This is a genomic window from Puerhibacterium puerhi (genome assembly GCF_009846865.1).
GTDB classification, from domain to species: Bacteria; Actinomycetota; Actinomycetes; order Actinomycetales; family Cellulomonadaceae; genus Puerhibacterium; species Puerhibacterium puerhi.
Genome location: NZ_WUWN01000006.1, coordinates 56,789 through 112,706, shown reverse-complemented (window position 1 = coordinate 112,706; position 55,918 = coordinate 56,789). Strand labels below are relative to the sequence as shown.

Sequence of the window (55,918 nt, the reverse complement as noted above, 5' to 3'; positions counted from 1 at the left end):
GCCGCGCTCGGCCGCGGCGCCGAGCCACGGCGCGCGGTCGAGGGTGCGCCACAGCGCCGGCACGACCCCCCACAGGACGGCGACTCCGATCGCCACCGCCAGGCCGGCGCCCCAGGCGATCGCCCGCCGCGACCGATCGCCCCAGCGGTCGTAGCCCATGACCGTGTCGAGCAGCTCGGGGCGGTCCGACGCGGTGTCCACCCGCGCCACCCTAGCGGCGGTCGACCGAGGCGAGCGCGCTCGCGGCGCAGGTCCCGACGATCTCGACGCGGGGTTCTCTATCTCGGCGCGGGGGTTCTCTATCTCGGCGCGGGGGTTCTCTATCTCGGCGAGACGGGGGCGGCCAGGCGGCGCCGGCGCACCGCCGTCGTGACCGCGTAGCAGGCCAGGATGACGACGACGAGGCCCGCGGTCGCGGCGACCTGCGCGCGGGCGGCGGCGTCGGACAGCATGAGCACCACCAGGCCGGCGAGCGCCACCAGCACCAACCACGTCAGCCACGGGTAGCCCCACATGCGCAGCGGCAGGCGCCCGCCCGGCGCGCGGGCCTCCAGGCGCGGGCGCAGCCGCAGCTGCGCCACGGCGACCAGCACCCACACCACCAGCAGCGCCGACCCCACGGCGTTGAGGAGCACGCCGAGCAGCGCCTGCGGCAGCAGCCAGTTGAGCAGCACGGCGACGACGCCGAACGCGACGGACACCCACACGGCCACCACGGGCACGTTGCGCCGCGAGACGCGCGCCGCGGCCGGCGGCGCGTCCCCGCGCTCGGCCAGCGAGAACAGCATCCGGGAGGTGCCGTAGACGTTGGCGTTGAAGGCGCTCAGCAGCGCGAGCACCACCACGACCTCCATGGCGCGCGCGCCCCAGCCGACCCCGGCGAGCTGCAGCACGGACACGAACGGCGACTCCAGCGCCGCCGCGTCGTCCCACGGCAGCAGCAGCACGATGATCGCCACGGAGCCCACGTAGAACGCCAGGATGCGCCACAGGATGGTGCGGGTGGCGCGGGCGACGGCGGTGGACGGCTCGCGCGCCTCGGCCGCGGCGATGGTGACGATCTCGATGCCGCCGAACGCGAAGACGACGGTCAGCAGGCCGGCGGCGATGCCCGACCAGCCCGCCGGCGCGAACCCGCCGTGCGCCGCCCAGTCGCCCAGCGCGCCGCCGGCCACGGGGATGACGCCCACGACGACGAGCACGCCGACCACGAGGAACGCGACGATGGCCGCGACCTTGATCGCGGCGAACCAGAACTCGGCCTCGCCGAAGTTCTTCACGCCGGTGAGGTTGAGGCCGCCGAGCACCGCGACGACGACGGCGGCGACCGCCCACTGCGGCACGTCCGGCCACCAGCCGCTCACGATCCCGGCCACGCCGGTGACCTCGACGCCGAGCACCATGATCAGCATGAACCAGTAGAGCCAGCCGAGCAGGAACCCGGCCCAGCGCCCGAGCGCCGCCTCGGCGTACACGGAGAACGAGCCGGAGGCGGGCAGCGCCGAGGCCATCTCGGCCATCATCCGCATGACGAGGATGACGAGCACCCCGGCGATGGCGTAGCTGACGAGCACGGCGGGGCCGGCGGTGGCGACGCCGACGCCGGAGCCGAGGAACAGGCCGGCGCCGATGGCGGAGCCGAGGCCCATCATCGTGAGGTGGCGGGGCCGCAGGCCCTGGGCGAGCGGCTCGCCCGTCGTGCCGGGGGCCGTGGACGCGCCGGACGTGGGCGTGGAGGTGGGACGGGTCACGGCGTTCCACCGTAGTCGTGCACGACGCCGCTCGCGGCGCACGGCCACGGCGCAGGACGCCGGGACGCCGCGGGGCGGGACGCCGGGCGCCCGCCCCGCGGGCGGGCGCGCCCCTCAGGCGGCGGGGACGTCCCGGCGGCGGAAGCCGACGAAGGCCAGCACCACCAGCGCCGCGGCGACGGCAGCCAGGCCCACGAGGTGCGCGACCTCGACGTGGCCGACGAGCGGGTCGGGCACCCACCAGTACGGCGAGACCCCGCGCGCCCCGTCCGGCAGCCGCAGCAGGTCACCGAACAGGCCCACCACGAACGACCAGGCGAACAGCGCCCACAGCACCGGCTCCGCGCGCGGCGCCCATGCGTACAGCGCGACGCCCAGACCGAGGAGCACCCCGGGCGCGGGCAGGTACACCGCCCCGAGCCCGACCAGGTCACCGAACGAGGGGTCCGTGACCCCGGTGACGGCGGCACCTGCCCAGAGCGCGAGCGCGCCGCTGAGCAGCACGACGACGGCACCCGCGGCCGCGACGACCAGGTGGGCGCCGAGCCAGCGGTGCCGGCCGGTCGCCGTCGCCAGGGCGTACTCCGTGCGGCCGACCTGCTCCTCCGTGCGCAGCCGCAGGGTGGCGGACACGGCGTAGGCGCCCGCGCCGAGCGCCACGTAGAGGCCGATGACCCGCAGGAACGCCCGCACCAGGTCGCCCTCGCCGAGGATCGCCCGGTAGACGGGGTTCTCGAGCAGCGTGCTGGTCACCGCCGGCAGCGAGCTGACCACCCCGCCGGTGGCGAACCACATCGCGCCGAGCCCGAGCGTCGTCCAGGCCAGGCCTCCGCGCTGCTGGCGCCAGGCGAGGGCGAGCGGGCCGCGCAGCGCCGCCGCGGCGTCCGCCCGGCCGCCCCGGGGGGCGACGAGCCCGCCCCCGAAGTCGCGCCGGGAGCCGAGCACCGCCGCCACCGCGAGCAGGACGGCGGTCACCGCCAGGCTCAGCCCGAGCGGCCACCAGCGCGGGTCGACGAACGCGCGGGTCTGCTGCACCCAGGCGATCGGCGACAGCCACGACAGGGCGGTGCCGTGCTCGACCTCCAGGTCGCCCTGCACGTCGCCCAGGGCGCGGGCGACGAACGCCGCCCCCAGCACGGCGAGCGACAGGCCGGTGGCCGTGCGCGCGTGCTCCGAGACCTGTGCCGCCACGAGGGCGACCGCCGCGAAGACGAGCGCCCCGACCGCGATGGCGCCCGTCAGGGCGAACGACTCGCCGGCCGGCAGCCGCCCGACGCCGGCGACGACGGCCCCGGTGACCACCGCGACGACCGCCTGGACGAGCACCACCAGCAGCAGCGCGGCCACGGAGGGTGCGTGCCGCCCGACGGCGCCCGCCCGCAGAACCTCCGAGCGGCCGCTCTCCTCCTCGGCCCGGGTGTGCCGCACCACCTCGAGGATGCTCAGCACGGCGAGCGCCACCAGCATCCACAGGACGAGCTCGTTGGCCACCGCCGGACCCACCGTGTAGTCGTCGAGCCCGTAGCCGGGGCCCGCCAGGGTGATCATCGCCGGGGTCCGCATGAGCACGGCGCGCGCCTGCAGCCCGTCCGCCCCCAGCAGCACGTACTCGCCCAGCGCCGACGCGTAGAGCGCGGCGACGGCGGCCGTCCACACCAGCAGCCGCCACCGGTCGCGGCGCAGCATGAGCCGCAGCATCCGGCCGGTGCCGGTCAGCGTCGACGTCCGGGCGGGACGGGCGCGCACCAGCGGCCCGGGGGCCGCGACGGCGGTCATCGTGCGCCCGCCGTCGTCCGACGGCGCTGGCCGTCGCCGGCGGCGCCGTCGGTGGGAGCGGCGTCGCCGTAGTGGCGCAGGAACAGCTCCTCCAGCGACGGCGGCGCCGCGGTGAAGGAGCGGACGCCGAGTCGCCCGAGGGTGGTCAGGAGACCTCCCACGTGCGCGGCGTCGACGTCGAGCTGGACCCGGGTGCCGCCCGCCGCGGGCGTCGTGACGACGTCGTGCACGCCGGGCAGGCTCGCGACCGCGGTGGCGTCGCCGGCGACGACGGCGCTGACCGCCGAGCGAGTCAGGTGCCGCAGCTCGGCCAGCGTGCCGGACTCGACCGACCGGCCGGCGCGGATGATCGTCACGGTGTCGCAGGCCTTCTCGACCTCCGACAGGATGTGGCTGCTCAGCAGCACCGACCGGCCCTGCTCCTTCGCGGCGCGCAGCTCCTGCATGAACACCGCCTCCATGAGCGGGTCCAGGCCGCTGGTCGGCTCGTCGAGCACGAGCAGCTCGACGTCGGAGGCGAGCGCCGCGACGAGCGCGACCTTCTGCCGGTTGCCCTTGGAGTAGGTGCGTGCCTTGCGGGTCGGGTCGAGCTCGAACCGCTCCAGCAGCTCGGCCTTGCGCCGGGGGTCGGCGCCGCCGCGCAGGCGCGTGACCAGGTCGATGGCCTCGCCGCCGGTGAGGTTGGGCCACAGGCTGACGTCGCCCGGCACGTACGCCAGCCGCCGGTGCAGCGCGACGGCGTCGGCCCACGGGTCGCCGCCGAGCAGGCGGGCGGTGCCGCCGTCGGCCCGCAGCAGGCCCAGCAGCACGCGGATGGTGGTGGACTTGCCGGCCCCGTTGGGGCCCAGGAACCCGGCGACCTCGCCGGGCTGCACGGTCAGGTCGAGCCCGTCCAGGGCCCGGACCGCGCCGAAGGACTTGCGCAGGTCGTGGATCTCGATGACGGGAGCGGTCATGACGACGCTCGCCTCCTTGACGTCGAGGGAGCCGGCGCGCCTGCGTGCGCCGACGGGGAGGGGAGCCCGGTGGACCGGGCGTGCCCGACCGGCGGGTCAGCCCGGCGGGTCGGGGGCGTACGCGAGGTAGTCGTCGAGCATGCGGTGGGTGGTGAGGAAGCCCTCGGTGTAGAGCTCGATCGACGCCAGCGCCATCTGGTCCAGGTAGCGGCGCACGGCGGCGCCGACGTCCTGCGGGTCGCTCGGCGGGTCAAGCGTGAGCGACAGCAGCAGCGCCCCCAGCGCGGACAGCACGAGGTAGCGCACGCGGGCCTTCTCGTCCCGGCTGGGCCGCGCGAGCCCCTGCTCCACCGCCTCGGCCGTGTACTGCTCGGCGTCGGCGATCATCTGCTCCACGAACGCGCGCCCGACGGCGCCGCCGTCCTGCAGCGACCGCAGCACGTAGCCGACCATCGGCGCGAACTGCGCCTCGGCCGACGCCAGCACCTCGACCAGCCGGCCCGAGGTGGCCGCGGCGAGGTTCTCCCGCTTGGCCTCGCGGATCCATGCCAGCACGTGCTCGTCGCACGCGGCGTGCAGGCGCTCCTTGGAGCCGAAGTGGTGGACGACGAGCGCCGGGCTCACCCCCGCGTCGGCGGCCACGGCGCGCAGCGACGCCCCGAACCCCGAGCGCGCGAACCGCAGCACCGCAGCGTCGCGGATGCGGGCGCGGGTGGTGAGGTCCTCGCTGGCTGAACGCATGTTCAGTACGCTAAACGATTGTTCAGCCGATGGCAAGAGCCCTGCGGCCTGTCCGGTCGAGGACGGCCTGCTGACCGCGCACAGCCTCGTCCGGGGTCGTGGCCGGCCCCTCGTCGTGGGCGCCGCGGCGTGGGACGATCGGCGGCGTCCCAGCGCAGCGCCCGCCCGGCCCGGCCCACCCCGCCCGGCCCGGCACCGAGAGGAACCCCATGCCGTCCGCCCTGTTCGTCTGCGTCCACAACGCCGGCCGCTCCCAGATGGCCGCCGGGTTCCTCCGTGAGCTGTCCGGCGGCGCGGTGGAGGTGCGCTCCGCCGGCTCGATGCCCGCCGACCGCATCAACCCCGTGGCCGTCGAGGCGATGCTGGAGCGCGGCATCGACATCCGGTCCGCGCGGCCGACGGTGCTCACGCCCGAGGCGGTGCAGGCGTCCGACGTCGTCGTGACGATGGGCTGCGGCGACGCCTGCCCGATCTTCCCCGGCAAGCGCTACGAGGACTGGGAGCTCGAGGACCCGGCCGGCAAGGACCTCGAGACCGTGCGCACGGTCCGGGACGAGATCGAGCGGCGCGTGCGCGGGCTGCTGGCCGAGCTGGGGGTGCAGCCGGTCGCCTGAGCCCGGCCGCCCCAGGCCGAGCCCGGCCGACGCGAACCGACCCGGACGGCGTCAGGCCGCGCGGCTCGCCTCGCCGCGCAGGTCGTCCACGTGCCCCTGCAGACGCGCCAGCGCGGCCGCGACGTCGGCGTCGACGCCGGCGACCTGGTCGGCGACGTAGCGCAGCTGGGCCGCCGCGGCGTCGAGCGCCACCTGCGCGTCGAACAGCGCGGCGGCGGCGCGCCCGTCCGCCGCCTCGACCGCGTCGGTCGCGCGGGACAGCGCCGTGCGGGCCTCCGCGGTGGCGGCGCGCACGGAGACCACGGCGTCCCGGACGGCGTCCCGCAGGTCCGCCGGGAGGGTGCACAGCACGTGCTCGGCCGCGTCGAGGTCCTGCTCGATCGCCTGGGCGCGCGCCTGCGCGGCCACGACGTGGGGCTGGACGGCGGCGACGATCTGGGCGGCCTCGGCGGCGGAGGCCGTCGCGCCGAGGGGCAGCATGCCCGCGAGGGCGAGGAGGCCGGCCGCGGCGACGCGCGCGGGCGCGAAGGCCCGCAGAGGCGTCGTCGGCTCGCTCGTCCTCGATGACATGTCACCCATTCTGGCGCCCCAACCTGGACAAACACAGGAAACGGCGGGTGAACCTGTGGAGATCTCGCACACATGCCAGGTGTCCGGCAGGTGACGCGCGGCGCGGCGCGGGCGCCGCGGCCCGCGCGGCGGACAGGATCCCCCCGTGGACCAGCTCGCCCGGCGCCTCAGCACCGCCGACGCCGTCGTCATCGGGCTCGGCGCGATGATCGGGGCCGGCGTGTTCGCCGCCTTCGCGCCCGCCGCGCAGGCGGTGCTGCCCACAGGCGCGCCGGCCGCGCTGCTGGTGGCGCTCGCCCTGGCCGCCGCCGTCGCCTACGCCAACGCCACCAGCTCGGCCCAGCTGGCCGCGCAGTACCCCACCTCGGGCGGCACCTACGTGTACGGCCGCGAGCGCCTCGGGCCGTGGTGGGGGTTCGTGGCCGGGTGGGGCTTCGTCGTCGGGAAGACGGCGAGCTGCGCCGCGATGGCGCTGACCTTCGCCGCGTACGCCGTCCCCGCCGACGCGCCGGAGCCGTGGCGGCGCCTGGCCGCCGCCCTCGCCGTCGTCGCGCTCGCCGCGGCCGCCTACCGCGGGATCACCCGCACCGCGCGGCTGGCCCGGTGGATCGTCACGTTCGTGCTGGCGGCGCTCGCGGTGACCCTGGCGGCGGCCTGGGCCGGGCGCGGGCCCGCCCCGGGCGCCGGGCCGGTGCCGCTGACCGCCGTCGAGCCCGCGACACCGGGCGACTGGCTCGGCGTGCCGCAGGCCGCCGGCCTGCTGTTCTTCGCCTTCGCCGGCTACGCCCGCGTGGCCACGCTGGGCGAGGAGGTGCGCGCCCCGCGCCGCACCATCCCGCGCGCGATCGGCATCGCACTGGCGGTCGCCGTCGTCGTGTACGCCCTCGTGGGCGCCACGCTGCTGGCGGCGCTCGGCCTGGACGGGCTCGCGGCGTCCTCGGCGCCGCTGTCCGACGCCACCGCCGGGGCGCCCGGAGCCGGCGCGCTCGTGCGGGTCGCCGCCGCGGTGGCCTCGCTCGGGGCGCTGCTGGCGCTGCTGGCCGGCATCAGCCGCACCGCGCTGGCCATGGCGCGGGAGCGCGACCTGCCACGCCCGCTCGCCGCCGTCCACCCCCGCCACCGGGTGCCGCACCGCGCGGAGCTGGCGGTGGCGGCGGTGGTCGTGGTGCTGGTGCTCGCCGTGGACCTGCGCGGCGCGATCGGCTTCAGCTCGTTCGGCGTGCTCGCGTACTACCTGGTGGCCAACGTGGCGGCGTTCACGCAGACCGGGCGCGAGCGCCGGTTCCCGCGCGCGCTGCAGGTGTTCGGCGCGGCCGGCTGTGCGGCGCTGTGCCTCACGCTGCCGACGACGGCGGTGCTGGCGGGTGCGGGGGTGCTCGCCGTCGGGGTCGCGGGCCGGGCCCTGCGGCTGGCCGGGCAGGGACCGCCGGCTCCCTGACCGGCGCGGCGGCCCTGCCGCGGCGGCCTGCCGGTTCGCTACGCTCCGGCCCATGGAGGACCCTGCCGGCATCGTGCCGTTCCTGCCCGCCGCCTACGACTGGGTGTGGACGGTCGTCGTGCTGCTCACGCTGGCGGCCGTCGTCGACGTGCTGCGCCGCCGGGGCGTCGCGCCCGTCACGACGCTGACGTGGGTCGTCGTGGCGCTGTTCCTGCCGCTCCTGGGGCCCGCGCTGTGGTTTGCGTGGGGCCGGCGCGCGGCCGCGACGTCCGGCGCCTGAGGCCCGGATCCCGTCCGGGTCGGTTCCGCCTCCGGGCGAGCTCCGGAACCACCCCTGACGCGATGACGCGGTCGCGCCGCGGCCTCACCCGGATCTCCCCGCGCGAGCGACGCCGCGGTGCCGCAGGCTGAGCCGCGCAGCCTGCGCCGCCACCGGTGGCGCCTCCGCCGGACCGGGAGGCCCCATGACCACTCCGACGACCACGTCGCACACCGACCCGACGCCCACGACGGCGTCGCACCGCATGCCCGCCCCGCAGCCGCGCGGCCCCGTGAGCACCACGCTGCTCGCCGCCCTCACCGCCGGGTCGCCCGACGACGTCGACCCGGGCGCGCACGGCACCGACCCCCTCGCCCCCGTCGCCGCCGCCCTCGAGGCGGTCGGCATCGACGGCCCGGACGCCACCGCCGTCGTCCTGACCGAGGACGTCCAGCTCGCCCTGCTCGTGATGTACGAGCTGCACTACCGCGGCGTCGACGGCGTCGACGACGCCTGGGAATGGCACCCCGGCCTGCTCGCGCTGCGGGCCCGCGTCGAGCGGCCGTTCGAGGCCGCGCTGCGCGCCCGCGTGCCGCAGCCGCAGTGCGACGCCACCGACGCCGGGGGCGTCGCCGCCCGGCTCTTCCAGCTCGCCGCGGACGACGACAGCCCGAGCCTGTCGCGGTACGTCGCGCGCAAGGCCGACGCCGCCCAGGCGCGCGAGCTGATCGCCCTGCGGTCGATCTACCAGCTCAAGGAGGCCGACCCGCACACCTGGGCGATCCCGCGCCTGTCCGGCGTGCCGAAGGCCGCGCTCGTGGAGATCCAGTCCGACGAGTACGGCGGCGGCCACCCGGGCCACATGCACCACGAGCTGTACGCCCGGACCATGCGCGGCATGGGGCTCGACGCCACCTACGGCGCCTACCTCGACGCCGTCCCCGCCGTCACGCTGGTGGCCGTCAACGCCATGTCGCTGCTCGGCCTGCACCGGCGCCTGCGCGGCGCGATCGTCGGCCACCTCGCCGCCTACGAGATGACCTCGTCCATCCCGTGCCGCCAGTACGGCAACGGCCTGCGCCGGCTCGGCCACGACGAGTCCGTGACCGGCTACTTCGACGAGCACGTCGAGGCCGACGCCGTGCACGAGCAGATCGCCGGGCGCGACCTCGCCGGCCGCCTGGCCGAGCAGGAGCCGGCGCTGCGCGACGACGTGCTGTGGGGCGCCGCGCTGTGCCTCGCCGTCGAGGGCGACGTCGGCGCGTACGCGATGGAGCGGTGGCAGCACGGCGAGTCCGCGCTGCGCGTCCCGCTGCCGGCGGCCTGAGGCGCGGGCACGATGGCGACGACCACCGTCTGCCCCGCCGTCGCGCGCTGGGTCAGCGACTGGACCGGCCCGCTGGGGCACCGGCTCGCCGAGGAGGAGGCCGGCGACGACGCGCGGGCCGGCGCCCGGGCGGAGGTGTCCCTGACCCCCTGCCCCGACGGGCCGCTCCTGGTCCGCGGCCCCGTCACCGTCGTCGGGCCCGACGGCGAGGAGGTGCCGCGCCACCGGGCGACCGTGGCGATGTGCCGCTGCGGCGGCACGGCGATCCCGCCGTGGTGCGACGGCACGCACAAGGTCAACGGGTTCCGCTCGGACGACTGACCACGGGCCGAGGGGGGAGCGGTCCTGGGTGGTCGGCGGAATCGGTCGAGTTCCGCGACCAACCCTGACGCGATACGTGGCGGTCGACGACGAGCCCGGTCAGGCGTCCTTGAGCAGCCGGTCGGCGACGTCGTCGGCCACCTGCGCGGTGCCGCGGGCGATCTCCACGCTGCGGCCCAGGTACGCCGACGGGTCGAGCAGGGCGCGCACCTCCTCCACGGTGAACACGTCCATCACCGCGGGCTCCGCGCCGAGCAGGTCGAGGAACGGCGCGTCGGTGGTGGCCGCCTTCTGCGCCACCGCGTAGACGACCTCGTGCGCCTCCTGGCGGCCGATCTTCTCGCCGAGGGCGAGCATGAGGGACTCCGAGCCGATCATCCCGGCCGACAGGCGCAGGTTCTGCCGCATGCGCGGACCGTCGAGCTCGAGGCCGTCGAGCACCACGTCGAGGCGGGCGAGCATGTCGCCGGCCAGCACGGTGGCCGACGCCGAGACGTCCTCCAGCAGCGCCGTCATGGCGCCGTTGGCCTCCTGGTCGTGCAGCATCGACTCCAGCGCCGGGGCCGCCAGGGCCCGCAGCTCGGCGGACATCGTGAGCATGTCGAGGGCGAGCTGCGGGTTGCGCTTGTGCGGCATGGTCGAGCTGCCCACGGTGCCGTCCGGGATCGGCTCGAACGCCTCGCCGAACTCCGGCTGCATGAGGGCGTAGACGTCCTTGCCGATCTTGCCGATCGTCCCGGCGACCTGCGCCAGCACGAGCACGTACTCGACGATGCCGTCGTTGATAGCCCGCGACGGCACCCGCATCGGGCGCAGCCCCAGCCGCCGCGCGACCCCCGCCTCGACGTCCCGGCCGGCCGCGCCGAACGAGGCGAAGGTGCCGACGGCGCCGCCCATGAGCACGCAGAACAGCCGCTCCTCCAGCCGCTCCAGGCGGTCGGCGTGCGCGACCAGCTCGTCGAGCCAGGTGGCCACCTTGAACCCGAAGGTGATGGGGACGGCGTGCTGGGAGTGGGTGCGCCCGGCCATGGGGAGCTCGGCCGAGAGCCGGGCCTGGCGCGCCCCGGCCCGCAGCGCCCGGCCGAGCAGCTGCTTGATCCGTGCGTGCGCGTCGCGCAGCACCAGCACGTCGGCCGTCTGGGTGATGTTCTGCGTGGTGGCGCCCCAGTGCACCCAGCCTCCGTGCTGGTTGCCGACGACGCGCGCGAACTCCTCGATGAGCGGCACCAGCGGGTGGCTCGCCTCGCTCGTGGCCTTCAGCACCCGCTTGAGGTCCAGCTTCTCGATGCGCGCGGTGAGCGCGATCGCCCGGGCCGCCTCGGCGGGCACCAGCCCGGCGTCGGCCTCCGCGAGCGCGAGCGCCGCCTCGACGTCGAGCCGCGCCTGCCACCGGTTCTCCCGCGTGAACAGGGCGGCGATGCCCGGGTCGGGCACGCGGCCGGAGGTGTAGCGGCCGAACGGCGCGACGATCATGCGGGCCTCCTGCGCGGGCGGTGGGCGACGCCTCGATTGTGGCGCACGCCCGGCGGCCGACGCGCACCTCGCGGCGGCTCGCGGACCGATGCGCCGCGGGCGGGTCAGCCGAAGAGGCCGCCGACGACGAACGCGCGGGTCACGGTGAGGCCGTACCGCTCGGTCTCGGGGTCGTAGTAGCGCAGGCCGAACGTGTGGTCCCCCGGCTGCTGCCCGCGGATCACGCGCTCCAGCGGCAGCAGCCCGAGCCGGTGGACGGTCGCGGTCGGCGTGCCGTCCACAAGCGCCTGCGCGTGCTCGCCCGGCGTGCCGGTGAACGACACGAGCGGCTCGGGGATCCCGTCGACCAGCGCGACGACCGTCGGCGTCCGGAGGGTGACCTGCCCGGCATCCGCCTGGTCCGACACGACGCCGCCCACCTCCTGGACGACCGAGAGGCTCGCGGTGGGCGCGGCGATCTCGGCGAGCACCGACCAGGCACCCGTCTCGCCGACCGTGGTGCTGCCGACGACGGCGCCGGTCGCGTCGAGCACGCGGACCTCCGCGCCGGGGACGCCGGTGCCCGTGACGACCGGCAGCAGGAAGCCGTCCCCCGTGTCGATCCCCGTGACGACGGGGATCGACACGGCCGGGTCCTCGGTGCCCGGATCCTCGGTGCCCGGATCCTCCGCACCGGGGTCCTCAGTGCCCGGATCCTCCGCACCGGGGTCCTCAGTGCCCGGATCCTCAGTGCCCGGATCCTCCGCACCCGGGTCCTCAGTGCCCGGATCCTCCGCACCGGGGTCCTCAGTGCCCGGATCCCCGGTGCCCGGATCCTCGATGCCCGGCGTCTCCTCACCGGGGTCACCGCCCGGCTGCTCGCCAGGAGCCTCCGCACCGGGATCCTCAGCACCCGGATCCTCAGCACCCGGATCCTCGGTGCCCGGATCCTCGATGCCCGGCGTCTCCTCACCGGGGTCACCGCCCGGCTGCTCGCCAGGAGCCTCCGCACCGGGATCCTCAGCACCCGGATCCTCAGCACCCGGGTCCTCAGCACCCGGGTCCTCGGTCCCGGGAGCCACCGGCGCGTCCGTCGCCGGCGCCTCGTCGGCCCCCGGCTCGTCGCTCTCGCCCGTCGCGGGCCCGTCCGCGCCCCCGCCCAGAAGATCGGCCGGGACACCGCCCAGGACACCGCCCGGGACACGGTCGGCTGCGCCGCCCCGGGGCACCGCGGCCGCGGGCACCGTCGTCCACCACGTGCCGGACGGCGCCCGGAGGCCGCGCGGGGCACCGGCCCGGTCGTCGGCCGGCGCGTCGTCCTGCCCGTCTCCCGCCGCTGCCGCCCCGCCGTCGTGCGCACCCGCCGTCGTGCCGTCGCCGGGCGCCGTCGACGACGCCGGACCCGGCACCCGGGCCTCGACCTGCGCCGGGGGCACCACGCCGTCGCGCGCGGCCAGCAGGCCGCCCGCCGCGACCGCGCCCACGCCGACGACGAGCGCGGCGGCGACCGTGGCGGCCGTCCCCGGCGAGCGCCGCGCCCACCGCTGCACCCGTCGGACCACGCCGCCCGCCACCTCGGGCACGGCCGGGCCGCCCGCGAGCACGCCGGTCCCGCCGGCGAGCGCCACGGCGCCCGGGCCGAGCACCAGCGGCAGCAGCACCCCGCGCAGGCTCGCGGCGACGCCGTCGAGCTCCACGACGAGGGCTGAGCAGGTGACGCAGGTGGCGAGGTGGTCCTCCACGCGGTCGTGCTCCCGGCGCGCGAGGGTGCGCCGCTGGTAGGCGCCGAGCCGCTCCACGGTCCACCGGCAGCCGTCCTCGGCGGCGTCGTCGTTCACGTGGGCCTGCAGCCACGCGGTCCGCAGCGCGTCGCGCGCGCGGTAGGCGAGCGCGGCGGCGGCGTTGGGGCTCAGGCCGAGCAGCGGGGCCGCCTCGCGCGGCGGCATGCCCTCGACCTCGGTGTACCAGAGCACCGCCTGCCACTCCGGGCGCAGCCGGCGGAAGGCAGCCCCGGTGACGGTCCGCTCCAGCACGGCGTCGTCGAACGCCGCGTCGGGGTCCGCGCCGTCGGCGGGCTCCTCCACGAGCTGGACCCCGCGCCCCGCGCGGCCCCAGTCGACCACCACGTTGCGGACCGCGGCGTACAGATACGGGCGGAACGCGCCGTCCGGCCCGCCGCCGCGGCGCACGGCGGCCAGGACGCGCGTGAACGCCTCCTGCACGACGTCGTCGGGGTCGAAGGTCCTGGTGATGGCGCTCGCGGCGCGCCGTCCGGCCTCGTGGTGGCGTCGCCACAGCTCCGCGTACGCGCCGTCGTCGCCGTCCCGCAGACGAGCGACGAGGTCGACGTCGTCGACGCCGGTGGTCTCGATGGTCATGTCGCACCTCCGTGGCCGCAGCCGACCAGCCATCGTAGGCGAGCGGTGGGAGGCGGAGTCCGGGTGCGAGCGACGGCGCGCAGGAAATCACCCACCGCCTCACCCCGTCGTTCGGGCGTTCGGGGGCCGTCGTGCCCGAGGATGACCGATAGATGCCGTTCGGTGCCCGATGTGCGGGCACGCCGCCCCGACCGAAGAGCCGATCCGAAGACCCTGATGCTCCGACCCGCACCGCTCATCGTGGTCCCGGCCGCGCGCCCCGAGACACGCCCCGACGCACGCCCGGCCGCCGGATGAGCGGGGCCACGTCCCGCCGCGGCGTGCAGGGGGCACCGCGGGTCCCGCGCAACGGGATCGAACGGCCCCGCCTGCTCGCGCGCCTCGACCCGACGACGCCGCTGACCGTCGTGCGCGCGCCGGCCGGCAGCGGCAAGAGCCTGCTGGTGGCGCAGTGGTGCCGCACGCTCGACGTCGCCGGCGTGTGGGTGGGCCTCGACGGCGAGTCGGGCACGCGCGAGTCCGCGTGGCAGGCCGTCGCGGCCCGGCTCGTCGACGCGGGTCTCGTGGCCCCCGACTCCCTGCTCGCCCGCGCCGGCGAGCTGCTGGGCGGCGTCGCCGACGTGCGGGGCCTGCTCGTGCGCGCCTTCGCCCAGCTCACCGACCCGGTGCTCGTGGTGATCGACGACTACCACACGGTCGACGACGCGGCGCTGCACGACGACGTCCTGGCGGTCGTCGCGGCGTGCCCCGCCGTGTCGGTCGTGGTGACGACCCGCACCGCCTCCCCGCTCGAGGCCGCGCAGGTGGCGCTCACCGTGGACCGCACCCTGCTCGCCTTCACGCTCGACGAGACGCGCGCGCTGCTCGCGGCGCACGGCGTCGACGAGTCGTGGGCCGAGGAGGTGCACCGCGCGTGCGGGGGCAACCCCCTGCTCGTGCGCGCCGTGCTGCTGCAGGGGGTAGAGGCGGGCACGGCCGCCGACCCGGCCTCGCCCGGGTCGTTGGCGCGCGACGTCGTGCTGTCCCTGCTCGCGCGGGCCGAGCCCGCCGTCCGGCACCTGGTGCTGCGCACCAGCCTGCCCGAGGCGTTCGACCTCGAGCTGGCCGGCCTGCTCGCGGGTGGGAGCACCGACGCGGAGGACCGGCTCGACGACCTCGAGGCGCTCGGCCTGGTCATGCGCAGCGAGGGTCCGGGCGGCCCCGTGTACCGCTACCACCCCCTGGTGCGCGACGTGCTGCAGCGCGAGGCGTCCGTGCGCCTGGGCCGCGACCTCGCACGCCTGCACGTGCTGGTCGCCCGCTGGAGCCTGCACCACGGCGAGCCGCTCACCGCCCTGCGGCACGCCGTGCGCGGCGGCGACCTGCGCCTCGCCTCCGACGTGCTGATCGGCAGCTGGTACCGGCTCATCACCAGCACCGAGATGTACCGCGCCGTCGCCCAGGTGCCGAGGCACCAGGTGGCCCGGTACCCCACCCTCGCCATGGCGCGCGCGATCGCGGCCAACGCCAACCCCGACCGCCGGCTGCGGGCGCTCGAGTACCTCGCGACGGCGGTCGCCGCCGCCCGCCTCGTCGGGCCGCGGACGGCCGGGGCCGAGCGCGCGACGATCGCCACGGTCGAGGCGGTGGCGCTGCGCCTGTCGGGGCTCACCGACCAGGGCGTCGGGGCCGCCCGGCGCGCGCTGTCCGTGCTGGCGACCGCCACCGCCGAGGAGCTGGAGCCGCTCGGCGACCAGGCCGGCCAGCTGCGCGTGCAGGACGCGATCACCCTGGCACGCGCCGGCCACCTCACCGAGGCGCGCCAGGCGCTGATGGTCAACCTCGCCGACCGCCCGCGCCTGCCGCTGCTGACGGAGATGTCGACGCTCGCGGTGCTGGGGTCGATCACCGCGCTGCTCGGCGAGCTGCCGTCAGCGCGGCGGCTCGTCGCCGAGGTGGCGGGCGGGCCCTGGCCGGACGAGCTGCGCGACGGCTACTCCGGCGCGCCGTACCACGCGGCGGCCGTGCTGGCGGCGCTCGAGCGGTTCGACTGCGGCGGCGCGCAGCAGCACATCGACACGCTGGGCCCGCACCTGCCCGCCCTGGAGTACCGCCCGCTGTTCGTGGCGCTGCAGGCGATGGTGCACGGCCTCGGGGGACGCGCGGAGCTCGGTCTGCAGGAGCTCGAGCGGTACCGCGCCGAGGACCGCCGTCACCGGCGCTCGTCGCCGATCGACACGATCGTGCTGCAGTCGGTGACGGCGCTGCTGGAGCTCGCCCAGGGCCGGGCGGGCGCGGCGGAGCAGGCGCTGCGCGGCCTGCCGACCCGGCAGCCGCTGGTCGCGATCGTCCGCGCGACCATCGCGCTGGTCGGCGGGGAGCCGGAGACGGTGGTCGCGACGCTGGCGCGCGGCGGCGTCACCCGTGCCGCCTCGCCGCGCGCGGCGGCGGCCGGCCACCTGCTCGTGGCGGCCGGCGCGCAACGCCTCGGCGACGCGGACGCCGTGACGGCGGCGCTCGAGCGGATGGCCGCCCTCATGGCCGACCAGGAGCTGCGCATCCACCTGGTGCTGGTGCCCCGGCCGGACCTGCACGACCTGCGGGCGCACGCGCAGGCGCACGGGCTCGTCCTCGCCGCGGAGCAGCTCGCCGAGCTCGACGACGTCCCCGACGCCATGCCGGCGCGCGTCTCGCGCATCGTCCTCACCGCGCGGGAGTCGGTGATCCTGCACGCCCTGCTCGACGGGCGCAGCTTCACGAAGATCGCCGAGGAGCTGGTGGTCTCGCCCAACACCGTCAAGACGCAGGTCAAGTCGCTGTACCGCAAGCTGGGCGTCACGAGCCGGGAGGACGCGATCCTCGCCGCCTACCGGGAGGGCGTGCTGACGCCCGGCGACGGCAGCGACGGCGCCGGCGACCCGGAGGCCTCGGCGTCGAGCGCCGGCTGACCGCAGGGGCCGGACGGCCGTCGGGCGCCCCGCCCGGCGGACGGGGCGCCCGACGGCGCAGGGTGCGCGCGAGCGTCAGTCCGCGCGGTGCCGGCCGTCGTGGGCGCCGTCCTGGCCGCCGTCCTGGGCGCCGTCGTGGGCGCCGTCGCGGAGGACGGCGTCCTCGTCCGGGCCGCGGCCGGCCCGCTGGGCGGCCATCCGCAGCTCGCGGCCCCGCTCGATGTCGGCCTCGCGCTTGGCCTCGCGCTTGTCGCTCGCGCGGGTGTCCCGCGGCGGCAGCTGCACGGTCTCCTCGGCGGGGATGCCGCCCTGCAGCTCGCGGCCGCGCTCGATCTCGGCGTCGAGCTCGGCCCCGAACAGCAGCGCGAGGTTGGTGATCCACAGCCACAGCAGGAACACGATGATCCCGCCGAGCGTGCCGTACGTGGCGTCGTAGTTGCCGAACCTCGCGACGTAGAACCCGAACCCGGCCGAGGCGAGGATCCACACCACGATCGCGACGACGGCGCCGAGGCTGACCCAGCGGAACTTCGGCTGCCGCACGTTCGGGGTGGCGTGGTACAGCAGGGCCACGAGGATCACCACGAGGACGAGGATGACCGGCCACTTGGCGATGTTCCACACCGTCACGGCGGTGTCGCCCAGCCCGACGGCGTCGCCGACCGCCCGGGCCAGCGACCCGGACAGCACCATCGCGACGACCACGACCGCCGCGATGACGATGGCCACGAGCGTCACCAGCAGCAGGACGGGGCGCAGCTTCCAGACCGGGCGCCCTTCGTCGATCTCGTACACCCGGTTCATCGCCCGGCCGAACGCGCCGACGTAGCCGGACGCCGACCACAGGGCCAGCACGACACCGATGACCAGGGTGAAGCCGGCGCGGCCGCCGCCGCCGGCGGCGTTGCTCACGAGCGGCTCGACGATCCGCAGGACGTCCTCGGGCAGCACTCCCCCGAGCGTGTCCAGCATCTGCTCGACCATCCGCTCGCCGTTGCCCACCAGGCCCAGCACGGACACGAGCGCCAGCAGCGCGGGTGCGGCCGCCATCGTCGCGTAGTAGGTCAGGGCGGCGGCGAGGTCCAGGCACTGGTCGCGCGAGAACTCGCGCACCGTCGTCTTCAGCGCGTACTTCCACGACGGCTTCGACAGGTCGTCCGGCGAGTCGGGCTTGCGGGGGTCGTCGGGCGACGGCGCTCCGGCGCGCTCGCCCGCGCTCGCGGTGTCGGACACGGGATGCCTCCTGGGGATCGGTGACGGGGTGGTCGACGGCGACGGGCCGCCGGGCGGCGTGGAGGGAGGGCGTCGACGGCGCTGACGGAGCCGCCCGGACGCCGGCCGGCGAGGTGCCGGCCGGCGTCCGGGCGCCGTCGTCGGGTGGGTCAGGAGTTCCCGGCGGCCTGGTCCTTGACGTCGCCGGCGGCCTGCTGGCCGTGCTCCTTCACGTCGCTCGCGGCCTGCGTGCCCTGCTGCTTGACGTCGTCGACGGCCTCCATGGCCGACTCGCGCAGGCCCTGGACGTTCTCCTGCACGGGCTCGCGCAGGTTCTCGGCCACGCCGCTGGCGGCCTCCTTGACCTCGTCGACGAGCGGCGCCGCAGCCTCCTTGGCGCGCTGCGCCACCTCGGCCTCCTTCTGGCTGGCCGGCACGAGCGAGGCCGCGATGAGGCCGAGGCCGAACGCCACGAGCCCCGCCGCCAGCGGGTTGCCCTGCGCCTGGGCGCGCACCGTCTGCGGCGCGCTCTGCACGGCGTCGGTCACGCTGCCGGCGGTGTCGCGCACGCTGTCGGCGGCGGACGACGCCGTCCCGCGCACGCTGTCGGCCGCCGACGACGCCGTCCCGCGCACGCTGTCCACGGCCGAGTGGGTGGTGTCCTGGGCGGTGCCCATCACCCGCTCGCGCAGCCGGTACATGCCGCCCTTGACCTTGTCGGTCTGCCGGCGCGCCACCGATCCCGGGCGCACGCGGTCGCCCAGCGTGTCGACGTCGCGGCTCAGCTCGTAGCGCGTCCGCTCGATGTCGGCGCGGATCTGCTCCGGGTCGGTGCTCATCGGTTCTTCTCCTCGTGTCCCTGGAGTGCGTTCGGAATCTTCTTGAGGGAGTCGGTGGTCTCCTCCAGACCGGGGGTCTGCTTGAGCTCCTTGCGGCCCCGCGCGGCGAGGACCGCGGCGACGATCCCCCAGATCACCGCGACGATCACCGCGGACCAGCCGCGGTTCACCAGGGCGCCGAGGCCCCACCACAGGGCGATCGAGAGGAACAGGACCGTCAGGTGGCCGGCGTACCCGGCGCCGCCGAGCAGCCCGGCACCCTTGCCCGCCCGCTTGGCCGAGGCGGTGGTCTCCGCCTTGGCCAGCTCGATCTCCTGACGGATCAGGGTCGACAGGTCGCGGCTCACCTCGGCGAACAGCTCGCCGATGCTCAGCCCCTCGGGGTCGCCGTGGCGGCCCGCCGCGACGCCACCCGGCGGCGTCGCCGCGCCGGCGGCCGGCGTGCCCGGGACGCCCGCGCCCGGCATCGGGCCGCCCGCGGCGGGGGCGGGGCCGGTGTCGGGGACGGCCGCGTGGGCCGGGCCGGTGCGCGGCGTCTCAGGTCCCAGGGACATAGCCACCGCCTCCCGTGCTGGGGTTGCCGACGCTCCCGGCGCCGGACCCGCCGGTGGTGCCGGTGCCGCCCGACGTGCCGTAGCCGGCACCGCCGAACGTGCCCGAGCCGCCCGGCGCGCCGGCCGTGGTGCTCGTCGACGTGCCGTAGGTCGCGCCGGTCGGCGTGCCGGTGCCCGCGGTCGGGGTCAGGCCCGCGGTGGGGTCGCCCGCGGCCGTGCCGGCCGAGTGCTGACCGGCGTACTGCGCCGTGTGCTGGCCGCCCGTGGCGGACCCGCCCGACGACGAGGTGCCGCCGGCGTCCTTGGCGCCGCGCAGCAGGCGCCCGACGACGAGGCCGGCGCCGGCGGCGACGGCGAGGAAGACGCCCGGGCGCCGGCGCGCGAAGTCCTGGACCTCCCGCACGACGTCGCCCGGCTCGCGCTGCTCGAACCAGTCGGCGACGCGGCCCGCCACGTCCGAGCCGCGCTGCACCAGGTCGGTGGCGTAGCCCGGGTCGTCCACGGCGCTGCCCATCTGCCCCAGCTCGGACCCGATCTGGCGGATCGTCCCGGCCAGCCGCTGCTGCTGCGTGGACGCCTGCTCGGTGACCTCGGTGCGGGCCTGGTCCACCAGGCTGCGCGCGCGTTGCGTCGCCTCGTGCGCGACGTCACCGGCCTTCTCCTTGGCCTGCTGCGCGACCTCGCCGGCGCGCTCCTTGGCCTCCTGGGCGACCTCCTTGCCGGCCTCGCCGGCCTGGGACGCGGCCCCGGAGACGCGCTCCTTGACGCCGCTGTCGGACCCGGCGCTCTCCGAGCCGGGCGTGCCGCCGCCCGGCATACCGCCGGGTGCGCCGGCCGTGGTGCCGTAGGAGGCGGACGACGGCGCGGTCTCGGGCGTCGTCGGCGTGCTCGGCGGGTAGCTCGGCGGCTGCCCACCCGGACCGGACGGCGTGCCGCCCGTGCGCGGGAAATCGGTCTCGCTCATGTGATCCCTCCGGGTCAGCCCGCGGGCTTCGCGGGCGCTGGTTCCGGGCGGGCAGCACGACCTGCGGGACGCTGCCCTCCCGGTCGGCCGCTTCGTGACCTGCCATCGACCATGGCCCCGGGGCTGCTCGCTCACAATTCGACGGGCACCGAAGCCGCGAGGTCAGGGGCGTGCGGGCCTCGGCGCGACAGGTGTCGGCAGGGCGCGAGAGGCTTGTCCTCGGCACGGGCGCCGGACGCCGTCCGCCCGGCCGAAGCGGCACGAGCACAGCGAGCGGGAGGAACCTCGATGAGCGAGACCACGAGCACCGGCACGAGCGGGTCGGGCGCCGACGCCGAGGCGCCGGGCGCGCCCACCGTCGGCATCGCACGGCTGGACACCGTCGTCCTGGACACGCCCGACATGCAGCGGGACGCGGCGTTCTGGGCGCGGCTCACGGGCGGGGAGATCACCGCGACCGACGACGACTGGTACGAGCTGCGCACCCCGGACGGCTGGCAGCTCGCGTTCCAGCTCGCGCCCGACCTGGTGCCGCCGCAGTGGCCCGGCCAGGAGCACCCGCAGCAGCTGCACATCGACCTGCGCGTGCCGGACGTCGCGGCGGCCACCCAGGAGGCGGTGGCGGCCGGCGCCCGGCTGCTGCGCGAGAACGCCACGTGGAACACCCTCGCGGACCCCGCCGGGCACACGTTCGACCTGGTCGAGTCCGCCGAGGTGGCGACGACGGCGGTGTGGGGCATGTCGTTCGACGTCGACGACGCGAGCGCGGCCGCCCGGTTCTGGGCGAACGTGCTGGGCGACCCGATCGCCTACGAAGGGGAGGAGGGCGCCATGCTCGGCGGCGGCAAGGCGGTGATGTTCCAGCACGTCGACGGCTACCAGGCGCCCGACTGGCCGGACCCGTCGCGCCCGCAGCAGGGCCACCTCGACCTGCGCGTGCCGGACGGCGACCTCGACGCCGCGGAGGCGGCGGTGCTCGCCCTGGGCGCCCGGCGGCTGCCCGGCGGGGGCGAGGGCTTCCGGGTCTTCGCCGACCCGGCGAACCACCCCTTCTGCCTCTGCCGCTGACGCGGCGCGCCCGCGCGCCGAGACCCGGATTCTCGGGCGGATCCCGTGCGGGATCCGCCCGAGAATCCGGGTCTCGGCGTCGGTGTCTCGGCGGTCTCGGCGGGCGTCAGCCCGGGCCGCGGCGGCTGCTGATGACGCCGGTGTCGAACCCGGCCAGGTGCAGCCCGCCGTGGAAGCGGGCGTGCTCGATCTTCACGCAGCGGTCCATGACCACGTCCAGGCCGGCGGCCTCGGCGATCGCGGCGGCCTCCTCGTTCCAGGAGCCCAGCTGCAGCCACAGGGTCCTCGCCCCGACCTCGACGACCTCGCGCGCCACGCCCGGCAGGTCGTCGTGCTTGCGGAACACGTCGACGAGGTCGGGCACCACGGGCAGGTCCGCGAGCGACTTGTAGACCGGCCGGCCGAGGATCGACTCGGCCCGCGGGTTGACGAAGTAGACGTCGTACGGCGAGCTCGACAGCAGGTACGTGGCCACGAAGTAGCTGGCCCGCGCCGGGTTGTCGCTGGCGCCGACGATGGCGATGCTCCGCGTCGCACGCAGGATCGCCAGGCGCTCCGGCGCGCTGGGGCCCTGCCACGTGCGGACCGCCGCGCCGTCGCCGGCCGGTGCCGCCGCCGTCCCCGCCCCGGCGGGAGCCGCGGCGCCGGGCAGCGCGCACGCCGCGCCGTCGAGAGCGTCGGTCGTGCTCATCGCGTCTCCCCCGTCGCCTTGGTCAGGGCCTGGTCCAGGTCCCAGATGATGTCCTCGACGTCCTCCAGGCCCACCGAGATGCGGATGAGGTCGGCCGGCACGCCGGCGGCCTCGAGCTGGGCGGGCGTGAGCTGCTGGTGCGTGGTCGAGGCCGGGTGGATCACCAGCGTGCGGGCGTCGCCGATGTTCGCCAGGTGCGAGGCGAGCTGCAGCGACTCGATGAACGCCCGGCCGGCGTCGCGCGCGGCGTCCGCGGCAGCCTGCCCCTCGCCGTCGTCGGCGGCGGCGGACGAGGGCTTGACCCCGAACGCGAACACCGAGCCGGGGCCGAGCGGCAGGTACTTCTTCGCCCGCTCGTGGTGGCGGTGCGTCGGCAGGCCGGCGTAGGTCACGTAGGCCACGCGCGGGTCGGCGTCGAGCCACTCCGCCACCGTCCGGGCGTTCGCCAGGTGCGCGTCGAGGCGCTGCGGCAACGTCTCGACGCCCTGCAGCAGCTGGAACGCCGACTGCGGCGAGAGCGCGGGGCCGATGTCCCGCAGCTGCTCCGAGCGCAGCTTGGTGAGGAACCCGTACTCGCCGAAGTTGGCCCACCACCGGATGCCGCCGTAGCTCGGCACCGGCTCGGTCATCTGCGGGAACTTGCCGTTGCCCCAGTCGAACCGGCCGGACTCGACGACGATGCCGCCGAGCGTGGTGCCGTGCCCGCCGAGGAACTTGGTCACCGAGTGGATGACGATGTCCGCGCCGTGCTCGATCGGCCGCACCAGGTACGGCGTGGCGAGCGTGGCGTCGACGACGAGCGGGATGCCGGCGGAGTGCGCCACCTCGGCGAGCGCCTCCAGGTCGGCGATGTCGCCCGAGGGGTTCCCGATCATCTCGGTGTAGAGCACCTTTGTCTCTGGCCGGATCGCCGCGGCGAAGTCCGCCGCGTCCGTGCCGGCCACGAAGGTGGTGTCCACGCCGAAGCGCCGCAGCGTGACGTCGAGCTGGGTCACCGTGCCGCCGTAGAGCTGGGCCGAGGCGACCACGTGGTCGCCGGCGCCGACCAGCGCGGCGAAGGTGATGAACTCCGCCGACATGCCCGACGCCGTCGCCACCGCGCCGATGCCGCCCTCGAGCGAGGCGATGCGCTCCTCGAGCGCGGCCACGGTGGGGTTGCCGATGCGGCTGTAGATGTTGCCGTACTTCTGCAGCGCGAACAGGTTCGCGGCGTCGTCGGCGCCGTCGAACACGAACGACGTCGTCTGGTAGATCGGCACGGCACGCGCGCCGGTGGTGGCGTCGGGGATGCCGCCGGCGTGCAGCGCACGCGTGCGGAACCCGAAGCGGTGGTCGCTCATCGGTTCTCCTTCGGGGTGCGGGCGGCCGCGACCGCCTGGCGGACCTGGTCCACCGCCCACGGGTTCTGCAACGACGTCGTGTCGCCCAGCTCCTGACCATCCCACAGCTGGGCGAGCAGGCGGCGCAGGATCTTGCCGCTGCGGGTCTTGGGCAGCTCGGGCACGACGACGACGTGCCGCGGCTTGGCGACCGGTCCGATCTCGCGCGCCACCTGGGCGCGCAGCTCGTCGGCCGACGGCGCGGGCTCGCGCGCGGGGACGACGAACGCCGCCACGGCCTGCCCGGTCACCGGGTCGGTGACGCCGGTGACGCCGGCCTCCCCGACGCCCGGGTGGGCCACGAGCGCGGACTCGATCTCGATGGTGGACAGGCGGTGCCCCGAGACGTTGACGACGTCGTCGAGGCGCCCCAGCACCCACACGTAGCCGTCGTCGTCCACCGTGGCGCCGTCGCCGGCCACGTAGTACGCGCCGTGCTCGCCCTTGCCGGCGTACTTGGCCCAGTACGAGTCGCGGTAGCGCTCCGGGTTCCCCCACACGGTGCGGGCCATGCCCGGCCACGGGCGGCGCACCACGAGCGTGCCGGAGCGGCCGGGGCCCACGGGCACGCCGTCGTCGTCCACCACGGCCACGTCGACGCCGGGCAGCGCCACGGTGGCGGAGCCGGGCTTGAGCGGCGTGACGCCCGGCAGCGGCACGATCATCGCGGCGCCGGTCTCCGACTGCCACCACGTGTCCACGACGGGGGTCTCGTCGCGCCCGAAGTTCCGCCGGAACCACACCCACGCCTCGGGGTTGATCGCCTCGCCGACGGTGCCCAGCAGCCGCACCGTCGACAGGTCGTGGCCCGCGGGCAGCGTGTCGCCGAACCAGGTCATGAACGTGCGGATCAGGGTGGGCGCCGTGTAGTACACCGTGACGCCGTAGCGCTCGATGATCTCCAGGTGCCGCTCGCGGTGCGGGGTGTCCGGGGTGCCCTCGTAGATGACCTGGGTCAGGCCGTTCGAGAGCGGCCCGTAGATCTCGTAGGTGTGGGCGGTGACCCACGCGAGGTCGGCGGTGCACCAGTGCACGTCGTCCGGCTTGGCGTCGAAGTGCGCCCAGTGCGCCCAGCTGGCGTGCGTCAGGTAGCCGCCGCTGGTGTGCACCAGGCCCTTGGGCTTGCCGGTGGTGCCGGAGGTGTAGATGACGAACAGCGGGTGCTCGGCGTCGAAGAACTCCGGCTCGTGGGTCTCGGGCTGGGTGTCGACGACGTCGTGCCACCACACGTCGCGCCCCTGCGTCCACGGCACGTCCGGGGTGTCGTCGCCGGTGCGGCGCAGCACGAGCACGTGCTCGAGGTGCTCCAGGCCCGCGGCGGCGGCGTCGGCGGCCGACTTGACCTCCACGGCCTTGCCGCGGCGGTACTGGCCGTCGGTGGTGACCAGCAGCTTGGCCCCGGTGTCCTCGAGGCGGAACCGCACGGCCTCGGCGGAGAAGCCGCCGAACACCAGGCTGTGGACGGCGCCGACGCGGGCGCACGCCAGCGCGATCACCACGGTCTCCACCAGCACCGGCAGGTAGACGACCACGCGGTCGCCGGGCCCGACGCCGAGCGCCGTGAGGGCGTGGGCGGCCTGGGCGACGCGGCGCTGCAGGTCGGCGTAGGTGACGCTGACGCGGTCGCCGGGCTCGCCCTCGAAGTGCAGGGCGACCTTGGCGCCGCGGCCGGCGGCCACGTGCCGGTCCACGCAGTTGACCGCGACGTTGAGCCGTCCGCCCACGAACCAGCGGGCCTCGGGCACGCTGAGCTCGCCGGTCGCCGGGTCGACCACGGGCGGTGCCCACTCGTGGGCGGTGTGCCACTCCTGCGCCCAGTCGAGGCGGCGGGCGGCCTCCTCCCAGAAGGCGACCGGGTCGGCCGCGGCGCGGGCGTAGACGTCCGGCCCGACGTTCGCCTGGGCGGCGAAGGCGCCCGACGGCGGGTAGACGCGGTTCTCGACGAGGCGGGCCTCCGCCTCGGTGCCGGTCGCGGTCGTGTCCGTCGTCGTCATGCCCACCTCTTCAGCAGTCGCTTCTCCACCACGCCCACGAGGGCGTTGGTGATCGTGCCCAGCAGCGCCAGCAGCACGATGGCCAGCAGGATCCGGTCCACGCGCCCGTTCTGCTGGGAGTCCGTGAGCAGGTAGCCCAGGCCCATCGAGGAGGCGATGAGCTCGGCGGCCACGAGGAACAGCCACGCCTGGGCCAGCGCCAGCCGCAGGCCGGACACCAGCGAGGGCAGCACCGCGGGCAGCTGCACCGTCCTGAACAGCGACCAGCCGCGCAGGCCGAACGACCGGCCGGCCTCGACCAGGTGGGGGTCCACGTGCCGCAGCGCGGCGGCCACCGTCGTGTAGACGGGGAAGAACGCGCCGATGGCGATCAGCGTGACCTTGGACTCCTCGCCCATCTTGAGCCACAGCAGCAGCAGGGGCACCCACGCCAGCGACGGCACTGCGCGCACGGCGGCGAGCATGGGGCTCAGCAGCACGTCGCCCGCCCGCGAGAGGCCGACGACGGCCGCCACGGCCAGGCCGGCGACCGCGCCGATCGCGAAGCCGACCAGCACGCGCTGGGTGGAGATCGCCACGTGGTGGCCGAGCTCGCCGCGCCGCACCAGGTCGACGGCGGCGTCCCACACGGCCACCGGCCCGGGCAGCTGGTAGGCGGGCACGAGTCCCGCCGCCGTGACCCCCTGCCACACGGCCAGCAGCAGCACGGGCACCAGGAGCCCGCCGACGACGACCACGGGCCGCCGCGACCAGAACGCCGGGCGCCCGCCCGCCGCCGTCGTGCCGGCCGCGGACGGCGCGACCGCCCGGTCGCCCGGGATGTGCCGCGCCGCCATCACTCCGTCGCCTTCTCGACGAACTGGGTGTCGAACAGCGAGTCGAGCGCGTCGTCGACCTGCTGCTGGTTCGGCACGTCGCCGTTGGCCACGAGGATCGGGCCGACCTTCTCGAGCACCTCGCGCTGCGCGTCGCCCGGCACCGGGTCGACGTCGAGGTTGCTGCGCTCCTCGATCACCGTGGTGGCGACCTGCGGGTCGATGCCCGCGACGTCGGCGAGCAGCGCCGAGACCTCGTCCGGGTGCTCCTGCGCCCAGGCGCGGGCCTCCTCGTAGGCGTCGACGACGACCTGCGCGACGTCCGGGTGGTCGGTGACGAACTCCTCCGTCGCGTTGAGGAAGCCGTAGGTGTTGAAGTCGACGTTCCGGTACAGCAGCTTGTCGCCGGACTCGGCCTCGGCGGCGGCCATGATCGGGTCGAGGCCCGACCAGGCGTCCACCGAGCCGTTGTCGAGGGCCGTGCGGCCGTCGGCGTGCTGGAGGTTCTGCACCTCGACGTCCGCCGGGTCGACGCCGTTCGCCTCGAGGGCCTGCAGCAGGAAGAAGTACGGGTCGGTGCCCTTGGTGGCGGCGACCGACTTCCCCTCGAGGTCCGCGACGGACGTGATGCCGGAGTCCGGGCCGACGACGATCGCCGACCACTCCGGCTGGCTGTACACGTCGATCGTCTTGATGGGCGAGCCGTTGGCGCGGGCCAGCAGCGCGGCCGAGCCGGCGGTGGAGCCGACGTCGACGGCGCCGGCGCGCAGCGCCTCGTTCGCCTTGTTCGAGCCCGCGGACTGCAGCCAGTTCACCTCGACCGAGTCGCCGAGCTCCTTCTCGATGAGCCCCTGGTCGCGCACGACCAGGCTCAGCGGGTTGTAGGTGGCGAAGTCGATGTTCAGCGTGTCGGTGCTCCACTGCGAGCCGGCCGAGGAGTCGCCGCCGGCCGCGGCCGCGGACCCCTCGCCGGCGACGCAGCCGGCGGTCGCCATCAGGGTCGCGGCGGCGAGGGCCGAGGTGACGGTGGCGAGGCGGGCGGTGCGGATGCGCATCAGGACTCCTGGGTGGGGGCGAGCGGGGACGGGTCGGGGGTGGTTCCGTGGTGGGCGTCGACGCCGAGGCCCGCCAGCAGCTCCACGCGCAGCTCGGCGAGCGTGCGGTCGGCGCGGTCGCGCGGGCGGGCGCCGGGCACCTCGACGACGCGCGCGACGCTCGGGGCGGCGGCGTCCGCGGAGCCGCCGCCGAGCGAGCGGAGCAGCAGCACGCGGTCGGCCAGGTAGAGCGCCTCCTCGACGTCGTGCGTCACGAGCAGCACGGTCGTGGGCTGGGCGGCGTGCACGTCGAGCAGCAGGTCCTGCATGCGCAGGCGGGTCAGCGCGTCGAGCGCGCCGAACGGCTCGTCGAGCAGCAGCACGCCGGGGTTGCGCGCCAGCGCCCGGGCGAGCGAGGCGCGCTGGGCCATGCCGCCGGAGACCTGGCGCGGGCGCAGGTCGGCGGCCTGCTCGAGGCCCACGAGGCGCAGCAGCTCGGCCACGCGCTCGCGGCCGGCGCGCCTGGCGGTGCCGCGCGGCAGGCCGAGCGCCACGTTCTGTGCCAGCGTGCGCCACGGCAGCAGGCGCGGCTCCTGGAACGCGACGGCGGTGCGCGGGTCCGCGGCGGTGACGCCCGCGCCGTCGAGCAGGATGCTGCCCGACGTCGGGGTGTCCAGGCCGCTGACCTGGCGCAGCAGCGTCGACTTGCCGCACCCGGACGGGCCGACGATCGCGACGATCTCGCCCGCGCGCAGCTCGACGTCGACGCCGCGCAGCACCTCGCGCGGCCCGGCGGGGGTGTCGAAGGTGCGCGCCACGGACCGCAGCGCGACGGCGTGGGCGCCGCGGCGGCCCGGCGCGGCGGGGCGCGCGGTGCCGGCGGCGGGGCTCGTGAGCGTGGAGGTCATGGTGGCGTCCTGGGTCGGCGTCGAGGTCGGCATCGTGGTCGGGCCGCGCGCGACCCGCCGGACTCTCCGGCGGCCGCGCGGGCCTGCGGTGCACCGGGTGCGAGCTCCGGGAGGTCCCGGTCCGCGGCGAGCGCGGTCACACGCCGGTGCGGCTCCGCATTCGACAGCGGCGCACGGCGGCACGGCACAGCGTGCGCGGGGCGAGGTGCACGGGGAGGGCGACGGCGGTCATGGCGGTCTCCTCTCCGGGCGGGCGCCGGTCGGCGGGCTGGGCCGCACGGCGGTCGCCGGGCGGCGTGGGCGGGCGTTTGTCTCGTATCGCGAGACATGTCCACCACTCGGAACGAACGCTAGGGAGCGGGCGGCGAGAGCGCCAGCGGCGTCCCGCGATGCGGACACCGGAACCGACCGTATCGTGAGACACCTGCCACCGGGCCCCGCCATCTCGGACGCGCGCGCCGCGCACCCGCGAGAGACTCGGACAGCACCGCATCCCTGAGGAGGACCCCCATGACCGACGTCGCGCTGCTCGGGACCGGGCGGATGGGCCACGAGCTCGCCGTCCACCTGCTGCGGGCGGGCCACCGCGTCACCGCCTGGAACCGCACGCCCGCCGGGGCCGACCGCACGGTGGCGGCCGGCGCCGAGCGCGCCGCGACCGCGCGCGAGGCAGCCGCGGGCAGGCCCGTCGTCATGACGGTCCTGTTCGGGCCCGACGCCGTCCAGGAGACGGTGCTCGACGGCGGCGTGCTCGACCCCGGCACCGTGTGGCTCGACGTGACGACGGTGGGCCCGGAGGACGCGGCCCGCTACGCCCGCTGGGCCGCCGAGCACGACGTCCGGTACGTCCACGGCCCCGTGGTCGGCACGCTGGCCCCGGCGCGCGCCGGGAAGCTCGGCGTCTACCTCGGCGGCGAGGAGGCGGCGGTCCAGGAGGTGCTGCCGCTCGCGCGGCTGTGGGCCGACCCCGAGCGCCTGCGCGTGGTGCCGCGCCCGCAGGACGCCGCCGTCGGCAAGCTGCTGGCCAACCTGGCCCTCGGCGTCAGCGTCCAGGGCCTGGTCGAGGCGCTGCGGCTGGCGCGCTCGCAGGGCACCGCGCCGGCCGACGCCCTGGCGATGCTCGGCTCCACCGGCCTCGGCTTCATCGCCGGGATGAAGCGCGACGTCATCCTCGACGGCACGTTCGAGGACACCCAGTTCTCGGTGGACCTGCTGGCCAAGGACGCCCGCCTGATGCTCGCCGCCGCCGGGACGTCGCTGCCCGCCGTCGAGGCGCTGCTGGGCACGCTCGAGGCGGCCCAGGCCGCCGGGCGCGGCGACCAGGACATCGCCGCCGCCGTCGTGCCGGAGCTACCAGCCGCCGACGCCTGACGCTACCCACGCCGTCGGGGCGCGGGATGCGCTCGGATGAGCACCGCTCGGCGGACGGGGGAACAGGTGAGCATCGACACGCAGGGGGGCGCCGGACGGGGCGCGACCAGGAGCCCGGACGCTCCGGAGGCCAGGAGGCCGACGCCGACGGCGCTGGTGCTCCGGCCGGTGGGGTACCTGCTGATGACGGTGCTGTGGATGGCCATCGCGGTGTTCCCCTTCGTGCTGGGGTACGGGCTCGTCCCCTCGGCGTACGTCATGTCCCACCTGTTCGCGGCGTGGGAGCCGGTGGAGGCGCAGCACCTCTACTGGTGGGAGGAGCTCCTGGGCATGGACCCGGAGCACCGCACCACCAGCATCGTCGGGATGGTGGTGATGATGGGGCCGCTGCTGGGGCTGGGGTTCCTGGGGATGATCGCCTTCGCCATCTACCCGATGATCCTGCTGTACGGGCTGGCGTTCTTCCGCTCCCTCAACCCCCGGTACAGCGGGGACCGCCTGACCTACACCACCTACGCGGCGCCGGGCAGCACCTTCGGCCCGCCCACCACCAGCGTGGCGCTGTCCGCCATCCCCACCTACGAGACGCGGTTCACCAGGCTGGTGATGCGGTTCTACTGGTACCGGTGGCAGCCCAGCGGCCGGATGATCCTGGGGATGATGCCCGCAGGGATGGGGCTGCTGCTGGGCGTTCTGGCGGTGGACCTGCTCACCCCCGCCCCGGGTCGCCTCTGCCGTGGGCGCCGTGGCGCTGGCCGCAGTGTCCGTGGTCATCGTCCGCCGGGACTGGCGGAGGCGGTACGACCCCACGCCGGAGGAGGTGGCGGCGGACCGGGAGCGGCACCGGACCAGGGACGAGGTCACGGGCAGCCGGAGGAGATGACCCCGCAGCAGCGGCTGGAGCGGGTCAAGAGGCTGCGCGCGGAACGTGAGGCCAGGATCACGATGGAGAGCGAGTGACCACGAAGGCCAGCGCCCCCGTCTCGAGTGGACCCTGGACGGCCCCCGGAAGGACCTCCTGTTCATCCGGAACCCCGACGTGACGGAGCAACAGGCCCGGGAGGCGGTCGAGCGCATCCGCGTCGCCGCCGTGGAGATGCATGCGCCTCGCCCGGCGATCGTCAGGCCGTCGAGCGCACCGGCCGCTGGTGGTACCCGATCTGGATCGTGGTGGGGTTCGCAGCGCTGCACCCGGAAGGCGAAGCGCACGAGGCACCGGTGATCGCGCCGGACGGCGCGGCTCAGCGCCGCACCAGCGCCGGGTGCCGCGGGTCGTCGGCGCGCACGACGACGTCGGCCCGCCGCTCCGGCTGCACCTCACGCCGGTAGCGGTCGTACGCGGCGAGCTGCCACGCGTCGTCGAGCGGAGTGTTGCGCGTCTCGGTGGGCGTGCGCAGCGCGAGGTGCACGGTGAGGTCGACGTCCAGGCCCCGGCCCATCGCGAGCGTCCCGTCGAGCACGACGACGGTGCCCGGCGGGGCGTCGGCGTACGGCGCGCGGGTGGAGCGGTCGGTGACAGGGTCGCGCAGCGTGGGCAGGTAGCGGCCCCGCTCGACGACGGAGCCGAGCACCTCGCGGTTGAGGCCGCCGACGTCGATCCAGGCGTCCAGCAGCGAGTCGGGGTCGCGCCGACCGTGCTCGAGCCGCAGCGACGCCGCCCGCAGGAAGTCGCGCACCCGGACGCGGGCGACGGGCCGGCCGGCCGCCCGCAGCGGCTCGACCAGGGCGTCCGCGAGCGCCTCGGGCCGGGTCGAGGGGTGGCCGTCCACCAGCACGCGCACCGCCCGCCCGCGGGGCCGGTCGGTGACCAGCGCGACCACGTGCGCCACCACGGCGTCGAACGACACGGGCTCCACACGCACCGGGCCATGCTGCCACGCGCCCCGCTCCCGTTCCTCTTCCTCCGCGGCGGTGGTCCTGCGAGCGGGCCCGGGCCGTGCCACCCTCCCCCGCATGACCACCGACGCCGCCCCGCAGAGCGCGACCGACCCCGAGACCAGGCTCTCGCGCTCGGTCAGCGGCAAGCTGCTGTACCTGTTCATCCTCGGCGACGTGCTCGGCGCGGGTGTGTACGCGCTGGTGGGCGCGATGGCCGGGGAGGTGGGCGGCGCCGTGTGGCTGCCGCTGCTCGTGGCGCTGGGCCTGGCGCTGCTGACCGCCGGCTCCTACGCCGAGCTGATCACCAAGTACCCCAAGGCGGGCGGCGCCGCCGTCTTCGCCGAGCGGGCGTTCAAGCAGCCGGCGATCTCGTTCCTGGTCGGCTTCTCCATGCTCGCCGCGGGCGTCACCAGCGCGGCCGGCCTGTCGGTGGCGTTCGCCGGGGACTACTTCGGGGCGTTCGTCGAGGCGCCCGAGCGCCTGGTGGCGGTGCTGTTCCTCGCCGCCGTCGCGGCGCTGAACATGCGCGGCATCCGCGAGTCCCTCGGCGCCAACGTGGCCATGACGATCATCGAGGTCGGCGGCCTGGTGACGGTCGTCGTGCTCGCGCTCGTGGTGCTCGGCCGCGGCGAGGGCGAGCCCGGCCGGGTCGTCCAGTTCGCCGACGGTGTCTCGCCCGCCACGGCCGTGCTGGCCGCCGCGGTGCTCGCGTACTACTCGTTCGTCGGGTTCGAGACCTCGGCCAACATGGCCGAGGAGGTCAAGGACGTGCGCCGGGTCTACCCCCGCGCGCTGTTCGGCGCGCTGGCCACGGCCGGCCTCGTGTACGTGCTCGTGAGCGTCGCGGCCGTCCTCGTCGTCGACCCGGAGACCCTCGCCGGGTCGAGCGGGCCGCTGCTCGAGGTGGTCTCCGAGGCGGGGATCGTCCCCGAGCAGGTGTTCTCGCTGGTGGCGCTCATCGCCGTGGCCAACGGCGCGCTGCTGACGATGATCATGTCGAGCCGCCTGGCCTACGGCATGGCCGAGCAGCGGCTGCTGCCCACCGTGCTGGACCGGGTGCTGCCCGGCCGCCGGACGCCGTGGGTGGCGATCGTGGTCACCACGCTCGTGGCGATGGCGCTCGTGTTCACCGGCGACCTCGCCGCGCTGGCCGAGACCGTGGTGCTCCTGCTCCTGCTCGTCTTCCTCAGCACCAACGTGGCCGTGCTGGTGCTGCGCCGCGACAAGGTCGAGCGCGAGCACTTCCGCGTGCTGAGCGTGGTGCCGGTGCTCGGCGCCGCGAGCTGCGTGCTGCTGCTGACCCAGCAGGACGGCGCCACGTGGCTGCGCGCCGGCGTGCTGCTGGTGATCGGCCTGGTGCTCTACGTGGCCATGCGGGTCACGCGCCGGACGCGGGGCGCCGACGAGCGCCCGGGCACCGCCGTCCACGTCGACTGACGGGCAGCCCACCTTCGCCGAGACCTGAGCTGTGGTCGTCTCCGGACGTCCGGAGACGACCACAGCTCAGGTCTCGGCGTGCGGGGTGGTCAGCGCGGGTGGTCAGCGTGGGTGGTCAGCGGGCGTGCTCGACGCAGCGGGTCGCCGCGGGCCGGGCCTCGAGCCGCCCCGCGGGGATCGGCCGGCCGCAGACCTCGCAGCGGCCGTACGTGCCGTCGTCGACCCGCGCGAGCGCGGCGAGCAGCCGCTCGCGCTCGGCGGCCGCGCCCGTGGCCAGGGCCGCCGCCTGCTGCCGCTCCCACGCGAGGGTCGAGCCCTCGGGGTCGTGCTCGTCGTCGACGTTCGCGTCCCGCCCCGACTCCGCGATCTCCGCCGCGAGCGCCGTCTGGCCCGCGAGCAGGCGCTCGACGTCGGCGAGCCGGGCACGCAGCCGCTCGCGCGCCCGGGCCAGGTCCACGCCGTCGTCGGTCACGGCCCCATCGTGCCCGACGACGGGACGCAGCGGTCGGCGCGAGGGCGGCGAGCGCCCAGGGTCAGCGCTCAGGCGGTCAGCGCCAGGGCCGCGACGCCGGCCAGCACGGTCAGCGGCGCGAGCACCGCGCCCTGCCGCAGCACCACCGACCAGCCCACCGGCACGCCGAACAGCCGCCGGCGGCACTGGTCCAGCCACAGCACCGTGGCCAGCGAGGCCCACACGGTCAGCTGCGGCCCCGCGTTGACGCCCACGAGCACGGCGCCCAGCGCGGGCGCGTCCGGCGCCGCCGGCGCGAGGGCCAGGAACGCCGGCAGGTTGTTGACGAGGTTCCCCGCGACGGCCGCCACCGCGGCGACCCGCAGCAGCGAGCCGTCCCCGCCGTCGGCCGTGCCGGCGACCGCGGCGAGCGCCGCGCCGAGCCCGTGCACGTGCAGCGCCTCGACGACGGCGAAGAGGCCGGCCACCGTGACCACCGCCCGCCACGGCACCATGTCCCGCGCCCGGCTGAGCAGCGGCACCCGGCGCCACCAGGTCATGACGCCCAGCACCGCCGCCCCCGCCAGCGCCACGGGCGCCACGGGCAGCTCGGCCGCGAAGCACACCGCCATCGCCGCCACCACCGCGCCGGCCAGCGCCACGGCGATCGTGTCGCGGGGCGCCTGCGGCTCGGACGGGAGGTAGCGACCGACGATCGCGCGCCGGTGCAGCAGCGCCAGCCCGGCGACCGTCGCGGCGAGCACCGCCAGGGCGGGCGCCCACATGCGCCCGACGTACCCGTCCCCCATGGCGTCGGCGGCCAGCAGGTTCGTGAGGTTGGAGACCGGCAGCAGCAGCGACGCGGTGTTGGCGAGCGCCAGGACGGTGAGCGCGAACGGCAGCGGGTCGGACCGGGTGCGGCGCGCCAGCGCGATGACGACGGGCGTGACCAGCACCGCGGTGGTGTCGAGCGACAGCACCACCGTGCAGGCCGTCGCGAGGGTCACCACCAGCAGCCACAGCACCGGCCGGCGGCCGCGGGCCAGCCGCGCGGCGCGGTCGGCGAGGACGTCGAACAGCCCGGCGCCCGCGCACAGCTCCGAGACGAGCGTGATGGCGACGAGGAACAGCAGCACCGGCCCGGTGCGCGACGCCAGGTCGGCGGCGGCCTCCCGCGGCAGCCAGCCGGTCAGCAGCACCAGGAGGCCGGCGGCGAGCGCCACCAGCCACGCGGGCACCCGTCGTCGCACCCGGCCATTGTGCCGCGCGCGGGGCCCGCCGGCGGCGTGCCCCGGGACGGGACGCCGCCGGCCGGGGCCCTGTGCCGCCGACCGGGCGCCTCAGCGTCCGGTGTCGGTCCGTCCGCGCGGCTCGTCGTCGTCGTGCACGATGAGCTCCGGCTCCGGCGCGCCCACCTTCTGCGGCGGGGCCTCCGGCGCGGCGGAGGTGTCGACGTACATCGGCCGCAGGCGCGCCCACACGGCGAACACGATCGCCGCGACGACCAGGGCGACGCCCGTCCACAGGTTGGCGTGGATGCCCCCCGTCTTGGCCAGCTCGGGGTCGGCGAGGACGGCGCAGATCAGCAGGAAGACGCCGATGAGGCCGAGCGCGATCGCGATGAAGAAACGGACGTCGAAGGCGCCGACGGTGCGCCTCGTGGACGCCGGGTCCCGGGAAACCATGGTTGTCTCCTTCCGGAACTCAGGTCAGCCGAACAGCAGGTTGAGGACGATGACGAGGCCCAGCGAGACGCCGGCCATCGGCAGCGGCCGCTGGTACCACGGGTGCCGCGAGGCCTCGGGGTCCGTGCGGCGCTCCTTCGGGGTCAGCGAGTACACGAAGCCGACCAGGTCCTTCTCCGGCTTGGGCGCCGTGAACTGCGTGACGACCACCGACACGATGATGTCGACGACGAACGCGACCGAGGCGGCGAGGAAGGCCGCGCCCTGGCCGCCGAGGTCGATCGCCCCCGTGCGGCTGAAGATGAAGACCACGACCGCGGACAGGGTGCCGAAGACCAGGCCGGACCAGCCGGCCGCCGCGGTCATCCGCTTCCAGAACATGCCGAGGATGAACGTGGCGAACAACGGGGCGTTGAAGAACCCGAACAGCGTCTGCAGGTAGTCCATCAGGTTGGAGAACCCGCTCGCGATCAGGGCGGTGAAGATCGCGATCACCGTGGCGACCACCGTGGCGATGCGGCCCAGGTTCAGGTAGTAGTGGTCCGCCTTGTCCTGCTGGACGTACCGCTGCCAGATGTCGTAGGTGAACACGGTGTTGAACGCCGACACGTTCGCCGCCATGCCAGCCATGAAGGCCGCAAGCAGTCCCGTGATGGCGAGGCCCAGCAACCCGTTGGGCAGCACGTCGCGCATCAGGTAGATGAGCGCCTGGTTCCAGGTGATGGTGCTGTCGGACGGCCCGCCGGCCTCCTTGTAGGCCACGATCTCCGGCACCAGCACCGCGGCGATCATGCCCGGGATGATCACGATGAACGGCACGAACATCTTGGGGAACGTGCCGATGATCGGCGTCATGCGCGAGGCGCGGATCGAGTTGGAGGCCATCGCCCGCTGGACCTCGACGAAGTTGGTGGTCCAGTAGCCGAACGACAGCACGAAGCCGAGGCCGAACACGATGCCGACCACCGACAGCACCGGGTTGGTGAAGCCGGACAGGTCGGAGCCAGGCCAGGACGACCACTGCTGGGACCCGCCGGGGCCGGCCAGCACCTTCTCCTCGAAGGCCGACCAGCCGCCGATCCGGTTCAGGCCGATGATCGTCAGCGGCAGCAGCGCGGCGACGATGACGAAGAACTGCAGCACCTCGTTGTAGATGGCCGCGGACAGCCCGCCCAGGGTGATGTACGACAGCACGATCGCCGCCGCGATGATCAGCGTGACCCACATCGGCCAGCCCAGCATCGCGTTGACGATGGTGCCGAGCAGGTACAGGTTCACGCCCGCGATGAGCAGCTGCGCCAGCGCGAACGACAGGGCGTTGACCAGGTGGGCCGCCGGCCCGAAGCGCTTGAGCATGAACTCCGGCACCGAGCGCACCCGCGAGCCGTAGTAGAACGGCATCATCACCAGGCCGAGGAACAGCATGGCGGGGATCGCGCCGACCCAGAAGTAGTGCACGGTCGGGATGCCGAGTTGGGCGCCGTTGGCGGACATGCCCATGATCTCGACGGCGCCGAGGTTGGCGGAGACGAACGCCAGGCCGGTGATCCAGGCCGGCAGGGAGCGGCCCGACAACAGGAAGTCGATGGCGTTCGAGACGTGCCGGCGGCCGAGGAACCCGATGCCGAGCACGAGCGTGAAGTAGATGACCAGCGGGACGTAGTCGTACCAGGCCACGTCGATGATGGTGTCCACGAGCAGCCTTCCTTCCCGGCCGACGGCACCGGCGGCTCGCTGCAGCGGCGGCGCCCTCGGCACGCGAGCAGGGCGGGTCCGTGCGGCCCACCTCTCCATGGTGGACCCGCCGCCAGGAGGGCGCGCGCGGGCGGCACGGGGGCCCGACGACGGTCTGCGCGGTCGGCGCCGTCGCCGTCGCGAGGGCGACGTCGCCGCAGGTCACCGCCCTGCGGCGCGCCCCGCCACGCCTACAGCTCCCGGTGCGTCCAGCGGCCGGCGAGCAGGGTGCCGGCCACCGGCACGGCCCGCAGGTCGGTGGCCGGGTCCAGGGGGTCGGCGTCGAGCACCGCGAGGTCGGCGGGCATGCCGGCGGCGAGCGCGAGCGGAGCGCCGTCGACCGATGCCTCGAGCGCCGGGACGACGCCGATGCGCTGCTCGGGGTGCCACGGCGCGCGCCCGTCGCGCGAGCGCGTGACGGCGGCCGCGACCGCCTGCCACGGGTCGAGCGGCGCCACGGGCGCGTCCGAGCCGAAGACGAGCTGGACCCCCGCGTCGAGCATCGTCGCGAGCGGCATGTTGCGGTCGGTGCGCCCGGCCCACAGCCGGTCGGCGACGTCGCGGTCGTCCATGGCGTGCTCGGGCTGCACGCTGGCGACGACGCCGAGCGCGGCGAACCGCTCGACGTCCTGCCACCGCAGCAGCTGGGCGTGCTCCACCGAGCCGCGCGCCCCGGTGGCGGCGAACGCGTCGAGGGCGAGGGCGTTGGCGCGGTCGCCGATGGCGTGGATCGCGCAGCGCAGGCCGGCGGCGTGGCCGCGGGCCATGAGCGGCACCAGGCGCTCCGGCGCCACGTTGAGCACGCCGCGGGCGTCCGCGCCGGTGGCGTCGGCGTACGGGTCGAAGCAGCAGGCGGTGCGGGTGTTGAGCGAGCCGTCGCTGATGACCTTGAGCGGGCCCTGGGTGACCAGCCCGCCCGGCCCCAGCGGGTCCCCGGTGCGCAGGCCCTCGCCGAGCACGGCGTCCAGGTGCTGCTCCCAGACGCCCGCGCGCACGCGCAGCCCGTCCCAGCCGCGGGCGAGGCGCCGGCGCCACACGGTGAGGTTGTCGGCCACCTCGAGGTCGACGACGCCGACGACGCCCCGCGCGGCGGCGGCCCGGGCGGCGTCGGCCACGAGGGCGTCGGTGACGTCGTCGGGCAGGGCCACCAGCCGCGGGCTGGCCGGCATCCACTCCTCCTCGCGCAGCAGGCCGGTGGGGTGCTCGACGCCGAGGAAGCGCAGGCCGGCGGTGCTGGCCCAGGCCGAGTGCAGGTCGCCGGAGACGAGCACCACCGGCACGTCGCCGGCGACGGCGTCGAGCACGTCCGCCGTCGGCGCCTGCGCCCACGCGGCCCACCGGAAGCCGAAGCCGACCAGCGGCTGACCGGGCGCCGGCGCGGTGGCCGGGTCGGCCAGGCCGTCACGCACCAGGGCGGCGGCGTGCTGCGGCGACGTCGCCGCGGACACGTCCAGGCGCCGGCGCACCATGGCCCACTGCGTCAGGTGGGTGTGCTGGTCCCAGAGGCCGGGCACCAGCGTGCGACCGTCCAGCGCGACGTGCTCCGGCGCGGCGCCCTCGGTGGCGGCGCCCCGCGTGGCCAGGGCCCCGGACGGCACGACGGCGGTCACGGCGCCGTCGTCGACGCGCACGTCGACGAGGCCGTCGCGCCCGATCACGTGGGCGCCGGTCAGCAGGAGCGAGACGGTCACTGGCACACGGTAGCCGCGGGCGCGGGCCGGGCTGGACCGCGGGCCGCGCCCGGCCCGGACCGGGGTCAGCCCAGCAGACCGCCGAGCGCGGACAGCCCGACGGCGACCGCCGCGGCGGCGGCCAGGACGGCGAAGGCGCGCGCCTCGGTGCGCGGGCGCACGGTGGTGGACAGCGGCAGGTCGGCGGTCGTCGTGGTCATGGCTCGACGCTACGGAGGCGTGCCCGGGCGGCGCGTCGCCGCGGGGGCGGATCCTCGCGGGCGCCGTCTACGCCTCCGGGAGGACGGCGGGCCCGCCCGGGTCCGCCCGACGGCGCGGCCCCCCGCGCGCACGAGGGCCCCGGCGTCGTCGTGGTCCGCGACGCCGGGGCCCTCCCCCTGCCCGTCCGTCCCGCCCTGAGGAAGCGGGACGGACGGAGTCACACCGCCGCCGCGGTCACGGCGCCCCGCCAGGTGGCCTCGTCGAGCGCCTCGCGCCCGAGCGCCGTCGCCGGGACCTCGCCGCGCGAGACGCTGATGATCGCGTCCATGACCAGGGCGGACACGTCCCGCGTGAAGTCGGCCGTCCAGGACAGGGCGTGCGGCGTGCACAGCACGTTGTCCATGGCCAGCAGCGGGTCGTCGGGGTCCGGCGGCTCGGGGTCGAAGACGTCGAGCGCCGCGCCCGCGATGCGTCCCCCGCGCAGGGCGCGGGTCAGCGCCTGCTGGTCGACCAGCCCGCCGCGGGCGATGTTGACGAGGTAGGCGTGCGACCGCATGGCGGCGAGGAACGACTCGCCGATCATGCCCCGGCTCTCCTCGGTCAGCGCCGCGGTGACGACGACGAAGTCCGCCCGGGCGGCGAGCGTGGGCAGGTCCACCTGCTCGGCACCGACCGCCCGGGCACGCTCGGCGGCCGAGGGCCGGTCGTCGGCGATCACGACGGCGCCCAGCGCCGTGAGCATCTCGGCCAGGCGGGTGCCCACCGAGCCGAGACCGACGATGCCGACCGTCCGCCCGACGATGCCGACGCCGCGGCGCTCGCCGCGCAGGGTGCCCCACTGTCCGCGCGTGGTCAGCAGGTGGTTCTCCAGGAGGCGGTTCGAGCAGGCGAGCACCATCGTCAGGCCGGTCAGCGCCATCGGCGTGCGCACCCCGGCCGGCGCGGTGGTCAGCACCACCCCCTCGCGGGCCAGCGCGACCGGGTCGAGCCCGTCGTAGCCGGCGCCGAAGCGCGCGACGTGCCGCAGGCGCGGCACCTGGCGCACGAGCTCGGCGCTGAACGGGACGTGGCCGAACGAGAGCACGGCGTCCACGCCCTCGAGCGCCGCCGGGTCGACCGGCCCGTGCGGCGGGATCGGCGGCAGCAGCCGCCACGTGATCCCCGCCTGCTCCAGCCGCTCGAGCCCGACGTCGCCGAACATCGTCGACCCGTCCGGCCGCGCGCCGTCGGCGGTCAGCCCCACCACGTACTCGCGCGTCATGCCGCCGCCTCGGCCTTCGCCCCGCCCGCGATGGGGTTGCGGACCAGGAAGCCGTAGAAGATCGCCCCCAGCGCGGCGATCACGCCGGCGAGGATGAACGTCGGGGTGTACGAGCCGATGTGGTCGTAGATGACGCCCGTGACGACGGGGGCGAGCGCCCCGCCGAAGTAGCCGCCGAAGTTCATGATCCCGCCGAACTGCGCGGCGTGGCTGTCCGGCACGATGTCGCTGGTCAGCGCCCAGGACTGGGACTGGATCGCCGCCACGAGGCCGAGCGCGAGGCACAGGACGAGGATCGCGACCACGACGTTGCGGGCCAGCGGCACCAGCACGAGCAGCACGCCGAGGCCGAGGCACGAGGCGATGAGCACGGACTTCTTCGACGCGATCGGCGACAGCCCGCGGCCGCGGGCGAGCTGCAGCGTGATGCGGCCGGCGTAGATCGCGGCCACGGCGGCGGCGAGGTACGGCACCGCGGCGACCCAGCCGCTGCCGGCGATCGAGATGCCGAGCGAGTCCTGCAGGTACAGCGGCAGGAACGTGATGAAGATGTTCCAGATCCAGATCGAGGTGAAGAAGCCGAGCATCATGCCCCAGGTCTGCCGGTAGGTGAAGAACTTCGCCCAGGGCAGGTGCTGCTTGGGGGTGCTGGCGTCGTCCCGGCCGGCCAGGATGTGCCGGTACTCCTCCTCGGACAGGCGCTTGGAGTCCTCGGGCGCCCGGTAGAAGGCCCAGAAGGCGGCGGCCAGCACGATGCCGGCGAGGCCGATGATGAGGAACATCGCGCGCCAGCCGAGGGCCAGCGACAGCACCGTGAGCAGGGGCGGGGCGATGGCCGAGCCCCACTTCGAGCCGGAGTCCCAGATGCCGGCGGCCTGCCCGCGCTCCTCGCGCGGGAACCAGGCGGTGGTGATCTTGCTGCTGTTCGGGGAGTTGGGCGACTCGCCCACCCCGAGCAGGAAGCGGAAGCCGAGGAAGTGCGCCATGTTCTGGCCCACCGACATCAGCGCCGTGGCCACCGACCACAGGCCGACGGCGACGAAGTACATGCGCCGCGCGCCCAGCTTGTCGATGAGGTAGCCGGCCGGCAGCTGGCACAGCGCATAGGTCCAGGAGAAGACCGACCCCATCAGACCGATGTCGGTCCGGGTGAGGCCCAGCTCCTCGATCATGTGCGGCGCCGCGATGGAGACCGACGAGCGGTCCATGTAGTTGAGCACGCCGGCGAGCAGCAGCCAGCCGAGCACCCAGTAGCGCAGGTTGCGGACCTTCTTGACGTCATGACGGCGGCGGTCCGCCGGCGTCTCTACTTCTGTAGCCATGACACTCCCTTGTGCATGCACGGTTCGTGGGTGGGCACCGGGGGCCGGGGTCAGTTGACGACGAGGCCGCCGTTGACGTTGAGCACGGCGGCGGTCACGAACCCGGCGTCCTCGCTGAGCAGGTACTCGATCGCCGCGGCGATGTCCTCGGGGCGGCCGACGCGGTCCACGATGAGGCCGTCCGCCAGCTCGGACTTGCGGTCGTCGGACAGGGTGCCGCCCATGATGTCGGTGTCGATCGGACCGGGCGAGACCACGTTGACCGTCACGCCGTGCTTGCCGACCTCGCGGGCGACGGAGCGGCTGAAGCCGATCACGGCGGCCTTGGACGCCGAGTACGGCGTCTTGCTGTAGGTGCCGCCGCCCAGCTGCGCCGAGGCCGACGACAGGTTGACCACGCGGCCCACGCCGCGCTCGACCATGCCGCGGATGGCGCGCTGGTTGACGTGGAAGGTGCCGGTGCTGTTGATGTCCATGACGCGGTCCCACTCCGCGCGCGTGACCTCGAGGAACGGCACGGGCGAGGCGACGCCGGCGGCGTGCGCCAGGCCGACGACCGGCGGCAGGTCCTGCTCCAGCGCGGTGAACGCGGCGTCGACCGAGTCCGCGTCGGCGATGTCGACGCCGTACCCGACCACCCGGGTGACGACCTGCGCGTCGACCTCCTTGGCGAACTCGACGACCGCGGCCTCGTCGACGTCGAGCGCGGCGACGTGCCAGCCGGCGCGGGCCAGCCGGCGCACGACGGTGCGGCCGATGCCGCGGGCCGAGCCCGCGCCGGTGACGACGACGGTCCGCTCGGCGGGGAAGGGGTGCTGCGTCATGGGTGCCTGCCTCCGGGGTGGTGCGGTGGAGTGCGCCGGCGGGCGGCAACCGCGGCCCTGCGCGGCGGTGCAGGCAGGAGCGGCGGTGCTCTCCGGGATCGGCGGCGGTCTCCGGGATGACGCCTATACGATATAGACGATAGGCAGCGCGGCCCCCGGCGCTCGGGCGGGAATCCTGCTCGACCTCCGGCGGGTCGCCGCGGCCCGGGCCGGGGGCGATGGGAAATCGCCTCGCGGCGGCAGTGGATCCGGCTCGAAGGAGAGCGCATGTCGGCTGAACCATCGATGGGCACCCTGCGGCGGTCCCGCGCGGCGGCGCGCGTGCCCGAGGACGACGAGCGGACGATCGACGTCGCCCGCCTCTACTACCCCGGCGGGCTGAAGATCGAGGAGATCGCCGCCCGGCTCCACCTGTCGCGCTCGACCGTCTCGCGCGAGCTCGCCAAGGCGCGCCGGCGCGGCCTGGTCGAGTTCGTCCTGCACGGCACGCCCGACCCGACCGCGGCGCTCGCCGCGGCGATCGAGGACCGGTTCGGGGTCCGCACCACCGTCGTCGACTGCTCCGCGGCACCGACCGCGGCCGGGCGGCTCGAGCGCGTCGCGGAGCGCGCCGCGGAGCGGCTCACGGCGATGGTGGCCCCCGACACGACGGTGGCGGTGGCCTGGGGCCGGACGGTCGACGCGGTGGCGCGCCACCTCACCCGCAGCCCCACGCGCGGGACGCGCGTGGTCCAGCTCAACGGGTCCGGCAGCTCCGCCACCACCGGCATCCACTACGCCGGGCGGCTGCTCGAGCGGTTCGCGCACGCCTTCGCCGCGACGGACCACCCCTTCCCCGTGCCGGCCTTCTTCGACTCCGCCGCCACGCGCGCGGCCATGTGGCGCGAGCGGTCGGTCCGGCGCCTCCTGGAGCTGCGGGCCGGCGCCGACGTCATGGTGGCCTCGGTGGGCGCGATCGACGCCGACGACCCGGGCCGGCTGTACCGGCCCGACTACCTCGACCCCCGGGAGGTGGCGGAGCTGCGCCACCGCGGCGTCGTCGGCGACCTCGGCGGGGTGTTCCTGCGCGCGGACGGCACCGCTGCCGACGTCGCGCTCAACGGCCGGGCGACCGGCATGCCCGTGGACGAGGTGCGGGCGGTCCCGACGCGGCTGCTCGTGGTGGCGGGCCCGGACAAGGCCACCGCGACGCTGGCGGCGCTGCGCGCGGCCGCGGCGACGGACCTGGTGCTCGACGACGCCACGGCGTCGCAGCTGGCGGAGGAGGACGCACGATGACGACGGACGACCGGCTCGGCGAGCCCCCGGTGCGCGTGGCGCGCCGGGCCATGCGGGACGACGTGCACGACGCGCTGCTGGCGATGCTGCTGGACGGGCGCCTCGAGGCCGGCGCCTCCCTGAGCATCGACCAGCTCGCGCGCGCCCTCGGGGTCTCACCCACGCCGGTGCGCGAGGCGCTCGTCGAGCTGGAGGCCACCGACCTCGTGCGGCGCACCGCCCACCGCGGCTACCAGGTGGCGCCGCCAATCAGCGCCGAGCAGGCGGCCGAGCTCGCCGACGCCCGGCTGATCGTGGAGCCCGCGGCGGCGGCGCTGGCGGCGCAGCTACGAGACCCGGGGCTGCTCCCCGGGCTCCGGGCCGCGCAGCGGGCCCACGAGGAGGCGGCCGTGGCCGTGCGCGGCTGGGACGGCACCACGCGCGACCGCAACGGGCTGCCGGCGCCGCTCATGCCGTACTTCCGCGCCGACTGGGCCTTCCACCAGACGATCCTCGACCACTGCGGCAACCGCTACGTGCGCAGCATGGTGGTGGGGCTGCGGGCCTCGGTGCAGCGGATGCGGCAGAACGTCGAGCGCGGGCCGGAGGACACCGAGCTGGCGGTGGCCGAGCACGGCGCCGTCCTCGCCGCCCTCGAGACGGGCGACGGCGACGCGGCGGCCGCCGCGATGCGCGCCCATCTCGACGCCGTGCGGGACCGCTCCGTCGACCAGGCCTGACGGCCCTACTCGCAGGCGACGCCGTCGCCGTCGCCGTCCATCGCCTCGCGGTAGCCGGGCTCACCGCGGTACAGCGGCGCGGCGCCGGCGGCGCGGGCCTCCGAGCAGCTCGCGAACGACACGTCGGCCGGCTGCTCCGCGGGCGGCGTGCTCGGCGACGAGCCCGCCGTGCCCGACGACGCCGCGCGGGGGGCCAGGCCGCCGGCCGGCAGCGGCTCGTCCGGGCAGCCGGACAGCACCGTGACCATCGCGTCCTGCTCCGCCTGGGTGACCCACAGCCCGTACAGCCGCTTCACGGCCACCTGCCGCGCCACGTACTCGCAGCGGAACGCCCGGTTCGGCGGCAGCCACGTCGCGGTGTCGCCGTCGCCCTTGGACTGGTTCACCGAGCCCTTGGACGCCAGGAGGTTGAGCGGGTCGTTGGCGAACGCCTCCCGCGTGGCGGCGTCCCACCGCTGGGCGCCCTTCTGCCAGGCGTCCGACAGCGCGACGACGTGGTCGATCTGCACCATCGCGCTGGTGTCCTGCCCGCGCTCGAAGGCGATGGTCTCGCCCGAGTACGGGTCGTGGAACGTGCCGGTGAGGATGACGCAGTCGTGCGTGCCGGCCTTGGCGGTGACGTCCAGCATGTCGCGGCGCAGGATGTCGTTGCGGGTGTCGCAGCCGTTGTGGTCGACGTCGGCCCACGCGGGGCCGAAGTTGGCGCGGTCGTAGCCGGTCTTCGGGGCGCGGCCCTTGACGGTGAGCTGCTCGACCGCCGCGAGCGCCGTGCCCGCGTCGGCGGACGGGGAGCCGGTCGCCGACGGGGAGCCGGTCGCCGTCGTGCCGGACGGCGCGCTCGGCAGCGTGGTGCCGCCGACCTCCGACGGCACCTCGACCGCGGAGCCGGCCGACGTCTCGACGGCGCACCCGCCCAGCGCGAGCAGCGCGGCGACGCCGGCGCCGAGCAGGCGGGCGGCCGACCGGCGCGCCGACGCGGTGGTGCGGGCGGGCGCGGTGGTGCGGGCGGACGGGGCGGAGCGGGTGGTGCGGAGCGCGGTCACGGGGTCCTCTCGGGCGGGCGGCGGGCGCGACCCCCTACTCTCTCGCGCCGCGCGCCCGGGCCGGCACCGCCGGGCGGGTGACGTGCCGCACGCCGCTCGGGCGCAGGCGCCGTCGCCCGTGCCGGTGGCACGTCACTCCTTCGTCGGGTCCGTCGGTGGTGACGGCGGCGCCATGCCGCGGCCAGGCTCGCGTCGCACGGCGAGCACCGTCAGGTCGTCCTCCTGCGGACCGGCCGCCGCGGCGAGCGCGACGACGGCGTCCGCCGCCTCGCGCGCCGAGCCGGCGCGGCGCAGGGCCGGCTCGTGCCGCCTCAGGTCGAGCAGCGAGCCGCCGGCGGCGTCGAGCACGCCGTCGGAGAAGACCAGCAGCACGTCGCCCGGTGCCATGCGCACGGTCGCCGCCTCGCGCGGCGCCCCGAACCCCACGCCGAGCGGGGGTCCCAGGGCACGCAGGTGCTCGTGCGACCCGTCCGCCCGCACGAGAAAGCTCAGGCCGTGCCCGGCGTCGGCGTAGGTGACGAGCCCGCTGGACGGGTCCAGGTGGGCGCGGAAGGCGGTGACGAAGGCGGCGGCGTTGGCGAGGTCATCCGCCATCGCGTCCTCGGTCGCGGCCAGGGTGGCGGCGACGTCGGCGCCCTGCGCGTGGGCCTGCAGCGTCGCGCGCGTCGAGGCCGCGAGGATCGCCGCCGCGGGGCCCTTGCCCATGACGTCGGCGAGGGTCAGCACGAGACCGGGCTCGTCGGCCTGCCAGTCGTAGAAGTCGCCGCCGACGGAGCGGGCGGGCACGAAGCGCGCGGCCAGCTCGTAGCCGGGCACCACCGGAGCCCGGGCCGGCAGGAGGCTGGCCTGCATCGCCGCGGCGCGGCTCAGCTCCTGGCGCTCGGCGGTCACGTCGCGCATCACGGTCACCACCCCGCCGCCGCGGGCGGCGGGCAGGCGGGCCGTGGTGAACGTGACGATGCGGGACGCCGAGGCGCCGGGCGGGCGGACCAGCAGGTCCGTCTCCCGGACCAGCTCGCCGGCGAGCGCCCGCCGGTACGGGACCTCCTCGGGCGGCAGGTCCGAGCCGTCGAGCCGCCGCAGCCCCGCGAGGTCGTCCCCGTCCTCGCCGTCGACGGCCGGACCGGCCGCGGCCCCGCCGAGGAGCAGCCGCGTGGCCGCCGGGTTGCGCACCACCAGCCGGCCGGCCGCGTCGACCACGCGCACGCCCTCCGCCATCGTGTCGACGATCGTGGTCAGCAGCGTCGCCTGCGCCTGGGCCTCGTCGCGCGTCGCGGCCAGGTCGCGCACCAGCCGGTCGCGGTCCTCGGCGGCCAGCGCCAGCGCGAGGCCGAGCACGCACGCGAGCCCCACGTACAGCTGGGCCACGGCGACCTGCGAGGTGGGCGACTGCAGGGTGACGAACGGGCCGACCCCGTGAGCGGTGAGCGCCAGGACGACGACACTCACCACCGTGCTGTGCACGATGACGACCGGCGACGGCAGCCGCATGCCCGCCCACACCGTCAGCACGATGAGCGGGAAGACGAGCGCGACCTCGCCGAGCGTCGCGAACCAGGCGGCGTAGACCGCGGGCGTCAGCACCAGGACGGACACCCACTCGGCCGGCCGCGCCCGGCGGACCTGGCCCGGTATCGGCAGCCCCGTCCGAGCCCGGCGCAGCCACGCGCCGACGACGAGGCCCATGGTGCACACCACCAGCACGGCTTCACCGTTGCGCGCGCACCACAGCAGCAGCACCTCCCAGGACCAGAACCCCGAGTCCAGCCAGACGGCGAGGCCGGTGACGGGCGCGGAGGTCACCACACCGGCCGCCACGGCCGCGAGGAACCACCACAGCTCGCCGTGCGAGAGGGCCCGCGTCCCCCGGCCCGCCCAGACCCGGCGGCAGCCGCGGGCCATCACGGCGCACGTGACCACGGTCTCGACGACGGTCGCGAACGCGCCCACCGCGGCTCGCTCGAGGCTGGCGCCCGTGGCGGCGACCACGGCGCCCGTGGCGCCGAACAGGACCACGACGTCGAGCCAGGGCCAGGGCCGCCGGGCGCGGGTGAGCAGCCACAGCACCCCAACGCCGGCCGCCGGCCACACCAGGCTGACGCTCGAGTCGGGCAGTACCGTGAGCCGACCCAGGACGGCGGCCACCACGTACGCGGCCGCGAAGGCGGCCAGGAGCGCCACGTCGCCCCTGCGCGGCACGCCGCCCCGGGACGGCGCCCGTCGCCGCTCTGCGCCCCCTGCCACCGCACCCCCGCTCCCCGTCCGCACCGGCAGCCTAGGGGCTGCGCGGGAACCCCACAGCCCGAAGGACGCGTCTTGTGGCAGGTCAGCGAGGCCACCACTACCTTCACGGCATGGGGGCCACGCGCAGGCACGCGGCGACGAGCGCACCACGTCGTGACGGACGGCTGCTGGCGCTGCGCGTCGTCGCGCTGCTGACCATGGTGCTCGGCGTCAACTATGTCGTGTGGCGCTGGCTCGAGTCGGTGAGCTGGAGCGCCTGGTGGATCGCGGTGCCGCTGGTCATCGCCGAGACCTACAGCCTCGTCGACGTCGGCCTCTTCGCCGTCACGATGTGGCGCGCGCGGCGGCGGCCGGAGCCACCCCCGCCGGCCGAGGACGCGACCGTCGACGTCTTCATCACCACCTACGACGAGCCGGTCGACCTGGTGCTGCGCACCGCCGTGGCCGCCCGCGACATCCGCTTCCCGCACCGCACGTGGGTGCTCGACGACGGCGCCCGGCCTGCCCTGGCAGAGGCCGTCCGTGCGGCCGGGGTCGGCTACATCGTGCGGTCCGACGACTGGCAGGACCGGCCCCGGCACGCCAAGGCCGGCAACCTCAACAACGCGCTGTTCCGGACGGACGGGGAGTTCCTGCTCGTCCTGGACGCCGACCAGGTGCCCGACCCGAGCATCCTGGACCGGACGCTCGGGTACTTCCGGGACCCCGAGGTGGCGCTGGTGCAGACGCCCCAGTACTTCACCAACGTCCCGGACGCCGACCCGCTCGGCAGCCAGGCGCCGCTGTTCTACGGGCCGATCCAGCAGGGCAAGGACGGCTGGAACGCGGCGTTCTTCTGCGGGTCCAACGCGGTGCTGCGGCGCGAGGCGCTGATGCGCCTGGGGATCGTGGGGTACGTGCGCGAGACGGAGCGCTCGGTGCGCGACGCGCTCAGCGCCGCGCGCCGCATGCTCGGCAAGGCCCGGCGCGGCGCCGTCGACCCGGCGCAGGCGCGGGCCCTGGAGACCCTCGAGCACGGGGCGCGCGACGCCCTGGCGCGGCTGCACGCCGGGGAGCCGGTCGCCGAGGTCACGTACGCCTTCCAGCGGCAGGTCGACGCGGCATCGGCCGCGCTGGTGGCGGCGGACGCCGCGCAGATGCAGGAGGACCTGCGGGCCATCGCCGCGCTGCCCGTGGAGCGCGACAGCGAGCTGGGCGCCGTCGTCGTCGACGAGCAGGCGCTCGCCCGCCTGGCCGAGCGCGACTGGACGCCGCTCGGGGCCATCGAGTCGGTCCAGGCGCTGGTGCGGGCCGTCGACGTCGACCGCTCGGCGGAGGCGCAGCCGATCCTGCCCGTCGCCACCGTGTCGGTCACGGAGGACATGGCCACCGCCATGCACCTGCACGCGCAGGGGTGGCGCTCGGTGTACCACCACGAGCGGCTCGCCCTGGGGCTCGCGCCGGAGGACCTCGGCACGATGATCACGCAGCGGCTGCGCTGGGCGCAGGGCACGCTGCAGGTGATGCTCAGGCAGAACCCGCTGCGGCTGCGCGGGCTGAGCGGCGGCCAGCGGCTCATGTACTTCGCGACGATGTGGTCGTACCTGTCGGGCTTCACCGCCGTGGTCTACCTCGCCGCGCCGATCATCTTCCTGTGCTTCGGGGTGCTGCCGGTCACCGCGTGGTCGGTCGACTTCTTCGCCCGCTTCGTCCCCTTCCAGGTCGCCAGCCAGCTGCTGTTCCTCGTCGCGGCGCACGGCGTGCGCACGTGGCGCGGCCAGCAGTACAGCCTGGCGCTGTTCCCGGTGTGGATCCGCGCCACCGTCACCGCCGCCGCAAACGTGTGGTTCGGCCGTCCCCTGGGCTTCGCCGTGACCCCCAAGGTGCGCGGCAGCAACCGGGGCGCGTGGCGGCTGGTGCGTCCGCAGCTGGCCGCGATGGCGCTGCTCGTGGTCGCCGCCGTCGTCGGCGTCGTGCGCGCCGGGACGGGGCTGGCGCCCTGGGTGGGCACCACCGTCAACCTGCTGTGGGTCGCCTACGACCTCGTCGTGCTGAGCGTCATCGTCAGCGCCCTGCGGTACCGCGGGTACCAGGGCGCCGGAGAGGAGAGCTGAATGGAGTTCCGGGTCGAGGACGTCGAGGACGGCGCCACGGTCATCGCCCCGCAGGGGCGGCTGACCATGACGTCGGCGGGCGAGCTCAAGGCGCTGGTCGACCGGTCCGTCTCACGGGGCCGGCCGATGGTGGTCGTGGACCTCGCGGACACCACGTTCATGGACTCCTCCGGCCTCGGCGCCCTGGTGGGCGGCCTGCGCGCCACCCGGACCGCGGGCGGGGACCTGCGCATCGCCCGGCCCACCGCGCAGGTGACCACGGTGCTGGAGCTCACGACGATGGACCGCGTGCTCCAGCCCCGCGCCAGCGTCGAGGAGGCCCTCCGTGCCGGCTGACGAGCCCGCCGCCGTGCGGCTCGAGGGGCCGGCCGACGGCGAGCTCCTCGACGCCGTCCACGAGGGCGTCGCCCAGCTGTGGGCCTCGGCGCCCCACGTGCCCGACACCGACCGCATGCTCTTCGAGATCGCCCTGGTCGAGGTCGTCGCCAACGTGGTGCAGCACGCCGTGCCGGCCGCCGACCACGTCCACGTCGCCGTCGACCTCACGGCCGACGACGGCGCGGTGCACGCGGAGGTGATCGACGACGGCGCCGCCACCCCCGTCGACCTGGACCGCGGGCTGCCCGCCGACACCGCGACCAGCGGGCGCGGGCTCGCGCTGATCCAGCGCACGGTGGACCGGTTCACGTTCGAGCGCACCGGCGACCAGAACGTGTGGCGGCTCGCCCGGGGCTTCACGCCGGAGGGCTGAGCCGGCGGCCGCCGCCACGGAGCGCGGTGGCGGCCGCCGTCGGGCTCAGCGGTGGGCCTCGACCCACGCGGTCAGGGCGTCGCGGACGAACGCCGCGCCCTCCGTGCCGCCGTAGTTCGCGGCGAACCGCTCGTCGGCGACGTACATCTCGGCCAGGCCGAGCACGTAGTCGGCCGGCGGCCGGGCCTCCGCGTGCCCCGGCGTGCCCGGCACGCCGGCGAGCCAGCGCGCGTGGCGCTCGGCGAGCGCCTGCGCCCGCTCCTCCGCGGGGTCCACGCCGTCCTGCCAGGCGGCCTGCCAGTCGGCGTTGAGCGCGTTCACCTCGCGCAGGAACTCCTGCTGCCTCTCCGCGCCCAGCCCGCGCCACCAGGCGTCGCCGCTGGCGTACGCCTCGCGGCCCCAGCGCTGCTCGACCTCCTCCTTGTACCGGGTGTGGTCGAACCCGTCCAGCATGTCGGCGGCCATGATCGTCTCCTTGTCTGCGTCGTCCGGTCCGTCGTCCAGCCCGTCCTGCAGCGCCGCGAGGGTGCGGCGCACGGACGTGATCTGGCGGTCGATCCGGTCCCGCTCGCGGTGCAGCTCGTCGAGGTGCTCGCGCAGGGCGCGCGCCTCGTCGGTCTGCTCCGCGAGCACGCGGCCCACGGCGTCGAGCCCGAGCCCGAGCTCGCGCAGCAGCAGGATGCGCTGCAGCCGCACGATCGCCGTGCGGTCGTAGCGGCGGGTGCCGCCGGCCGCGACGCGGCTGGGCGGCAGCAGCCCGACGGCGTCGTAGTGCCGCAGGGTGCGGCTCGTGACGCCGGCGAGGCGTGCGACCTCTTGGATCGACCAGTCCATGCCGATCACCGTAGGAGTTGACGCTGCGTCAACCGCAAGGGGGTTTGGCGGGCGGGTTCTCAGAGCCCCGCGGGCGGCACGGAGCGCCAGCCGGGCAGCACCCGGTCGAGGGCCTGGCCGAGCTCGATGGACTCGCCGTCCTTGCCGCCCGCGCCGAGCACGAGCGGGGGCCGCTGCGGGCGGGGGTGCACGCCGCGCAGACGGTCGACGACGGACAGCGGCGCCGTCAGGACGTAGAACTCCGCGTCGGTGCTGACGGCCGCGGTGCGGTCGACCCGCAGGTACCAGCCCCGCAGCGGCGTGCGGGCCTCGCCGCGGCCGCCGTACCCGCGCACCCGCAGCGGCTCCGGCTCCAGGCCCACCCGGCGCGCGACGTCGACGAACGCCTCGAGCATGGCCTCGGCGTGCGCGTGCTCGGCGTCCTGCTTGGCCCGTAGCCGGTCCGCCTTGACCTGCGCCGCCTCGGTGCGTCGCTGCGCCCAGTCGTCATCGCGTGCCCGCTCGCTGCTCTGCTCGCCCACCGCCCCAGTGTCCCAGCGCCCGGCGGTGCGCGTGCGGTCAGCCCTGCAGCACCTCGCGCAGCCGCTTGGCGAACGGCTCGGGCTGGCCCGTCTGGCCGTACTCGCCGCCGAGGAACCCGTCGTGGCCGCCGGGGAACTCGAGCGGCTCGGTCCCGAGCCGCTCGGCGAGGGCGATCGTGGCGCGGCCGGTCATGATGTTCCGCGACTCCTCGCCGTAGGCCGGCACCACGACCGTCGGGGCGGCGCGCACCGCCTGGAGGTCGGGCTCCCACTCGGGGTACGTGCGCATGTTGACGCCCATGAGCCCGTCGTCCCGCGAGCCGTCGTCCTCGGTGGGCAGGCCGAACATCGCCGGGCCGGGCGCCGGCATCTCCACGACCTCGGGCGTGTACTCGCCCTCGTGGCTGACGATCGCGATGAAGTGCGCCATGCCGTGGCCGAACCCCTGCGCCATGTAGATCTCGTGGTTGCGGCGCATGGCCGCGGCGGCCGCCTCGCGGTCGGGCAGCACCGCGGGCAGCGGCGGCTCGTGCGCCACCAGCGTGGCGATGTCGTCCGGGTGCGCGGCCACCCAGGCGAGGGCGTCGACGGCGCCGCCGCTGGAGGCGAAGACGTCGACCGGACCACCGCCCACCTCCGCCACCAGGCGGTGCAGGTCGTCGGCACGGGTCTCCGGGGTGACCGGGTCGTCCGAGGTGCGCGTGCTGCGCTCGACGCCGCGCGGGTCGTAGGTGACCACGCGTCGGTCGTCGAAGTGGCCGGCCAGCGTGGTGAACCCCGCCGCGGCCATCGGCGACCCGACCAGCACCAGGGTGCGCTCCGTGCTGGGGGCCGCCGGCTCGCGCACGTCGTAGGTCAGGACCGCACCGGGGACCTCGAGGGTGCGGGTGGTGGGCTCGGGCATCGTCGTCCTCCGTCGTCGGGCGCGCCTCGTCAGGAAAGGCTGTGTCAGCAGGGAGGACGGGGGCCGGGCGTGAAACTCATCGGTGGCCCGTCCGGTCGAACGCTGCCAGGACGTCGTCGAGCACCGACGTCGCATCCCACCGGTACGCCGCCCACCCCGCGGCTCGCGCCGCCGCGACGTTCGCCTCGGAGTCGTCGACGAGGCAGTGCCGCGCGGGCCGCAGCCCGGTCCTGCCCTCCACCGCCGCGTAGAAGGCCGGGTCGGTCTTGCGGTGGCCCAGGTCGGCGGCGTAGTGGATGGCCGTGAAGTGGTGCCGCAGGCCCAGGGTGTGCCACAGGTACCGCGCGCGATGGTGCTCCTGGACCGTGGCGAGGTGGGCGTCGTAGCCCGCCTCTCGCGCGGCGGCGAGGTCGTCGAGCAGCCGGGTGTCGAGCATCGCGTCGCGCGCGAACCAGTAGTCGACGAGCTCCCTCGACGGGACCGTGGCAGACAGCTGCGTGAGGGCGTCGTCCAGGCGCTCGAACAGGTCCGCCCGGCCGGCGAGGACGTCGTCGAAGTGCGCCCGGAAGAACACCCGGTCCAGGTCCTCGGGGCGGATGCCGAGGTCGGCCTCCAGGTCCGCGTGCCACGTGCGGCCGCCAGAGCGGCGCACCACCACGCCGTCGACGTCGACCATCAGCGCGCGAGCGGCCACGGCGGCACCCTAACCAGGACGGTCGCCTCACCGGTCGTCGCGCTCGCGCCCCGGCTCGGGCTGGGCGGGCGGCTCAGGGTCCGGCTCGGGCAGCGACCGCAGCAGGCCGAGCACCTTCTCGGCGGGCACCTCGCACGGACGCAGCACCGGGCCCGACGACGTCAGCCAGACGTTCGCGCCGAAGGCGTCCGCGCCGCCGAGCTGCTCGGCCTCCAGCGTCACGGTGCGGCCGTCGCCGCGCGGCACGCGGCTGACCGCCCACGGCCGGCCGGCGATCTCGAACCGCGTCCAGCCCTCCGGCACGCGGGCGAGCAGCCGCCCGAGCTCGTCGGGGTCGGTCTCGTCGGGGCCGGTCGCGCCCGCGCCCGCCACCGCCGTCGTCATCCCTTGTAGGCGTGCAGGGCCTCGACGACGAGCGCGTGGTCGTCCTGCTGCGCCAGGCCGGAGACGGTGACGACGCCGACGATGCCCACGCCGTCGACCCGGATCGGGAACGCGCCGCCGTGCGCCACGTACTCGGTGAACGGCAGGCCGTGCTTGTGGTTGAAGTCCTGGCCCTTGGCGCGCGCCTTGAGGCCCTGGAGGTACGACGACGTGCCGAACCGGTAGACGGTGCGGACCTTGCGGTCCACCCAGGTGTCGTTGTCGGGCGTGGTGCCCTCGCGCGCGGCGTGGAACACCTGCTGGGTGCCCTTGCGCACGTCGATCGTCACGGCGTGGTTGCGCTCGGCCGCGAGCTCGACCAGCAGGCAGCCGAGGCGCCACGCGTCGTCGTGCGTGAAGCGCTGCAGCACCAGGTCGCGCTCCTCGGCCTCGACCTGGGCGATCACCGTCTGAATGTCGGTCTCGTCGATGTCGGCGGAAGCGTGCGAGCGGGTGGTCGTCATGGGTCCAGGGTGGCACGGCGTCCGCGTGCGCGGCGGGCGGGCGGGCGGCGGGGCATTTCTGCGTGCCGCCGGCCACCCGTTCCGTCACTCCGCGGCGTTACTCCGCGGCGGGCGGACGGCCGGGCCAGCGGGGACCGGGCCAGCGGGGACCGGGCCGGCCCGAGCCGGGGTTGCGCAGACTACGCCGGCGGTCGTCCTGCCGCCCGGGACCGGGTCGGCGCGCGATCCCCTGGCCGTCCTGCGCCAGCCGCGGCACCAGGTAGAAGCCGTCCGGCGTCTCCGGGTCGTACAGCACGACGGCGTTGAGCTCCTCGAGGTTGCGCAGCCACGAGCCCAACCGCCCGAGGTCGACCTCGCGCAGCTCCTCGCCGGCCCGGCGTCGGGCCTCCATGCGCAGCATCATGAGGTGGTAGCTGTGCCGGTGCTCCGGTTCCACGTGCAACCAGGGCAGCACGGCGTCGCGGGCCTCGTCTCGGTGCGTCGCGTTTCGGGGCGTGTCGTCCCGGGGCGCGTCGTTCTCGGCGGACCGAGTCATGGGTACCTCCCACGTCTGGAGGAGCCTCGCCGTGCCCGGACGGGTCGAGGGCGAAAGCTGCCTCGCGCTTCCCGCGGCGGTTGCCGGCGGGCCGGTCTTCCTCCTGGGGCACCGTGCGCGAGGGGCGCGGTTGCCGGACCAGCACGCGGAGGGCGTATCGCTGATCGCTCGTGACCTGGTTGAAACCATAGCGTAGGGCGCCGACGTGTCGGGCACCGTCATCCCCACCGGGCGGTTGCTCTGTGCGGATCCGTAGCGACCGGGCGACGCCCTGCAAAGCCTAACTCAGTGACACTCCGACACCTTCGCACCGCCACCGCCCCGAGTACGTCGTCGGCGCTCCCAGTCCGTCGCTGAGCACGACTGCACTCGCCCTGCACGCTGACGCCTATTACCCCTCAGACACGTGCGCGTGCGCATTACTCCAACGCGACAGAACCCTCCGCAACGATCCTCCAGTGAGCATCCAGAGGGTGTCGACCCGCAGGACTAATGTCGCGCCACCGCGGAGCGGGGCCGACGAGCAGGGAAGATCTCAAGGATCTGAAGCATGGCGCCGTACACGCGCGCTCTGCCTCGCGCCCCTCCGCCGATCAGGAATGGCCCGACCAGCTCCGCGACGTACATAGAGCGTTGTGGACAGGATCCTCGGGCCCGGCGCCAGCTCGCGCCGCCGCACCGCGCTCACCCCTTCAGACCGGAGCTCGCGAGTGACGCGCCGCCGGCTACACCTGCACTGTTAGGACGACGTGGAACACACGGGGCCGATCGGCGCACTCCACAAGCCGCCCGGAGGCCGTTGCCGACTGTGGAGCATCCCGCTCGGGATCTTCGACTCGCTGGCCCTAGGCGTGGCCACGACGCATTCCACCAGGAAGCCGCCGCCAACCCCACCAGGGAACCGCAGAACGATAGTCCTCTAGAGCATCTCGTGAGGGCACCGGCATGGCCGTGTACACCGAGCCGAGCCTAGATGCACCGCGCCCATGAGAGCATTCCCGATGTGAGTGAGACAGTCATCGAGCAGCCCTCCCACCCCCTGGACGACAGCCAAAGCACCGAAGTCGCCGCACCCCCCGCCTCACCTGAAGAGGTCGAGCTTGTCGAGCGCACCGTCGTCGCGCGAAACGTCCTTACGGACAACATGCCTGATGAAAAGTTCGAGGGCATGGTCAATGTGACCCTCGAACTTATCGAGCGCCGGTTTAGGAAGATGCAGGAACTTGTCGACGTCTCATCGAGCGATGTAAACATCAACCCGTTCCTCATGCTCGCAATGGCGCCCGCCTACAACCTGTACTCTCCGTTTGAAGTCGCTGAATACACTCAGAACGCCAAGATGTTTCACGGCGACGCAACCGCCTTCGGCAAGTACGTGGAGAAGCACATCTTCGAGCTTTTTGGCGTAAAGGAGCCACCCGAGAAGCGACAGCTCAAGTCTGAGTGGAGCCCCATCGATGCTGAGATCACCGTTGAAGGTGAACGTTACCTAACCACGTGGAAGTCCGGCCCATGGACCATGAACCAGTCCCACGCGAACGAAATGATCCAACGCTTCCCGAATATCCACAAGGCCACGGGCTGCAACATCA

At 75.4% G+C, this 55,918-nt stretch carries 53 protein-coding genes and 1 riboswitch (2 of these 54 cut by a window edge); of the genes, 16 read left to right on the top strand and 37 right to left on the bottom strand.

The annotated features are described in order from the left end of the window. The 5 genes from GSF02_RS05665 to GSF02_RS05645 all read right to left on the bottom strand — a co-directional run. Positions 1-201: the 5' end (the start) of a hypothetical protein gene (locus GSF02_RS05665; protein ID WP_159793624.1), read on the bottom strand. 462 nt of this gene lie to the left of the window's left edge; only the first 201 of its 663 coding nucleotides appear in the window; the start codon lies at positions 199-201; its stop codon lies beyond the left edge, outside the window. Between the two features lie 119 nt (positions 202-320). Next, positions 321-1,652 carry an amino acid permease gene (locus GSF02_RS05660; RefSeq protein ID WP_159793698.1) on the bottom strand — a complete coding sequence of 444 codons (1,332 nt, stop codon included), beginning with the start codon at positions 1,650-1,652 and terminating at the stop codon, positions 321-323. Positions 1,653-1,865: 213 nt separating this feature from the next. Then, positions 1,866-3,527 carry an ABC transporter permease gene (locus GSF02_RS05655; RefSeq protein ID WP_159793622.1) on the bottom strand — a complete coding sequence of 554 codons (1,662 nt, stop codon included), beginning with the start codon at positions 3,525-3,527 and terminating at the stop codon, positions 1,866-1,868. Beyond that, a complete protein-coding gene (locus GSF02_RS05650) occupies positions 3,524-4,483 on the bottom strand; it encodes an ABC transporter ATP-binding protein (RefSeq protein WP_159793620.1) in 960 nt (319 codons plus the stop codon). Before GSF02_RS05650 ends, GSF02_RS05655 begins: the two co-directional genes overlap by 4 nt. Before the next feature lie 96 nt (positions 4,484-4,579). Next, positions 4,580-5,224 (bottom strand): TetR/AcrR family transcriptional regulator, encoded by a 645-nt coding sequence (locus GSF02_RS05645; protein ID WP_159793618.1) that lies wholly within the window; start codon positions 5,222-5,224, stop codon positions 4,580-4,582. 209 nt (positions 5,225-5,433) lie between these two features. Here GSF02_RS05645 and GSF02_RS05640 point away from each other — a divergent pair, with 209 nt between their 5' ends. Then, a complete protein-coding gene (locus tag GSF02_RS05640) occupies positions 5,434-5,838 on the top strand; it encodes an arsenate reductase ArsC (protein ID WP_159793616.1) in 405 nt (134 codons plus the stop codon). 51 nt (positions 5,839-5,889) lie between these two features. Here the strand turns inward: GSF02_RS05640 and GSF02_RS05635 are convergent, their stop codons facing one another. Further along, positions 5,890-6,408, bottom strand: coding sequence for a hypothetical protein (locus GSF02_RS05635; protein ID WP_159793614.1), 519 nt, complete (start codon positions 6,406-6,408; stop codon positions 5,890-5,892). 145 nt (positions 6,409-6,553) lie between these two features. On the opposite strand from GSF02_RS05635, the gene GSF02_RS05630 reads away from it, so the two are divergent. The 4 genes from GSF02_RS05630 to GSF02_RS19075 all read left to right on the top strand — a co-directional run bounded on the left by GSF02_RS05630 (position 6,554) and on the right by GSF02_RS19075 (position 9,753). Next, entirely contained in the window at positions 6,554-7,846 is a 1,293-nt protein-coding gene (locus tag GSF02_RS05630; RefSeq protein WP_159793612.1) for an APC family permease, read from the top strand. A gap of 52 nt (positions 7,847-7,898) precedes the next feature. Next, positions 7,899-8,126, top strand: coding sequence for a PLD nuclease N-terminal domain-containing protein (locus GSF02_RS05625; RefSeq protein ID WP_159793610.1), 228 nt, complete (start codon positions 7,899-7,901; stop codon positions 8,124-8,126). A gap of 184 nt (positions 8,127-8,310) precedes the next feature. Beyond that, a complete protein-coding gene (locus GSF02_RS05620; RefSeq protein WP_235915386.1) occupies positions 8,311-9,432 on the top strand; it encodes an iron-containing redox enzyme family protein in 1,122 nt (373 codons plus the stop codon). Between the two features lie 12 nt (positions 9,433-9,444). Further along, complete coding sequence (locus tag GSF02_RS19075; protein WP_159793608.1) at positions 9,445-9,753, top strand: CDGSH iron-sulfur domain-containing protein; 309 nt, start codon at positions 9,445-9,447, stop codon at positions 9,751-9,753. A gap of 99 nt (positions 9,754-9,852) precedes the next feature. On the opposite strand, the gene GSF02_RS05610 is transcribed toward GSF02_RS19075, so the two are convergent. Both GSF02_RS05610 and GSF02_RS05605 read right to left on the bottom strand, forming a co-directional pair. Beyond that, positions 9,853-11,226, bottom strand: a complete 1,374-nt coding sequence (locus GSF02_RS05610) for a lyase family protein (RefSeq protein ID WP_159793606.1) — start codon at positions 11,224-11,226, stop codon at positions 9,853-9,855. 104 nt (positions 11,227-11,330) lie between these two features. Next, positions 11,331-13,583 carry a sigma-70 family RNA polymerase sigma factor gene (locus tag GSF02_RS05605; RefSeq protein ID WP_159793604.1) on the bottom strand — a complete coding sequence of 751 codons (2,253 nt, stop codon included), beginning with the start codon at positions 13,581-13,583 and terminating at the stop codon, positions 11,331-11,333. Positions 13,584-13,876: 293 nt separating this feature from the next. On the opposite strand from GSF02_RS05605, the gene GSF02_RS05600 reads away from it, so the two are divergent. Beyond that, entirely contained in the window at positions 13,877-16,510 is a 2,634-nt protein-coding gene (locus GSF02_RS05600) for a LuxR C-terminal-related transcriptional regulator (RefSeq protein ID WP_159793602.1), read from the top strand. A 75-nt stretch (positions 16,511-16,585) separates the two neighbouring features. Here GSF02_RS05600 and GSF02_RS05595 read toward each other — a convergent pair whose 3' ends face one another. From GSF02_RS05595 to GSF02_RS05580, 4 genes are all read right to left on the bottom strand, one after another. After that, positions 16,586-17,743: a YihY/virulence factor BrkB family protein gene (locus tag GSF02_RS05595; protein ID WP_201308813.1), complete on the bottom strand. Its 1,158-nt coding sequence runs from the start codon at positions 17,741-17,743 to the stop codon at positions 16,586-16,588. Between the two features lie 149 nt (positions 17,744-17,892). Further along, positions 17,893-18,561, bottom strand: a complete 669-nt coding sequence (locus GSF02_RS05590) for a DUF3618 domain-containing protein (RefSeq protein ID WP_159793600.1) — start codon at positions 18,559-18,561, stop codon at positions 17,893-17,895. Continuing rightward, positions 18,558-19,028 carry a phage holin family protein gene (locus GSF02_RS05585; RefSeq protein WP_159793694.1) on the bottom strand — a complete coding sequence of 157 codons (471 nt, stop codon included), beginning with the start codon at positions 19,026-19,028 and terminating at the stop codon, positions 18,558-18,560. The genes GSF02_RS05590 and GSF02_RS05585 overlap by 4 nt, the downstream gene beginning before the upstream one ends. A gap of 70 nt (positions 19,029-19,098) precedes the next feature. Next, complete coding sequence (locus GSF02_RS05580) at positions 19,099-20,079, bottom strand: hypothetical protein (RefSeq protein WP_159793598.1); 981 nt, start codon at positions 20,077-20,079, stop codon at positions 19,099-19,101. A 288-nt stretch (positions 20,080-20,367) separates the two neighbouring features. Between GSF02_RS05580 and GSF02_RS05575 the strand changes: the two genes are divergently transcribed. After that, positions 20,368-21,147, top strand: coding sequence for a VOC family protein (locus GSF02_RS05575; RefSeq protein ID WP_159793596.1), 780 nt, complete (start codon positions 20,368-20,370; stop codon positions 21,145-21,147). Positions 21,148-21,253: 106 nt separating this feature from the next. On the opposite strand, the gene GSF02_RS05570 is transcribed toward GSF02_RS05575, so the two are convergent. From GSF02_RS05570 to GSF02_RS05545, 6 genes are read right to left on the bottom strand one after another with little or no spacing between them, the layout of a single operon-like run. Further along, on the bottom strand, positions 21,254-21,838 hold the full coding sequence (locus GSF02_RS05570) for a CoA-binding protein (RefSeq protein ID WP_159793594.1): 585 nt from the start codon (positions 21,836-21,838) through the stop codon (positions 21,254-21,256). Further along, complete coding sequence (locus tag GSF02_RS05565; protein ID WP_159793592.1) at positions 21,835-23,178, bottom strand: O-acetylhomoserine aminocarboxypropyltransferase/cysteine synthase family protein; 1,344 nt, start codon at positions 23,176-23,178, stop codon at positions 21,835-21,837. The genes GSF02_RS05570 and GSF02_RS05565 overlap by 4 nt, the downstream gene beginning before the upstream one ends. Continuing rightward, positions 23,175-25,211 carry an acetate--CoA ligase gene (acs, locus tag GSF02_RS05560; protein WP_159793590.1) on the bottom strand — a complete coding sequence of 679 codons (2,037 nt, stop codon included), beginning with the start codon at positions 25,209-25,211 and terminating at the stop codon, positions 23,175-23,177. The genes GSF02_RS05565 and acs overlap by 4 nt, the downstream gene beginning before the upstream one ends. After that, positions 25,208-26,047, bottom strand: a complete 840-nt coding sequence (locus GSF02_RS05555) for an ABC transporter permease (RefSeq protein ID WP_159793588.1) — start codon at positions 26,045-26,047, stop codon at positions 25,208-25,210. Before GSF02_RS05555 ends, acs begins: the two co-directional genes overlap by 4 nt. Further along, a complete protein-coding gene (locus tag GSF02_RS05550) occupies positions 26,047-27,081 on the bottom strand; it encodes an aliphatic sulfonate ABC transporter substrate-binding protein (RefSeq protein WP_408003860.1) in 1,035 nt (344 codons plus the stop codon). The genes GSF02_RS05555 and GSF02_RS05550 overlap by 1 nt, the downstream gene beginning before the upstream one ends. Next, a complete protein-coding gene (locus GSF02_RS05545) occupies positions 27,081-27,968 on the bottom strand; it encodes an ABC transporter ATP-binding protein (RefSeq protein ID WP_159793586.1) in 888 nt (295 codons plus the stop codon). Before GSF02_RS05545 ends, GSF02_RS05550 begins: the two co-directional genes overlap by 1 nt. Positions 27,969-28,478: 510 nt before the next feature. Between GSF02_RS05545 and GSF02_RS05540 the strand changes: the two genes are divergently transcribed. Together GSF02_RS05540 and GSF02_RS05535 are read left to right on the top strand one after the other, a co-directional pair. Then, positions 28,479-29,339: an NAD(P)-dependent oxidoreductase gene (locus tag GSF02_RS05540; RefSeq protein ID WP_159793584.1), complete on the top strand. Its 861-nt coding sequence runs from the start codon at positions 28,479-28,481 to the stop codon at positions 29,337-29,339. A gap of 66 nt (positions 29,340-29,405) precedes the next feature. After that, complete coding sequence (locus GSF02_RS05535; protein ID WP_159793581.1) at positions 29,406-30,299, top strand: hypothetical protein; 894 nt, start codon at positions 29,406-29,408, stop codon at positions 30,297-30,299. 281 nt (positions 30,300-30,580) lie between these two features. Here GSF02_RS05535 and GSF02_RS05530 read toward each other — a convergent pair whose 3' ends face one another. After that, the gene (locus GSF02_RS05530) at positions 30,581-31,201 is read right to left on the bottom strand and encodes a nucleoside/nucleotide kinase family protein (protein WP_159793579.1); all 621 of its coding nucleotides are present in this window, start codon (positions 31,199-31,201) and stop codon (positions 30,581-30,583) included. A 91-nt stretch (positions 31,202-31,292) separates the two neighbouring features. Between GSF02_RS05530 and GSF02_RS05525 the strand changes: the two genes are divergently transcribed. Then, entirely contained in the window at positions 31,293-32,654 is a 1,362-nt protein-coding gene (locus GSF02_RS05525; RefSeq protein WP_159793577.1) for an APC family permease, read from the top strand. Between the two features lie 115 nt (positions 32,655-32,769). Here the strand turns inward: GSF02_RS05525 and GSF02_RS05520 are convergent, their stop codons facing one another. The 9 genes from GSF02_RS05520 to GSF02_RS05485 all read right to left on the bottom strand — a co-directional run bounded on the left by GSF02_RS05520 (position 32,770) and on the right by GSF02_RS05485 (position 41,823). Further along, positions 32,770-33,126 carry a TraR/DksA family transcriptional regulator gene (locus GSF02_RS05520; RefSeq protein WP_408003859.1) on the bottom strand — a complete coding sequence of 119 codons (357 nt, stop codon included), beginning with the start codon at positions 33,124-33,126 and terminating at the stop codon, positions 32,770-32,772. Between the two features lie 68 nt (positions 33,127-33,194). Further along, entirely contained in the window at positions 33,195-34,355 is a 1,161-nt protein-coding gene (locus GSF02_RS05515; protein WP_159793575.1) for an SLC13 family permease, read from the bottom strand. A gap of 90 nt (positions 34,356-34,445) precedes the next feature. Continuing rightward, complete coding sequence (locus tag GSF02_RS05510; protein ID WP_201308812.1) at positions 34,446-34,790, bottom strand: hypothetical protein; 345 nt, start codon at positions 34,788-34,790, stop codon at positions 34,446-34,448. 24 nt (positions 34,791-34,814) lie between these two features. After that, entirely contained in the window at positions 34,815-36,491 is a 1,677-nt protein-coding gene (locus GSF02_RS05505; RefSeq protein ID WP_408003862.1) for a sodium:solute symporter family protein, read from the bottom strand. A gap of 224 nt (positions 36,492-36,715) precedes the next feature. Continuing rightward, positions 36,716-38,221, bottom strand: a complete 1,506-nt coding sequence (locus GSF02_RS05500; RefSeq protein WP_159793571.1) for an amidohydrolase — start codon at positions 38,219-38,221, stop codon at positions 36,716-36,718. A 59-nt stretch (positions 38,222-38,280) separates the two neighbouring features. Further along, positions 38,281-38,415 (bottom strand): hypothetical protein, encoded by a 135-nt coding sequence (locus tag GSF02_RS18990; RefSeq protein WP_268892848.1) that lies wholly within the window; start codon positions 38,413-38,415, stop codon positions 38,281-38,283. Positions 38,416-38,633: 218 nt separating this feature from the next. Beyond that, positions 38,634-39,677 carry an NAD(P)-dependent oxidoreductase gene (locus tag GSF02_RS05495; protein ID WP_159793569.1) on the bottom strand — a complete coding sequence of 348 codons (1,044 nt, stop codon included), beginning with the start codon at positions 39,675-39,677 and terminating at the stop codon, positions 38,634-38,636. Next, entirely contained in the window at positions 39,674-40,999 is a 1,326-nt protein-coding gene (locus GSF02_RS05490) for an MFS transporter (protein WP_159793567.1), read from the bottom strand. Before GSF02_RS05490 ends, GSF02_RS05495 begins: the two co-directional genes overlap by 4 nt. Positions 41,000-41,049: 50 nt before the next feature. Next, positions 41,050-41,823: an SDR family NAD(P)-dependent oxidoreductase gene (locus GSF02_RS05485; protein ID WP_159793566.1), complete on the bottom strand. Its 774-nt coding sequence runs from the start codon at positions 41,821-41,823 to the stop codon at positions 41,050-41,052. 267 nt (positions 41,824-42,090) lie between these two features. Between GSF02_RS05485 and GSF02_RS05480 the strand changes: the two genes are divergently transcribed. Next, complete coding sequence (locus GSF02_RS05480) at positions 42,091-43,101, top strand: sugar-binding transcriptional regulator (protein WP_159793564.1); 1,011 nt, start codon at positions 42,091-42,093, stop codon at positions 43,099-43,101. Continuing rightward, complete coding sequence (locus GSF02_RS05475; protein WP_201308811.1) at positions 43,098-43,820, top strand: GntR family transcriptional regulator; 723 nt, start codon at positions 43,098-43,100, stop codon at positions 43,818-43,820. The genes GSF02_RS05480 and GSF02_RS05475 overlap by 4 nt, the downstream gene beginning before the upstream one ends. Positions 43,821-43,825: 5 nt before the next feature. On the opposite strand, the gene GSF02_RS05470 is transcribed toward GSF02_RS05475, so the two are convergent. Together GSF02_RS05470 and GSF02_RS05465 are read right to left on the bottom strand one after the other, a co-directional pair. Next, positions 43,826-44,863 (bottom strand): GmrSD restriction endonuclease domain-containing protein, encoded by a 1,038-nt coding sequence (locus GSF02_RS05470; protein WP_201308810.1) that lies wholly within the window; start codon positions 44,861-44,863, stop codon positions 43,826-43,828. Between the two features lie 132 nt (positions 44,864-44,995). Then, on the bottom strand, positions 44,996-47,044 hold the full coding sequence (locus GSF02_RS05465) for a SpoIIE family protein phosphatase (protein WP_159793562.1): 2,049 nt from the start codon (positions 47,042-47,044) through the stop codon (positions 44,996-44,998). Positions 47,045-47,217: 173 nt separating this feature from the next. Here GSF02_RS05465 and GSF02_RS05460 point away from each other — a divergent pair, with 173 nt between their 5' ends. The 3 genes from GSF02_RS05460 to GSF02_RS05450 are packed head-to-tail and all read left to right on the top strand — an operon-like array spanning position 47,218 to position 49,951. Then, positions 47,218-49,200 (top strand): glycosyltransferase family 2 protein, encoded by a 1,983-nt coding sequence (locus GSF02_RS05460; RefSeq protein WP_159793560.1) that lies wholly within the window; start codon positions 47,218-47,220, stop codon positions 49,198-49,200. Then, positions 49,201-49,536: an STAS domain-containing protein gene (locus GSF02_RS05455; RefSeq protein WP_159793558.1), complete on the top strand. Its 336-nt coding sequence runs from the start codon at positions 49,201-49,203 to the stop codon at positions 49,534-49,536. It begins immediately after the preceding gene. Beyond that, a complete protein-coding gene (locus GSF02_RS05450) occupies positions 49,526-49,951 on the top strand; it encodes an ATP-binding protein (RefSeq protein ID WP_159793556.1) in 426 nt (141 codons plus the stop codon). The genes GSF02_RS05455 and GSF02_RS05450 overlap by 11 nt, the downstream gene beginning before the upstream one ends. Positions 49,952-49,996: 45 nt before the next feature. Here the strand turns inward: GSF02_RS05450 and GSF02_RS05445 are convergent, their stop codons facing one another. The 7 genes from GSF02_RS05445 to GSF02_RS05415 form a co-directional block, all read right to left on the bottom strand. After that, positions 49,997-50,785: a MerR family transcriptional regulator gene (locus GSF02_RS05445; RefSeq protein ID WP_159793555.1), complete on the bottom strand. Its 789-nt coding sequence runs from the start codon at positions 50,783-50,785 to the stop codon at positions 49,997-49,999. Between the two features lie 59 nt (positions 50,786-50,844). Continuing rightward, complete coding sequence (locus GSF02_RS05440; RefSeq protein ID WP_159793553.1) at positions 50,845-51,306, bottom strand: hypothetical protein; 462 nt, start codon at positions 51,304-51,306, stop codon at positions 50,845-50,847. A 37-nt stretch (positions 51,307-51,343) separates the two neighbouring features. Continuing rightward, entirely contained in the window at positions 51,344-52,210 is an 867-nt protein-coding gene (locus tag GSF02_RS05435; RefSeq protein WP_159793551.1) for an alpha/beta fold hydrolase, read from the bottom strand. A 76-nt stretch (positions 52,211-52,286) separates the two neighbouring features. Beyond that, complete coding sequence (locus tag GSF02_RS18985) at positions 52,287-52,904, bottom strand: HAD family hydrolase (RefSeq protein ID WP_159793549.1); 618 nt, start codon at positions 52,902-52,904, stop codon at positions 52,287-52,289. Positions 52,905-52,931: 27 nt separating this feature from the next. Beyond that, the gene (locus GSF02_RS18545) at positions 52,932-53,288 is read right to left on the bottom strand and encodes a hypothetical protein (protein WP_201308809.1); all 357 of its coding nucleotides are present in this window, start codon (positions 53,286-53,288) and stop codon (positions 52,932-52,934) included. After that, positions 53,285-53,791 carry a heme-degrading domain-containing protein gene (locus GSF02_RS05420; RefSeq protein ID WP_159793547.1) on the bottom strand — a complete coding sequence of 169 codons (507 nt, stop codon included), beginning with the start codon at positions 53,789-53,791 and terminating at the stop codon, positions 53,285-53,287. Before GSF02_RS05420 ends, GSF02_RS18545 begins: the two co-directional genes overlap by 4 nt. 97 nt (positions 53,792-53,888) lie before the next feature. Continuing rightward, positions 53,889-54,326: a hypothetical protein gene (locus tag GSF02_RS05415; RefSeq protein ID WP_159793545.1), complete on the bottom strand. Its 438-nt coding sequence runs from the start codon at positions 54,324-54,326 to the stop codon at positions 53,889-53,891. A gap of 59 nt (positions 54,327-54,385) precedes the next feature. Continuing rightward, positions 54,386-54,502: riboswitch (SAM riboswitch) on the bottom strand. Positions 54,503-55,329: 827 nt separating this feature from the next. On the opposite strand from GSF02_RS05415, the gene GSF02_RS05410 reads away from it, so the two are divergent. After that, positions 55,330-55,918, top strand: the 5' portion of a protein-coding gene (locus GSF02_RS05410) for a PmeII family type II restriction endonuclease (RefSeq protein ID WP_159793543.1). 320 nt of this gene lie beyond the right edge of the window; the window shows 589 of its 909 coding nt (coding positions 1-589); the start codon lies at positions 55,330-55,332; the stop codon falls past the right edge of the window.

Excerpts from the sequence above, each read along its gene's own strand:
- GSF02_RS05660 (WP_159793698.1), bottom strand. The coding sequence starts at position 1,652 with ATGATGGGCCTCGGCTCCGCCATCGGCGCCGGCCTGTTCCTCGGCTCC.
- GSF02_RS05655 (WP_159793622.1), bottom strand. The coding sequence starts at position 3,527 with ATGACCGCCGTCGCGGCCCCCGGGCCGCTGGTGCGCGCCCGTCCCGCC.
- GSF02_RS05650 (WP_159793620.1), bottom strand. The coding sequence starts at position 4,483 with ATGACCGCTCCCGTCATCGAGATCCACGACCTGCGCAAGTCCTTCGGC.
- GSF02_RS05645 (WP_159793618.1), bottom strand. The coding sequence starts at position 5,224 with ATGCGTTCAGCCAGCGAGGACCTCACCACCCGCGCCCGCATCCGCGAC.
- GSF02_RS05640 (WP_159793616.1), top strand. The coding sequence starts at position 5,434 with ATGCCGTCCGCCCTGTTCGTCTGCGTCCACAACGCCGGCCGCTCCCAG.
- GSF02_RS05635 (WP_159793614.1), bottom strand. The coding sequence starts at position 6,408 with ATGTCATCGAGGACGAGCGAGCCGACGACGCCTCTGCGGGCCTTCGCG.
- GSF02_RS05625 (WP_159793610.1), top strand. The coding sequence starts at position 7,899 with ATGGAGGACCCTGCCGGCATCGTGCCGTTCCTGCCCGCCGCCTACGAC.
- GSF02_RS05620 (WP_235915386.1), top strand. The coding sequence starts at position 8,311 with ATGACCACTCCGACGACCACGTCGCACACCGACCCGACGCCCACGACG.
- GSF02_RS19075 (WP_159793608.1), top strand. The coding sequence starts at position 9,445 with ATGGCGACGACCACCGTCTGCCCCGCCGTCGCGCGCTGGGTCAGCGAC.
- GSF02_RS05610 (WP_159793606.1), bottom strand. The coding sequence starts at position 11,226 with ATGATCGTCGCGCCGTTCGGCCGCTACACCTCCGGCCGCGTGCCCGAC.
- GSF02_RS05605 (WP_159793604.1), bottom strand. The coding sequence starts at position 13,583 with ATGACCATCGAGACCACCGGCGTCGACGACGTCGACCTCGTCGCTCGT.
- GSF02_RS05600 (WP_159793602.1), top strand. The coding sequence starts at position 13,877 with ATGAGCGGGGCCACGTCCCGCCGCGGCGTGCAGGGGGCACCGCGGGTC.
- GSF02_RS05590 (WP_159793600.1), bottom strand. The coding sequence starts at position 18,561 with ATGAGCACCGACCCGGAGCAGATCCGCGCCGACATCGAGCGGACGCGC.
- GSF02_RS05585 (WP_159793694.1), bottom strand. The coding sequence starts at position 19,028 with ATGCCGGGCGCGGGCGTCCCGGGCACGCCGGCCGCCGGCGCGGCGACG.
- GSF02_RS05580 (WP_159793598.1), bottom strand. The coding sequence starts at position 20,079 with ATGAGCGAGACCGATTTCCCGCGCACGGGCGGCACGCCGTCCGGTCCG.
- GSF02_RS05575 (WP_159793596.1), top strand. The coding sequence starts at position 20,368 with ATGAGCGAGACCACGAGCACCGGCACGAGCGGGTCGGGCGCCGACGCC.
- GSF02_RS05570 (WP_159793594.1), bottom strand. The coding sequence starts at position 21,838 with ATGAGCACGACCGACGCTCTCGACGGCGCGGCGTGCGCGCTGCCCGGC.
- GSF02_RS05565 (WP_159793592.1), bottom strand. The coding sequence starts at position 23,178 with ATGAGCGACCACCGCTTCGGGTTCCGCACGCGTGCGCTGCACGCCGGC.
- acs (WP_159793590.1), bottom strand. The coding sequence starts at position 25,211 with ATGACGACGACGGACACGACCGCGACCGGCACCGAGGCGGAGGCCCGC.
- GSF02_RS05555 (WP_159793588.1), bottom strand. The coding sequence starts at position 26,047 with ATGGCGGCGCGGCACATCCCGGGCGACCGGGCGGTCGCGCCGTCCGCG.
- GSF02_RS05550 (WP_408003860.1), bottom strand. The coding sequence starts at position 27,081 with ATGCGCATCCGCACCGCCCGCCTCGCCACCGTCACCTCGGCCCTCGCC.
- GSF02_RS05545 (WP_159793586.1), bottom strand. The coding sequence starts at position 27,968 with ATGACCTCCACGCTCACGAGCCCCGCCGCCGGCACCGCGCGCCCCGCC.
- GSF02_RS05540 (WP_159793584.1), top strand. The coding sequence starts at position 28,479 with ATGACCGACGTCGCGCTGCTCGGGACCGGGCGGATGGGCCACGAGCTC.
- GSF02_RS05525 (WP_159793577.1), top strand. The coding sequence starts at position 31,293 with ATGACCACCGACGCCGCCCCGCAGAGCGCGACCGACCCCGAGACCAGG.
- GSF02_RS05510 (WP_201308812.1), bottom strand. The coding sequence starts at position 34,790 with ATGGTTTCCCGGGACCCGGCGTCCACGAGGCGCACCGTCGGCGCCTTC.
- GSF02_RS18990 (WP_268892848.1), bottom strand. The coding sequence starts at position 38,415 with ATGACCACGACGACCGCCGACCTGCCGCTGTCCACCACCGTGCGCCCG.
- GSF02_RS05495 (WP_159793569.1), bottom strand. The coding sequence starts at position 39,677 with ATGACGCGCGAGTACGTGGTGGGGCTGACCGCCGACGGCGCGCGGCCG.
- GSF02_RS05490 (WP_159793567.1), bottom strand. The coding sequence starts at position 40,999 with ATGGCTACAGAAGTAGAGACGCCGGCGGACCGCCGCCGTCATGACGTC.
- GSF02_RS05485 (WP_159793566.1), bottom strand. The coding sequence starts at position 41,823 with ATGACGCAGCACCCCTTCCCCGCCGAGCGGACCGTCGTCGTCACCGGC.
- GSF02_RS05480 (WP_159793564.1), top strand. The coding sequence starts at position 42,091 with ATGTCGGCTGAACCATCGATGGGCACCCTGCGGCGGTCCCGCGCGGCG.
- GSF02_RS05475 (WP_201308811.1), top strand. The coding sequence starts at position 43,098 with ATGACGACGGACGACCGGCTCGGCGAGCCCCCGGTGCGCGTGGCGCGC.
- GSF02_RS05460 (WP_159793560.1), top strand. The coding sequence starts at position 47,218 with ATGGGGGCCACGCGCAGGCACGCGGCGACGAGCGCACCACGTCGTGAC.
- GSF02_RS05455 (WP_159793558.1), top strand. The coding sequence starts at position 49,201 with ATGGAGTTCCGGGTCGAGGACGTCGAGGACGGCGCCACGGTCATCGCC.
- GSF02_RS05445 (WP_159793555.1), bottom strand. The coding sequence starts at position 50,785 with ATGGACTGGTCGATCCAAGAGGTCGCACGCCTCGCCGGCGTCACGAGC.
- GSF02_RS05435 (WP_159793551.1), bottom strand. The coding sequence starts at position 52,210 with ATGCCCGAGCCCACCACCCGCACCCTCGAGGTCCCCGGTGCGGTCCTG.
- GSF02_RS18545 (WP_201308809.1), bottom strand. The coding sequence starts at position 53,288 with ATGACGACGGCGGTGGCGGGCGCGGGCGCGACCGGCCCCGACGAGACC.
- GSF02_RS05420 (WP_159793547.1), bottom strand. The coding sequence starts at position 53,791 with ATGACGACCACCCGCTCGCACGCTTCCGCCGACATCGACGAGACCGAC.
- GSF02_RS05415 (WP_159793545.1), bottom strand. The coding sequence starts at position 54,326 with ATGACTCGGTCCGCCGAGAACGACGCGCCCCGGGACGACACGCCCCGA.